The organism is Streptomyces sp. NPDC107581 (assembly GCF_055657175.1).
In genome coordinates, this window is sequence record NZ_JBVKBH010000001.1 from 19,404 (window position 1) to 76,110 (window position 56,707).

The window sequence follows — 56,707 nt, forward strand, 5'->3', positions numbered from 1 at the left end:
TGCGTCGTCGGCTGCGGGGCGGTGGGGGGCTGTCGCGCAGTTCCCCGCGCCCCCAGGGGGTCGCAGGGCCGTCGACCGGATGGGAGGCGTAGGCCGGGCCGCTCGTTTCGTCGTCGGCTGCGGGGCGGTGGGGGGCCGTCGCGCAGTTCCCCGCGCCCCCAGGGGGTTGCAGTGCCGTCGACCGGATGGGGGGGGCTCGTTTTGTTGGGGGTCAGTCCTCTGACAGTACGAACGATGTCTGGGTCTTGGTGAGGCCGGGGGCCTTCGCCTCCAGGAGGTATGTTCCCGGCTTCGCCGATCCTGCCGGCGGGGTCGCGCACTGCGGAGCGCTCGGCTTGCGGTCCCACTGCACGGTGTACGTGATGCTCTGCCCCGCAGGCACCCGGAACACCAGGCTCGCGGCGCCCTTCGGACAGTCGGCCGAGGACCAGTAGGCGTCGCTGCCGTCCGCCGGCGTGATGGTCAACACCGCACCCTTCGGCCCGAGATCGACCTTGCAGTCGCCGGACGCCGTGTTCTTCGCGGTGAGTTCGAAGGACGGCGTCTGGTCCGGCGAGTACGAGTTGTGCCGGCTGCGCACGGTCAACGAGACCGATCCGGCGCCGCAGTCGGGCAGCGGGGAGGACGCCGGCACCGTGTCGCCCGTACCGACCTCGCCGCCGCCGGACCCCGAACCCGAACCGCCGCCGGAGCCCGACGAGCCGGAGCCGCCCTTGCCGTCCGCACCGGAGCCGTCACCCGGCCCGGAACCGCTGCCACCGGTGTCGCCGCCGCCCGAATCGTCGCGCCCGCCCGGGTGTTGGCTGATCGCGGGCCCCGAGGAGGAGGGCCCCGGCGTGATCGTGGACACGGGGTTCTTGTCGCCGGACCCGTCGGCGTTCTTCTTGCCTCCCCCGCCGCCGGACGTGGCGATCCAGGCGATCAGCAGCGCCGCCAGGGCGACCACCGACAGCATGACGACCCTCCGTCGCCAGTAGATGGAGGAGGGAAGCGGCCCGACCGGATTGCGCAGAGATCCCACGGCGCAAACTGTACGAGAGATCGGCGCGCTTACTTGCGCCACCCGCCGCCCGGGCACCAACTTTTCCGGATCATCATCCCGGCAACTGCCGTCGGGAAGACCGCCCTTCACTCGTTGCCACGCTCCGTGTCCGCGCTGTCACCGACCTTGCCCGCCCGACCCGTGGCAGGATCGGAAGGCCATGACTGAGAAGCTCCACGCTCCCGTGATCACCTGGTTCGACACCCACGCCCGCGATCTCCCCTGGCGCCGCCCGGAGGCCGGCCCGTGGGGTGTGATGGTCAGCGAGTTCATGCTCCAGCAGACCCCGGTGAGCCGGGTGCTGCCCGTGTACGAGCAGTGGCTGGCCCGCTGGCCGCGCCCCGCCGACCTCGCCGGGGAGGCTCCCGGCGAGGCCGTGCGCGCCTGGGGCCGCCTCGGCTACCCGCGCCGCGCCCTGCGCCTGCACAGCGCCGCCCTCGCCATAACGGAACGGCACGGCGGGGACGTGCCGACGGATCATGCGCAGCTGCTGGCACTGCCCGGCATCGGCGAGTACACGGCGGCCGCAGTGGCGTCCTTCGCCTACGGGCAGCGGCACGCGGTGCTGGACACGAACGTCCGCCGGGTCTTCGCGCGGGCGGTGACGGGGGTGCAGTACCCGCCGAACGCCACCACGGCAGCCGAGCGGCGCCTGGCCCGTGAGCTGCTGCCCGAGGACGAGCGGACCGCCGCCCGCTGGGCCGCCGCGTCGATGGAACTGGGCGCACTGGTGTGCACCGCGAAGAACGAGGGCTGCCACCGGTGCCCGATCGCCGCACAGTGCGCCTGGCGGCTCGCGGGCAAGCCGGAGCACGAAGGCCCGCCGCGCCGCGGGCAGACATACGCGGGCACGGACCGCCAGGTGCGCGGCAAGCTGCTCGCCGTGCTGCGCGAGGCGCACGTGCCGGTGCCGCAGGCGGCGCTGGACCGGGTGTGGCACGAGCCGGTGCAGCGCGCCCGGGCGCTCGACGGACTGGTGACGGACGGTCTGGTGGAGCCGCTGCCGGGGAGCCTGTACCGGCTGCCGCTCACCTGACACACAGCCAAGTCACAGCGCACGGCCTCCTGTTACGGTCCACCAGCCCGACAAAGCACCATACAAAGGGACATAAGGAGCACCTCCCTTACCCCGCTCCCTCCTCCGTTACACAACCGACGGACAGCCGATTGCTAGCCGCTGGCTGCTCCGCACAGCCCCGTGACAACCACTCCGTAGTTTTTTTCTCGTGCCCGGCAGACCACGGGCCGGCGGAACAGCAGGGCTTCGGCGCAAGCCGGAGTACACGGGGAACGGAGGCGGTTGATCATGGCGCACGGCGAGGTGCTCGAGTTCGAGGAGTACGTCCGCACCCGGCAGGACGCGTTGCTGCGCAGCGCCCGCCGGCTGGTACCGGACCCGGTCGACGCCCAGGACCTGCTGCAGACCGCGCTGGTGCGGACGTACGGCCGCTGGGAGGGCATCGCGGACAAGCGGCTCGCGGACGCCTACCTGCGCCGGGTGATGATCAATACGCGGACCGAGTGGTGGCGGGCCCGCAAGCTGGAGGAGGTCCCGACCGAGCAGCTGCCGGACGCGTCCGTGGACGACTCCACCGAGCAGCACGCCGACCGGGCGCTCCTCATGGACATCATGAAGGTTCTCGCTCCGAAGCAGCGCAGCGTCGTGGTGCTGCGACACTGGGAGCAGATGTCCACGGAGGAGACGGCCGCCGCCCTCGGCATGTCGGCCGGTACGGTCAAGAGCACGCTGCACCGGGCGCTCGCCCGGCTCCGCGAGGAGCTGGAGGCCCGCGATCTGGACGCACGCGCGCTGGAGCGTGAGGAGCGGGAGCGTTGCGCGGCCTGACCGGGGCCGGGTCCGACAGGGCCCGTGGCAATACACAGGCGGTGATCGCGGCTGCGGCCGTGCTCGCCGCCCTCGCCCTTTTCGTCGCCGCGTGCGGCACCGGGGGCACGGGAGCACGGGACGAGGGCCCGGCACACGCCTCCGCGGTGGCGGGGGCCGCCGCCGCGTCGCCGACGGCCAGTCCTTCCGAGACCTACCGGCGCGTCGACGCCGTGGCGCTGCTCAAGAAGGACCCGGCGGTCTCCGCGGTGGTCAAGCGGCAGCTGAAGCCGTGCAGCGTGGTGGACACCACCTACGGCGACCTGACCGGCGGCGCCGTGGACGACGTCCTCATCAACGTCATGACCTGCAGCGACCAGGTCGGCATCGGCACGTACGTCTACCGGGACGACGGTGGCACGTACAAGAATGTGTTCAAGGCCGAAGAGTCCCCGGTCTACGCGGAGATCGACGGGGCCGACCTGACCGTGACCAAGCAGGTGTACGACACGGACGACTCGATGTCGAACCCGTCCAGCGAGACCGTGATCACCTACGACTGGAGCGCGGGCCGCTTCGTCCAGAGACACTTCCACCGCACGTACTACGGCAATACGGGGGACGCGCCGGCGCCCGCGTCGGACGACTGACCCCCCAACAGCACACCACGAGGACTGAGAGCACCGGGATGGCAGACCAGACCCACGTCCTGTTCGTCGAGGACGACGACGTCATCCGCGAGGCCACCCAGCTCGCCCTGGAGCGGGACGGCTTCGCGGTCACGGCCATGCCCGACGGCCTTTCCGGCCTGGAGGCGTTCCGGGCGGACCGGCCGGACATCGCGCTGCTGGACGTCATGGTCCCGGGCCTGGACGGCGTCAGCCTGTGCCGTCGCATCCGGGACGAGTCGACCGTACCGGTGATCATGCTCTCGGCGCGGGCCGACGCCATCGACGTCGTCCTCGGCCTGGAGGCGGGTGCCGACGACTATGTGACCAAGCCGTTCGACGGTGCCGTCCTGGTCGCCCGGATCCGCGCGGTGCTGCGCCGCTTCGGACACGCCGGCGGGGCCGCGGCGGCGGAGGGTGCCCTCGCAGAGGTGAACGGCGGCCCCCTGACCTTCGGTGATCTGGAGATCGACACCGAGGGCATGGAGGTGCGCCGGGCCGGGCAGCCGGTGGCGCTCACCCCGACCGAGATGCGGCTGCTGCTGGAGTTCTCCTCCGCGCCCGGCACCGTACTGTCCCGCGACAAACTGCTGGAGCGAGTGTGGGACTACGGCTGGGGCGGGGACACCCGGGTCGTCGACGTCCATGTGCAGCGGCTGCGCCAGAAGATCGGCCAGGACCGGATCGAGACGGTCCGCGGCTTCGGCTACAAGTTGAAGGCCTGAGCGGGGCGGACATGCGGGGGTTGACGGGGCGTCCGGTACGGCTCATGGAGCGCATGGGCCTGAGAACCGGGCTCAGATGGAAGCTCAGCGCGGCGATCGCACTGGTCGCGGGCCTGGTGGCGATCGCGCTGAGCCTGGTCGTGCACAACGCGGCCCGGGTGTCGATGCTGGACAACGCGCGCGATCTGGCCGACCAGCGCGTCCAGATCGCCCAGCGCAACTACCAGCTCTCCGGCCGGCCGAACTTCCCCAGCGTCAAGATCGACGATCCCGAGCTGCCACCCGCGCTGCGCGAGAAGGTCGAGGAGGGCCGCCGGGCCACCTATGTGTCGGACAACCCGGCCGGGAACCCGGACATCTGGGCGGCGGTGCCGGTCAAGGACGGGCATGTGCTGTCGTTGCACGGCCACTTCCCGGACCGCTCCACGGACGTGATGAAGGACCTCGACCAGGCGCTGGTCATCGGCTCCATCGCGGTCGTGCTCGGCGGCAGCGCGCTCGGCGTGCTCATCGGCGGGCAGCTGTCGGGCCGGCTGCGCAAGGCGGCGGCCGCGGCGGGGCAGGTCGCCAACGGCGAGACGGACGTACGGGTGCGGGAGGCCATCGGCGGGGTCGTACGGGACGAGACCGACGATCTCGCGCGCGCGGTGGACGCCATGGCGGACGCGCTGCGGCAGCGGCTGGAGGCCGAACGGCGGGTCACCGCCGACATCGCGCACGAGCTGCGCACCCCGGTGACGGGCCTGCTGACCGCTGCCGAACTGCTGCCGCCCGGGCGGCCGACCGAGCTGGTCCTGGACCGCGCGAAGGCGATGCGCACCCTGGTCGAGGACGTGCTGGAGGTGGCCAGGCTGGACAGCGCCTCCGAGCGGGCCGAGCTGCAGGACATCCTGCTGGGCGAGTTCGTGGCCCGGCGGGTGGCCGCCAAGGACCCGGGCGTCGCCGTACGGGTGGTGCACGAGTCGGAGGTCACCACCGACCCGCGCCGCCTGGAGCGGGTGCTGTTCAACCTGCTGGCCAACGCCGCGCGGCACGGCAAGCCGCCGATCGAGGTCAGTGTCGAGGGCCGGGTCATCCGGGTGCGCGACCACGGCCCCGGCTTCCCCGAGGCACTGCTCGCCGAGGGCCCGAGCCGCTTCCGCACCGGCACCATGGACCGCGCGGGGCAGGGCCACGGCCTGGGTCTGACCATCGCGGCCGGCCAGGCCCGGGTGCTGGGCGCCCGGCTGACCTTCCGCAACGTACGCCCGATCGGCGCCCCCGAGCACATCCCGGCCGAGGGTGCGGTGGCCGTCCTCTGGCTCCCCGAGCACGCCCCCACCAGCACGGGCAGCTATCCCATGCTCCCGCTGTCCGGCGGCACCCGCGGAACCGGGAGCACCGGCGGTATCGGAAGCACCGGCGGCATGGAAAGCACCGGACGTAATGGCAGCACCGGAGGCACTGGCAGCATCGGAGGTACTGGCGGCACAGGAAGCACCGGCGGCACCGGCGGCGTCCGCTGAGCGGAGGGCCGGCGAGCCGGTCGGCCGTGGCCGCGGCCGGCCGGGCGCGGCCGAAGGCGGCGCCGCCCCGGTGACCGGTCGCCGGGGCTCAGGTGCTCAGGCCCAGTCCTTCGAGAAGTCCAGCTCCTCATTGCGCTCGGTCAGCGAGAACCAGTTGCCGTTGTCGTCCCGGAAGATCGCCTCGATGCCGTACGGGCGCTCCTGCGGCTCCTGGAGGAACTCCACGCCCCGCGCCCGGAAGGTCTCGTAGTCCCCCCGGCAGTCGTCCGTGCGGAACGCTCCCGCTCCCAGCACCCCCTTGGCCACCAGCTTCTTCAGCGCCTCGGCGGACTCGGGGTCGAGGCCGGGGCCGTCCAGGCTCATCAGGGCGAGCTCCACCCCGGGCTGGTCCTTGGCGCCTACGGTGACCCAGCGCATGTCGCCCATGGCGACCTCGCTGCACACCTCGAAGTCCAGCTTCTCGGTGAAGAAGGCCTTCGTCCGCTGCTGGTCGAAGGTCCATACGGTCGTGATGCCCAGGCCCTTGATCATGGCTCTGCTCTCCCGTCGGGGGGCTGCTGCTGTTCCTGCCCGCCACCGTAGGCAGCGCCGGGACCGGGGCGCTTCTTCGATGTTGCGGTGTTGAAGCCGCCGGCCCAGAGCATGGCGTAGCAGCCGGGTATGAGGGAGGCGCCCCGGCCCACATGCTTCGTGCGGTACTCGCTCGGGGTGAGCCCGGTGCGGGCCTTGAAGCGGGCGGAGAAGGTGCCGAGGCTGCTGAAGCCGACCAGCGTGCAGATCTCGGTCACCGTGAGGTCGGCACCGCGCAGCATCTCCTCGGCCCGCTCGATCCGGCGGTGCGTCAGATACTGCCCGGGCGTCTCGCCGTACGCGTCCTTGAAGGCGCGCAGGAAGTGATAGCGCGAGTACCCGGCATGCGCGGCGACCGCGTCCAGATCGAGCTCGGGGTCGGCCCAGTCACGGTCCATGGCATCCTTGGCCAGACGCAACCGGCGCATCTTGTCCATGAGGCCGATGGTGGCACGGGGCACTGACAGCCGCCGGGCACGCCGAAGGCCCCCGGGGCGGACACCGACCGGGGGCCTTCGACTCAGGACATGCTCAGGACGTGCTCGGGAACGTGCTTCGGGAACCCGCTCAGACCGCGTCGGCCACCGGAGCCGGAGCCGCGCCCGCGCGGTCGTCGGCCTCGGACTTCTGCGGCCCGCCCTTCAGCGGCACTTCCTTCACGAACAGCGCCGCGATCAGCACCACCACCGCGATCACCGCGCCCAGCAGGAACGCCGAGTGCGTGCCGGAGGACACCGCGTGCTGGTACGCCTCCCGCGCCTGCGCCGGCAGCTTGGCGAGGCTCGCCGCGTCCAGCTGGGCGGACTTCTCGGTGATGTTCTTGCCCAGCGCACCGGCCCGCTCGGCCATGACGTCCTGGACCCGGTGGTTGAACAGCGCGCCCATGATGGCCACACCGAAGGAGGAGCCGAGCGTACGGAACAGGGTGGCGGACGAGGACGCCACGCCGATGTCCTTCATCTGCACGCTGTTCTGCGCGACCAGCATGGTGATCTGCATCAGGCAGCCCATGCCGGCGCCGACCACGGCCATGAAGATGCCGGACGTCAGCCGCGTGGTGCCGGTGTCCATCGTCGACAGCAGGTACAGGCCGACGATCATCAGCACACCGCCGACGATCGGGAAGACCTTGTAGCGGCCGCTGTTGGTGGTGACCCGTCCGGCGACCATCGAGGTCACCAGCATCGCGCCCAGCATCGGCAGCAGCAGCAGACCCGAGTTGGTCGCGGAGGCGCCCTGCACCGCCTGCTGGTACAGCGGCAGGAAGAGCGTGGCACCGAACATCACGAAGCCGGTGATGAAGCCGATGACCGACATCAGGGTGAAGTTGCGGCTCTTGAAGATGTGCAGCGGCAGCACCGGCTCTGCGGCCCTGGTCTGCCAGAACACGAACCCGACCAGCGCGGCCACGCCGATGCCGATCAGTTCCATGATCCGCGCGGACGTCCAGGAGTACTCGCTGCCGCCCCAGGTGGTGACCAGCACGATGGCGGTGATGCCGACGGTCAGCAGAACGACACCGAGGTAGTCGATGCCCGCCTTGGACCGCTTCTTCGGCAGGTGCAGCACCGCGGTGACCAGTGCCAGGGCCACGACGCCGAGCGGCAGGTTGATGTAGAAGGTCCAGCGCCAGCCCCAGTTGTCGGTGATGGTGCCGCCGACCAGCGGGCCGCCGATCATCGCCAGCGCCATGACGCCGGCCATCATGCCCTGGTACTTGCCGCGCTCCCGCGGCGGTATCAGGTCGCCGATGATCGCCATGACACCGACCATCAGACCGCCGGCGCCGAGTCCCTGGATCGCCCGGAAGCCGATCAGCTGGCCCATGTCCTGGGCCATACCGCTCAGCGCGGATCCGATCAGGAAGATCACGATCGAGCTGAGGAAGGCGCCCTTGCGCCCGAACATGTCGCCGATCTTGCCCCAGACCGGGGTCGAGGCCGCGGTCGCCAGGGTGTAGCCGGTCACCACCCAGGACAGGTGTTCGAGACCGCCCAGTTCACCCACGATCGTCGGCATCGCCGTACCCACGATCATGTTGTCGAGCATCGCGAGCATCATCGCGATCATGAGCGCGAGCAGGACCACCCGCACGCTCCTCGGCTGCTTCTCCGGCTTGCCCGCCGTCTCCGGGGCCCTTACGGCCGCCCGTGTGTCCGCCATCGCTCCTACTCCCCCTGACGACTTTGCTTACTTGCCGCCCGGCTAGTTATCACTACACTGGGAAAGTAGAGCTTTCACTTGCCGGTCGTCAAGTAAGTTTCCGCGAGAGCGCGAGGAGTACGAGGATGGGCGTCACCATGGACGGCACCAAGCAGCAGCGCCGCGGCAACACCCGCCAGCGCATCCAGGACGTCGCGCTCGAACTCTTCGCCGAGCAGGGCTACGAGAAGACCTCGCTGCGCGAGATCGCCGAGCGTCTCGACGTCACGAAGGCGGCCCTGTACTACCACTTCAAGACGAAGGAAGAGATCATCGTCAGCCTCTTCGAGGACCTGACGAAGCCGATCGAGGACCTGATCGAGTGGGGCAGGCGGCAGCCGCACACCCTGGAGACCAAGCACGAGATCGTGCGGCGCTACAGCCAGGCCCTGGCCGGCGCGGAACCGCTCTTCCGGTTCATGCACGAGAACCAGGCGACGGTACGGGAACTGCGCATCGGCGACACCTTCAAGGACCGCATGCGCGACCTGAGGGACATCTTCATCGACCCGGACGCACCGCTGGTCGAGCAGATCCGCTGCGTCAGCGCCATGTTCACGCTGCACGCCGCGATGTTCCTGATGCAGGACCTGGAAGGCGACTTCGAGACCCGACGCGAGGCCGTTCTCGAAGTCGCCATGGACCTCGTCACCCAGGCGCACGAGGGCGCCCGCAGGAAGGGCTGACTCAGACGGTCACACCGTGGGCACGCAGGAAGGTGACCGGGTTGATGGCCGAGCCGTAGTTCGGGGTCGTACGGATCTCGAAGTGCAGGTGCGGGCCGGTGGAGTTACCGGTGGAGCCCGACAGGGCTATGTGCTGGCCGGTCTTGACGACCTGGCCGACCTTCACGTCGATCCGGGACAGGTGGGCGTACTGCGAGTACGTGCCGTTGCCGTGGCTGATGACGATGGCGTTGCCGTAGGCGGGACCGTCACCGGCGCCGTTGCCGCCGGCCTTGACGACGGTGCCGCCGTGCGCGGCCATGACCTCGGTACCGGTCGGCACGGCGAAGTCCTGCCCACTGTGCTTGTGGGCCCAGTGGCTGCCGTCCTGCATGAAGCTGGCCGAGAGCGTGTACTTCTTCACCGGGTCGATCCAGGAGGAGGCGGACGGCGCTGCGGCGCTCGCGACCCCGGCACCCAGCACGGCCGTGGCGCCCACTCCGGCGGCCAGGACGGTCACGCGGTTGCGCAGCGAGGACGTACGGGAAGAACGGGACGTGACGCGCTTGAACATCGATACCTCGTGGTTTCGGGGGCAGATTCACCATCCGACGTACAGGCGTTCGTCGGCGGCCCGTCATTGGTAACCCGCCGCCCCATCCCGGCTCAATACCCCCCAGCTACGGCATGGCGTAGTAGATGGGTCCAAAACAACCCACTTCTTGACAGACCCCCCACCCTCCCGGCATCAGCCCTGTCGACGTCGGCATTTCATGGTGACTTACGGGCCTAAAGTCCCTTTTTGTCACGATTGGATTTCCCACTATCCAGGCTAGTATCGGACAAATCGCCTGTGCGCCATGTCACCGCTTTACGGCCGTTTCCCCGTATTGATGGGCAAAGAAATGTGACGCACACCTCTAGTCGCCTACCGTTCAGTAACCTTACGGTTCCTCACGCGCCACCCACGCAATGGATCATGCCCCTGACACCCACCGATTCAGGCCGTGCAGCGTACGGACGTGAGAGGACCCCCCACCGATGACCAGACGCCCCTGGGCCCGCCGGACAGCCGTCGCCGCCGTCTCCGTGGCCGCGCTCGCCGCACTCGCCACCCCGGCGCAGGCGGCGACCACCACCGCCACCAGCAGCGCCGCCGGCACCGCCGCCACCGCCGGCGCCTCCGCCAAGGTCGACTACGCGACCTGGCAGAAGGACTGCCAGACGGTGATGGGCCAGGCCCTGCCGTACCTGAAGGACCGCATCGCCGCCGCCCGGCCCGGCGAGAAGCAGGCGATCGTCTTCGACATCGACAACACCACGCTGGAGACCGACTTCGGCTTCAGCTACCCGCAGCCGGCCAACAAGCCCGTCCTGGACGTCGCCCGGTACGCCCAGGAGCACGGCGTCGCCCTCTTCTTCGTCACCGCTCGCCCGGGCATCATCTACTGGCCCACCGAGTACAACCTCGAGCACGACGGCTACGACGTCTCCGGCCTCTACGTCCGCGGCCTCTTCGACCTGTTCAAGGACGTCGCCGACTACAAGACCGCCCAGCGCGTCGACATCGAGAACCAGGGCTACAAGATCATCGCGAACATCGGCAACAGCGCCACCGACCTGTCGGGCGGCCACGCCGAGAAGACGTTCAAACTCCCGGACTACAACGGGCAGTTGTCCTGACGCGAGGCTGAAGTATCCGGTTAGGCTCCATCCCTGTCTCTGCCGTTGCGCGACCACGGGGGTGGTGGATGGAGCCGACCGTACTGGGCAGCAAGCTGGCGTCCGGCCTGATCGGACCGCTGGTGAAGAAGCTGTTCGTGGCGGACGGGCCCGGCGCGGGGCTGGTGGACAGGCCCGTGCGCCTGTCGGCGCTCGTGTCCTTCCGGGGCGAGAAGCGCACCCTGGCCGAGAAGGACGTCCACCGGCTGGCCGGGCGGCTGGTGGCGCAGGCGGTGGAATCACCGGGCGAGGTGCCCTTCCCCGCGGCGGAGCAGCCCGCCGTCGCCGCGGCCCTGGCCCGCCGGCTGCTCGCCCTCGGCGAGCTGGAGATGGACGACGTCCAGGCCGTACGCCTGGGCCATCGCGAGCTGGCCAAGAAGCTGCACCACGGCTCCACCGCCCCCGAAGGCCTGTCCCCGGACGCCCACCACTTCCTCGACTCCGCCACGGAGTGGGCCTGCCTGCAGATCCTGGAGTTCTTCACCCGGCGCTCCACCTTTGTGGCCCGCACCCTCGTCGAACAGAGCCGCGCGCAGACGGAACTCATCGCCAAGGTCGACGAACTGATCGCCCGCGTCCCGCGCCCCGACACCCGCGGCACGGCCTTCGAGCGCCGCTATCTGCCCTACGTCGCCCAGCAGCACGACCGCATCACCATCTACGGCATCGATCTGCGCGACTCCCCCGACCGCTGGCCCCTCGAAGTCGCCTATCTGAGCCTGGAGGCGACCGCGGTCGAGGAGCCCGTGCCGGATCCGGCGCCCGGCGGGCGTCCGCCCGCCACCGCGGGCCGGCTGCCGGCCGAGGAAGCGCTCCTGGCCCAGGCGCGCGTCCTGCTGCGCGGCGACGCCGGATCGGGCAAGACGACCCTGGTGCAGTGGCTGGCGGTCACGGCGGCCCGCAACGCCGACCGCATCCCCTACGTCCTCCCCCTGCGCACCCTGATCCGCACCGGCCCGCTCCCTGCGCCGGCCGACTTCCTCAAGGCGGTGAGCTGCCCGCTGACCCCGCCGGAGGGCTGGGCGGAACGCGTCCTGGCGGCGGGCCGCGGCCTGGTCCTGGTGGACGGCCTGGACGAGATCCCCGCCGCCGACCGCCACCGCACCCGCGACTGGCTGCGCTCCCTTCTCGCCGCCTACCCCGGCAACCACTGGCTCCTGACCTCCCGCCCGTCGGCCGTACGGCCCGACTGGCTGGCCCAGGAGGGCTTCCGTGAGCTGGCCATGGCCCCGATGCGCCGCACCGAACTGGCCACGTTCGTGCACCGCTGGCACGAGGCGGCGCAGGCACCCGAGTACAAGGCCCCGCTCCTCGACTCCCTGCACACCAAACGCGACCTGGCCCGGCTCGCCACCAACCCCCTCATGTGCGGTCTGATCTGCGCACTGCACCGGGAGCGCCGGGGCTATCTGCCCACCGGCCGCAAGGAGTTGTACGACGCCGCCCTCACCATGCTGCTCGCGCGCCGCGACCGGGAGCGCGGGATGGGTGCGGTGGACGGCGCCGAGCTGAGCGAGGAGGTGCAGCTGGAGCTGCTGCAGCGGCTGGCCTATGCGCTGGTCCTGAGCGGCCGTACGGAGATGGACCTGGAGACGGCCGAGGGAATCGTGGAGCGCTGCCTGCCCACGGTGGCGTCGGCGGCGGGCCAGGGCGACGCGGCCACGGTGCTGCGGGCGCTCCTGCTGCGGAGCGGCCTGCTGCGCCGGCCGGCCGAGGGCGTCGTGGACTTCGTCCACCGCACGTTCCAGGACTACCTGGCGGCGCGCTGCGCCGTGGCCGAGGGCCATCTCGACGTCCTCACCGCTCACGCCGCCGACAGCCAGTGGGAGGACGTCATCCGCATGGCGGTGGCCCACGCGAGGCCACGGGAACGGGCCGCGGTGCTACGGCAGTTGCTGGCACGGGATACGCCGCGGCTGACCGTGCTGGCACTGGCCTGTCTGGAGCACGCGGCGGCCCTGGAGCCGGGGGTACGGGCGGAGGTGGAGGCGCGTGCGGCGGCGCTCATCCCGCCGCGCACGGCCAAGGACGCACGGGTGCTGGCAGAGGCGGGGCCGCTGGTGCTGGAGCTGCTGCCGGGACCGGACGGGCTGAGGGACGAGGAGGCGCTGGGCGTCACGGTCACCGCCTCGCTGCTCGGGACGGAGGAGCCCGCCGGGGCCCTGGCGGTGCTGCGGCGGTTCCGGGACCACGCGGATCTCGACGTGCGGCGCCAGCTCGTGGGGACCTGGCACCGGTTCGGCACCGAGGAGTACACGGCCGAGGTGCTCGATCACCTGGACCGGACGGACCTCTACCTGTCCTGCGAGTCGGCCGAACAGCGCACGGCCCTGCCCCGGATGCGTCCCTGGTACCGCCTCCATCTGCAGGGCCCGCACCGCTTCGAGGACGTCCTGGCCGACCTCCCGGAGCCCGAGGCGGTGACCGCGCTCGATCTTCAGGACAACGCCCACCTCACCGATCTGGGCACGCTGTCGGCGTTCACTTCGCTCAGGGAGCTGTTCCTCGGCGACTGTCCGGCGGCAGAGGGGCTGAGTCACCTGTCCGCACTGCCGCTGGAGACTCTCGGGCTCGGCCGCATCGGCGATGTGACCGGGCTGCGGTCCCTGCAGTCGCTCGCCCGTCTCTCCGTCAGCCAGCGGCTGCCCGGCACCGACCTCGCGCAGGCCCTGCCGGTCGATGCGCCGCTGGAATTCCTCTTCCTGGGCCAGTACAGCATCGAGGCCACGGGCCTGCGCGGACTGGAGCAGTGGAGCACGCTGCGGACGCTGAGCCTGGGACCGTCGACCAAGGAACTGACGGACACCGACTGGCGGGCGGTCGCCGGACTGCCCGCGCTGACCCACCTGTATCTGAACGCGTGGCTGTTCCGGGACCTGCCGCACTTCATCCATGTCATGCCGGAACTTCCCGGCATCGAAGTGCTGCGGGTCCCCGGGATGTACGGCACCGAGGATCTGTCCGCCCTGGTGCCCCGGCTGCCGGGACTGCGGTCGCTCGTCCTGCAGAACTGGCCCGGTCACTCCGTCCCGCTGCCCCGTTTCGCCGGCCTCTTCCCGGAAGCGGAAGTCGTCCTGGACGAACGCTGAAAGGAAAGGGGCCGGTGCTCGAAAGCACCGGCCCCTTTCCTTCGGCCTCTCGGCCCTGACGCTTACGCGTCCTTGCTCAGGTTCGGCCCGGCCCCGCCGGCCGCCTGCTCGATCGGCGGAACGTCCGGCAGTGCCGACTTCTCCTCACCCCGGAAGGTGAAGGTGGCGGCGTCGCCCTCGCCCTCGGTGTCCACGACCACGATGTGACCGGGGCGCAGCTCGCCGAAGAGGATCTTCTCCGAGAGCGTGTCCTCGATCTCGCGCTGGATCGTGCGACGCAGCGGACGCGCGCCCAGCACCGGGTCGTAACCCTTCTTGGACAGCAGCTCCTTGGCGGACTGGGAGAGCTCGATGCCCATGTCCCGGTCCTTCAGGCGCTCGTCCACCTTGCCGACCATCAGGTCGACGATCCGCAGGATGTCCTCCTGCGTCAGCTGCGGGAAGACGACCACGTCGTCGACACGGTTGAGGAACTCGGGGCGGAAGTGCTGCTTCAGCTCGTCCGACACCTTGTTCTTCATGCGCTCGTAGTTGGTCTTCGTGTCACCCGAGGCCGCGAAGCCCAGGTTGAAGCCCTTGGAGATGTCCCGGGTGCCGAGGTTGGTCGTCATGATGATGACCGTGTTCTTGAAGTCCACGACCCGGCCCTGGGAGTCGGTCAGACGACCGTCCTCCAGGATCTGCAGCAGCGAGTTGAAGATGTCCGGGTGGGCCTTCTCGACCTCGTCGAAGAGGACGACGGAGAACGGCTTGCGGCGGACCTTCTCGGTCAGCTGGCCGCCCTCTTCGTAACCCACGTAGCCGGGGGGCGAACCGAAGAGACGCGACACCGTGTGCTTCTCGCTGAACTCCGACATGTCGAGGGAGATCAGGGCGTCCTCGTCACCGAAGAGGAACTCGGCGAGCGCCTTGGACAGCTCGGTCTTACCGACACCGGACGGGCCGGCGAAGATGAACGAACCACCCGGACGCTTGGGGTCCTTCAGGCCCGCGCGCGTACGGCGGATCGCCTTGGACAGCGCCTTGACGGCGTCGACCTGGCCGATGACCCGCTTGTGGAGCTCGTCCTCCATGCGCAGCAGGCGGCTGGACTCCTCCTCGGTCAGCTTGAAGACCGGGATGCCGGTGGCCGTGGCGAGGACCTCGGCGATCAGCTCGCCGTCGACCTCGGCGACGACGTCCATGTCGCCGGCCTTCCACTCCTTCTCCCGCTTGGCCTTGGCGGCCAGGAGCTGCTTCTCCTTGTCGCGCAGGGAGGCGGCCTTCTCGAAGTCCTGCGAGTCGATCGCGGACTCCTTGTCCCGGCGGACGGCGGCGATCTTCTCGTCGAACTCGCGCAGGTCCGGCGGCGCGGTCATCCGGCGGATGCGCATCCGGGAACCGGCCTCGTCGATCAGGTCGATCGCCTTGTCCGGCAGGAAGCGGTCCGAGATGTAGCGGTCGGCCAGGGTCGCGGCCTGGACCAGCGCCTCGTCCGTGATGGAGACCCGGTGGTGGGCCTCGTAACGGTCGCGCAGACCCTTGAGGATCTCGATCGTGTGCGGCAGGGACGGCTCGGCGACCTGGATGGGCTGGAAGCGGCGCTCCAGGGCCGCGTCCTTCTCCAGGTGCTTGCGGTACTCGTCCAGCGTGGTCGCACCGATGGTCTGCAGCTCACCACGGGCCAGCATCGGCTTCAGGATCGAGGCGGCGTCGATGGCGCCCTCGGCGGCACCCGCACCGACCAGCGTGTGCAGCTCGTCGATGAACAGGATGATGTCGCCGCGGGTGCGGATCTCCTTGAGGACCTTCTTCAGGCGCTCCTCGAAGTCACCGCGGTAGCGGGAACCGGCGACCAGGGCACCGAGGTCCAGGGTGTAGAGGTGCTTGTCCTTGAGGGTCTCGGGCACCTCGCCCTTGACGATGGCCTGGGCGAGGCCCTCGACGACGGCGGTCTTGCCGACGCCGGGCTCACCGATCAGCACCGGGTTGTTCTTGGTACGGCGGGACAGCACCTGCATGACCCGCTCGATCTCCTTCTCGCGCCCGATGACCGGGTCGAGCTTGGACTCACGAGCGGCCTGGGTGAGGTTCCGGCCGAACTGGTCGAGGACCAGGGACGTCGAGGGCGTGCCCTCGGCGGGACCGCCGGCGGTGGCGGCCTCCTTGCCCTGCTGGTAACCGGAGAGCAGCTGGATGACCTGCTGCCGCACCCGGTTGAGATCGGCGCCCAGCTTGACCAGGACCTGGGCTGCGACGCCCTCGCCCTCACGGATCAGGCCGAGCAGGATGTGCTCCGTGCCGATGTAGTTGTGGCCCAGCTGGAGGGCCTCGCGGAGCGACAGCTCCAGGACCTTCTTGGCACGGGGGGTGAAGGGGATGTGCCCGGACGGGGCCTGCTGGCCCTGACCGATGATCTCCTCCACCTGCTGGCGGACCGCCTCAAGCGAAATGCCGAGGCTCTCCAGGGCCTTAGCGGCGACACCTTCGCCCTCGTGGATGAGACCCAGGAGGATGTGCTCGGTGCCGATGTAGTTGTGGTTGAGCATCCGGGCTTCTTCCTGAGCCAGGACGACAACCCGCCGCGCGCGGTCGGTGAACCTCTCGAACATCGTTAATCGCTCCTCAGAGCGGTCAGGCAGTGGGGGGAACTTCCCCTCCCTGTCCTTCCGCAGCTTAGTCCCGCAAGCGGGGACCGCTCATTCCAACTGCCGACACCGTCCTTGGCCTCCTGACCCCGAACGCCGACATCTGCTCCAACCCGATGGTGCGAGACGATGTTCCCGCAGGCCAGGCTGTTACCCCACTCGCCACTACGCCGATGGCGAACGTGAGACGTCCCGTCCTGCGCGTCGCCCCCTCCCACTAGGCATGTCTTACCCGCAGGGACTGACACTCCATGCCGCGCGCACCGGTTCCCTCCGCTATGGGCGAACAACCTTGCGCCTCTCCGGGCCCCCGCACGCCCCCCACTTGGGCACTCTGTGCTATCGACAGAACACCCAGCGTAACCCTGGGGTCGCTCGGCCTGTTGCACTTGGCATGGCTGGCTCGGTCTCGACAACGTCCACACTCTCCACGGTCCCCCTTCCCCGCCGTCCCGTCGATCCGAACGCGCCCGGCCTCCCGGACGGCCCGGACGCCCGGGCCCTGCGCTGGTACGAGAACGATCTGGGCTGGCCGACCGTGCCCGGACGGCCGCTGCGGCTGGTCACGGGGGTGCGGTTCGATGTGCTGGACGTGCCGGCCGAGGCGGGCGCCGCGGCGCTCAGGCATCTCGCACCGGACTCTCCGGTGGCCCGGTGGGGCGACCGGATGCGGCTTCTGGTGGCCGCCGGCAGCGCGGAGGAGCTGCCACAGGTGCTGGAGTGGCTGGAGTGGGGCGCGCTGGCCCTCGATCTGCGCGCGCTCGGGGCGGGCGGCCTGATGGAGGCGCCACTGCTGCCCGGGCGGGGCCGCGCCGGGGACGGCGCCGACGACGTTCAGGGGGCCGCCGTATGGCTGCGGCCCCCTGCACCTGGGTACGAGGTCGAGGCCTCGCTGCCGGCACTGCCGGCCATGGGGAGCCTGGGGGGCACCCCCGATCTCGTACGACTGGTGGACACGGTGGCAGCGCAGTGCCACCGCGTCCGGCTGCGACGCGCGAGCGCCCCCTCGCTCGCCTGCCGGAGAAATCAGCCGTTGGCCTTCTCGTAGGCCTCGCGAATGGACGCGGGAACACGGCCGCGGTCGTTGACCTCGTATCCGTTCTCCTTCGCCCAGGCGCGGATCGCCGCGGTGTCCTGGCTGCCGCCGGAAGCGGCACGCGCCTTTCCACGCCCGCTCGAAGCACGGCCCCCGGTGCGACGACCGCCCTTCACATAGGGCTCGAGAAGGCCGCGCAGCTTGTCCGCATTGGCGGTCGTGAGATCGATCTCGTACGTCTTGCCGTCCAGCGCGAACGTCACGGTCTCGTCCGCCTCGCCGCCGTCGAGGTCGTCGACAAGAAGGACCTGAACCTTCTGTGCCACCGGATTTCCTTTCATCGATAACGTCAGGGCAGGGGGTGTGCGGCGTCCGCCGTTTCGCCGCCCCTGTTATATGCAGTACTGCAGTACGTCGGAAAGCAAACCGCTTTTGCCGGAAAAACACAAACCCCTGGGAGAGATCCGGGGACCCGCCCCGCCCCGGAAACATGCGCGTTTCGGACATAGGCCACCCGGGCAATGACGATCACAGATGCAGAAGCATCCGGCTGTTGCCCAAGGTGTTCGGTTTCACTCGTTCGAGACCGAGGAACTCGGCGACGCCCTCGTCATAGGAACGCAACAGCTCCGCGTAGACATCGGTGTCAACCGGTGTCTCACCGATCTCCACGAAGCCGTGCTTCCCGAAGAAGTCCACTTCGAAGGTCAGACAGAAAACGCGCCGAACGCCGAGCCAGCGTGCGGTCTCCACCAACTTCTCCAGCAACTGGTGACCGACACCGGCGCCCCTGAGGCCGGGCTTCACCGCGAGAGTGCGGACTTCCGCGAGGTCTTCCCACATGACGTGCAGCGCGCCGCAGCCGACCACCTCGGCGTTGTCGTCGCGTTCCGCGACCCAGAACTCCTGGATGTCCTCGTAAAGCGTGACCGTGGCTTTGTCGAGCAGGATGCGGTCACGGACGTAGGCGTCGAGGAGCCGGCGCACGGCCGGGACATCGCCGGTGCGGGCGCGCCGGACAGTGATGGCTTTTGCGCGGACTTCGGGGCGCTCTGCTGACATGAGCGGACGCTATCGCCCGTCGGCGTCCCCGACCGCGCCGGGGTTCTCCTCTTGCGAAGCCCGGGCGGCTTCCTGTTCCCGGGCTTGAACGGCTTCCTGTTGCGGCGCTTGAGCGGCTTCCTGCGTTTCCGGCCCCTGGACGATGCGCACGGCGTCGCTGAGGGCCTGGCGCTGTTCCTCGCTCATCATCCCGAAGAAGGCGACGAGAGCGGCTGCCGGGTTGTCACTCTGCGACCAGGCGTCGTTCATCAGGGCGGCGGCGTACGCGGCTCGTGTCGACACGGCCTCATATCGATAGGCCCGCCCTTCCGCCTCACGGCGTACCCAGCCCTTCTGATGGAGATTGTCCAAAACGGTCATCACGGTGGTGTACGCGATGGACCGTTCCTGCTGGAGGTCTTCCAGGACTTCTCGAACGGTCACCGGGCGGTTCCACTTCCACACCCGCGTCATGACCGCGTCTTCGAGTTCTCCCAATGGGCGAGGCACAGCTCAGAACAATAGTGGGAGATCACGACAATGGCGTGCCGGACGTGCGCTCAGGCTACAAACGCGAACAAAAAGGGCACGCAAACCCGGAGGGCACCAGGGTGCGGGAGACCGAGGGTGCGGGGAGACGGGGAGACCGGGGTACGGGGGTACGGGGGTACGGGGAGACCGGGAGCGCAGGAAGACCGGGAGCACGCGGGGGCGCCGGGCGCGGAGAGAGCGGGCTCGGAGAACCCGGAGCGCGGGGGAACCCCAGCAGGGAGAGACCGGGGGCGCGCGGAAACCCCGGCGCAGAGGCACGAGGAGCGCGGGGAACGCCGGGAGAGTCGTACGTCCTGCCGGGGCCGGCCGGTGACGGGCTCCGGCTCAGGCGTCGCCGCCGGCCGCGGCCTGCTGCGCGGACTCGTTGCGCGCGAAGGCGGCGTCCACCGCCGCGTCCTCCTTGGCCTTGGCGGCCCCGCCCTGGGTCTTCACGATCACCCTGACCAGACCGATGAAGAACACGGCCATGACGACCGGCGGCACGAGCGCGGAGACGTAGTCCATGGCTCCAGAGTAGCCACGCGGGTCCGGGCGAATGGGGCGGGGTGGGCGAACCGGGGCGGCGGGGACTCGGGGCGCGCCGGACCAGCGCAATGCCCGCCCGGCAGACAGCACCGCCCGCGCCGGCAGGGGCCCACCTCACCTGCGCCGCCCACGCCGAACACACCGACCCCGTGCCGAGCAGGCCGAACATGCCGACCACGTGCCGAGCACGCCGACCACGTCGAACGCGCCGACCACGCCGACCACGTGCCGAGCACGTCGGCCTCGCGCCGCCCGCGCCACCCGCGCCGGACTCGGCACCCACGCCGACCGCGCGGAGCTCGCGGACCTCACCGCCCACGCCGACGACTCGCCGCCCGCGCCGGGCGCGCCGCCCGGTCGACCGTCCCCGGGCGTCCCGGCCGTGGCGATCGGGTCAGCCGGCCGCCAGCTCCTGTGTCTCCGGTGGGCCGGCGGGCGGTCCGGGCCGTCTGCGGGGCGGGAAGACCTCGCCGGGAGTGGGGATCGGGCGCTTCGGAGCCGCCGGTTCCGTGCCGGGGCGGTCGGCGGGCCCGGACGGAGACCGGCCCGGCTTCGGGGCGGGCTTCCCGGCGGGGTCCTGTGCCGGCTTCTGGGCGGGTTTCTCCTCGCCCTCGGCCCGGGCGGCCGGGGCGTCGTCGGCGCCGCCCGGAAGGGCCAGCAGGCGCGTCCGGGAGGGGGGTACGACGGGGGCGGGGACCTTGCGTGCGCCCTGCGCGAAGCGTGCCCGTACGTCCCGCTCGGCGATCGCCCGGCAGCGGTCCAGCAGACGGGCCGCCGTGGGGTCCGGGCGCAGTGCCCGCAGCGCGGCGAGGTCGTCCGGTGCCGGCCGGTGCCCGGCGCCCAGCACCTCTTCCAGGAGCGCGAGGTAGTCGGCGGCGGTGCCCGGCAGGGCCGCGCGGTACCGGCCGAGATCGGCCACCAGGAAGGCGCGCAGCCGGGCCCCCTCGCGCATCGCCTCGTCGAGGGACTCGGCGAGGCGGAAGCAGTCCTTGACGTCCTCGGCGGACGCTCGGCCGGGGTGAAGGGCGAGGGCGAGGGCGCGGCGGAGCACACGCAGCTCCTCCGCGCCGAACGCCATGCCGCCGCGGGATCCGTATGGCGTGGGCATGCGGCGACGCTACCGCTAATCGGACAAAAGTGACGGATGGGATTGTTGTGTCGCCGCGTGTCGCTTCCCGGTTTCCCTCGACCGGGGCCACGCGCGCGGGGACGGCGAAGACCGGCGCCTTCCCGGGCGCCGGTCCCCTCACAGACGCGACACGTTCCGCTCGTACACCATGCGCAGCCCGATCAGCGTCAGCCACGGCTGGTGCTCGTCGATCACCGAGGACTCGCCCAGCACCATCGGAGCGAGGCCGCCCGTGGCGATCACGGTGACGTCGTCGGGATCGTCGGCCAGCTCCCGGGCCATCCGGCTCACCACTCCGTCGACCTGCCCGGCGAAGCCGTACACGATGCCCGCCTGCATGGCCTCCACCGTGTTCTTGCCGATCACGCTGCGCGGGCGGGCCACCTCGATCTTGCGCAGCTGCGCCCCCTTGACGCCGAGCGCCTCCACGGAGATCTCGATGCCGGGCGCGATGACCCCGCCGACGTACTCCCCGCGCGCGGAGACCGCGTCGAACGTCGTCGCCGTGCCGAAGTCGACGACGATCGCCGGGCCGCCGTACAGCTCGACGGCCGCCACCGCGTTGATGATCCGGTCCGCGCCGACCTCCTTGGGGTTGTCGGTGAGGATCGGCACGCCCGTCTTCACGCCCGGCTCCACCAGCACCGCGGGCACGTCGCCGTAGTACCTGCGGGTGACCTCGCGCAGCTCATGGAGGACCGACGGCACGGTGGCGCAGATCGCGATGCCGTCGATGCCGTCGCCCAGCTCCTCGCCGAGCAGCGGGTGCATGCCCATCAGTCCCTGCAGCAGCACCGCCAGCTCGTCGGCCGTGCGGCGCGCGTCCGTGGAGATGCGCCAGTGCTCGACGATGTCCTCGCCGTCGAACAGGCCGAGGACGGTGTGCGTGTTACCGACGTCGATCGTGAGCAGCATGGCTGTTACTCCGCCTCACGAAGGTCCAGGCCGATGTCGAGGATCGGCGAGGAGTGGGTGAGGGCGCCGACGGCCAGGAAGTCCACGCCGGTGTCGGCGTACGCGCGCGCGGTGTCGAGCGTGAGCCGGCCGGAAGCCTCCAGCAGTGCCCGCCCGCCGACGATCCCGACGGCCTCCGCGCACTCCCCGGGCGTGAAGTTGTCCAGCAGGATCAGGTCGGCGCCCGCGTCGACGACCTCGCGCAGCTGGTGCAGGGTGTCGACCTCGACCTCGATCGGCACGTCCGGGAACATCTCCCGTACGGCCTTGAAGGCCTGTCCGACGCCGCCGGCGGCGACCACGTGGTTGTCCTTCACCAGGGCCGCGTCGGAGAGCGACATGCGGTGGTTGACGCCCCCGCCGCAGCGCACCGCGAACTTCTCCAGCGAGCGCAGCCCCGGCGTGGTCTTGCGGGTGTCCCGCACGCGCGTCTTGGTGCCCTCCAGCACGTCCGACCACGCGCGCGTGGCGGTCGCGATGCCGGACAGCCGGCACAGGATGTTGAGGGCGCTGCGCTCGGCGGTGAGCAGGTCGCGCGTGCGCGTGGTGACCGACAGCAGCTTCTGCCCGGCCTCCACGCGGTCGCCGTCCTCGACGTGCCGCTCGACCTCGAACTCGTCCGTGCAGACCACGGAGAGCACGGCCTCGGCGACCCTGAGTCCGGCCGCCACGCCGGCCTCGCGCGCGGTGAAGTCACCGGTGGCGACGGCGTCCTCGGAAACGGTCGAGACGGTCGTCACGTCCACGCCGCCGTCCAGGTCCTCCTGGATGGCGACGTTGGCGATGTCCTCGACCTCGATGGGGTCGAGCCCGGCAGCGGCCAGCAGTTCGGCGAGCGCGGGGTCCAGGCCGCTCTCCAGGTATTCCTCGTCGCCCTCGGCGCCGCAGGCGCAGCCGTCACCGCAGCCGCCGGTCGGAACGAGGGGAAGGTCGTCGGTGCTCACTTGTTCACTGCTCCTGGGGGCGCTGGGTCTGCCGGGTCGGGGGGAAGTCTGCGGTCTCCGTGGTGCGTACGGCCAGGGACCGGTCGGGATTGAGCCGTACCACGATGTGGCGCCGCCAGTGCGTGTTGTCGCGCTCGGCCCGGTCCTCGCGCCAGTGGCAGCCGCGGGTCTCCTCGCGCAGCCGGGCGGCGGCGACCAGGACGCGGGCCACGCACAGGAGGTTGGTGGCCTCCCAGGTGTCGACGCCGGGCTCGGCGGTCTTGCCGTTCTCCTCCAGGGCGTCGCGGGCCTCGGTGTGCAGCCGCTGGAGCTGGTCCGCGGCCTTCTCCAGGGAGTCCGCAGAACGGAGCACGCCCGCGCCCTCGGTCATGATCCGCTGGATGGCGAAGCGGGCCTCGGGGGCGAGCAGCGGGTGGGCGGGCTTCTCGGGGTGCGGGACCGGCTCGGGCACGCGCGCGTGCAGGCCGTTCCGGGCATGGGCCGAGACGATGTAGGCGACGATGCGCTCGGCGTAGACGAGGCCTTCGAGGAGGGAGTTCGAGGCGAGCCGGTTCGCGCCGTGCACGCCGGTGCAGGCGACCTCGCCGCACGCGTACAGCCCGGGGACGGTCGTGCGCCCCTGGGCGTCGGTGCGCACGCCTCCGGAGGCGTAGTGGGCGGCGGGGGCGATCGGGATGGGCTCGGTGACCGGGTCGATGCCGTTGGCGCGGCAGGCGGCCAGGATGGTCGGGAAGCGGTGCTCCCACATGTCGGCGCCGAAGTGCCGGGCGTCGAGGAACATGTGCTCGGCGTCCAGCTCCTGCATCCGCCGCATGATGGCCTTGGCGACGATGTCCCGGGGCGCCAGTTCGGCCAGCTCGTGCTGACCGACCATGAAGCGCACGCCGTTCCCGTCGACCAGGTGGGCGCCCTCGCCGCGCACCGCCTCGGAGACGAGCGGCTGCTGGCCCTCGGCGTCGGCGCCCAGGAACAGCACGGTCGGGTGGAACTGAACGAACTCCAGGTCGCTGATCTCCGCACCCGCGCGCAGCGCCAGGGCCACACCGTCGCCGGTCGACACCGACGGATTGGTGGTCGCGGAGAACACCTGGCCCATGCCGCCGGTGGCGAGGACGACCGCGGGGGCGTGCACGGCACCCACGCCGTCGTGCTGGCCCTCGCCCATCACGTGCAGGGTGACGCCCGCCGTGCGGCCGTCGGCGTCGGTGAGCAGGTCCAGCACGAGCGCGTTCTCGATCGTGCGCAGCCCGCGCGCGCGTACGGCCTCGACGAGCGCCCGGGAGACCTCCGCTCCGGTCGCGTCCCCGCCGGCGTGCACGATACGGCGACGGTGGTGTCCGCCCTCGCGGGTGAGCTGGATGTCGCCCTCGTCGTCGGTGTCGAAGTGGGCGCCCGTGTTGATCAGCCGTCGCACGGCGTCGGGGCCCTCGGTGACGAGGATCCGTACGGCCTCCTCGTCGCACAGGTCCGCGCCCGCCACCAGGGTGTCCGCGAGGTGCTGCTCGGGGGTGTCGCCCTCGCCGAGGGCGGCGGCGATGCCGCCCTGGGCCCAGCGGGTGGAGCCGTCGTCCAGGCGCGCCTTGGTGACGACGACCGTCGTCAGCCCCGCTGCCTGGCAGCGCAGGGCCGCGGTCAGACCGGCCACCCCGGAGCCGACGACGACCACGTCCGCGGAGATGGACCACCCGGGGGCGGGCGCGTGCAGTCGTATGCCTGTGCTGGTCACGAGGCGGCTCCGAGGGATCCGAAGGTGAGGGGGAGGTTGTCGATCAGCCGGGTGGCGCCGACCCGGGCGGCGACCGCGAGGACGGCCTCGCCGGTGAAGCCGTCGCCGATCTCGGTGAAGTCGGAGGGGTCCACCAGGGCGAGGTAGTCCAGCCGCAGCGGCGGGTCGAGGCGGGCGGCCTCGTCCAGGACCTGGCGGGCGGCCGCGCGGACGGCCGCCGGGCCGCCGGGCGCGGCCGTGGCCACGGCGTGCGCGTCGGCCGCCGCGCGGGACTCCCCTATGGCGCTCAGCGCCTCGGCACGCGCGTGCGTGGCGGGCACTTCGCGGGCTCGCGCGCGCAGTGCCTCCTGCGCGGCGTGCCGGTCGCGGCCGGCGAACAGGGCGCGGGACAGGGCGAACGCGGTACGGCGCTCTTCGGGCGAGAGGTAGCGGTTGCGGCTGGACAGGGCGAGCCCGTCCTCCTCGCGCACCGTCGGTACGGCGACGATCTCGACGCCGAAGTTCAGGTCCCGCACCATGCGCCGGATCAGGGCCAGCTGCTGGGCGTCCTTCTGTCCGAACAGGGCCAGGTCGGGGCGGGTGAGGTGCAGCAGCTTGGCGACGACGGTGAGCATGCCGTCGAAGTGGCCGGGCCGCGAGGCGCCCTCGAGGCGCTCGCCCATGGGGCCCGCGGAGATGCGCACCTGGGGTTCGCCGCCCGGATAGACCTCGTCGGCGGAGGGCGCGAACACGGCGTCGGCGCCCGCCTGCTCGGCGAGCTTCAGATCGGCTTCGAGGGTGCGCGGGTAGCGGTCCAGGTCCTCGCCCGCGCCGAACTGCAGCGGGTTGACGAAGACGGTGACGACGACCTCGCCGTCCCGGCCGGCGATCTCACGAGCGGAGCGGATCAGCGTGGCGTGGCCCTCGTGCAGGGCGCCCATGGTCATCACGACGGCCCGGCGGCCGGTGCGCACGCGCGCGTGCAGCTCGTCGGCGGTGCTCAGCAGGGCGGTGGTCATCAGGCGTTCCCCTCGGTGCCATTGGTGCCGTCGGTGCCATCGGTGCCGTTCGAGGCGTCGGCCAGCACACCGAGCAGGTCCTCGGCGAGTTCCGGCTTCAGCAGGCCGTGGGCAAGGGCCCGGTCGGCGGTCGCGCGGGCCATCGCCAGGTAGCCCGCGACGGTCTGCGGGGCGTGTTCGCGCAGCTGTGCGACGTGTGCGGCGACCGTGCCGGCGTCCCCGCGCGCGACGGGGCCCGTGAGCGCCGCGTCGCCCGAGCGCAGGGCGTTGTCCAGGGCGGCGCCGAGCAGCGGGCCGAGCATCCGGTCGGGAGCCGAGACGCCGGCGGTGCGCAGCAGCTCCATGGACTGGGCGACCAGGGTCACCAGGTGGTTGGCACCGAGGGCGAGGGCCGCGTGGTACAGCGGGCGGTTCTGCTCGCTGATCCACTCGGGCTCGCCGCCCATCTCGATGACCAGGGCCTCGGCGGCCAGCCGCAGCTCCTCGGGCGCGGTGACGCCGAAGGAGCAGCCCGCCAGGCGCTGGACGTCCACGGCGGTGCCGGTGAAGGTCATCGCCGGGTGCAGGGCCAGCGGGAGTGCGCCCGCGCGCAGGGCGGGGTCGAGCACCTTCGCGCCGTACCGCCCCGAGGTGTGCACGAGCAGCTGCCCCGGCCGCACGGCGCCGGTCTCGGCGAGGCCGGTGACCAGGCCGGGCAGGGCGTCGTCCGGGACGGTGAGCAGGACGAGGTCGGCGCGCCGGAGGACCTCGGCCGGCGGCACCAGCGGCACATCGGGGAGCATCGTCTCGGCGCGCCTGCGGGAGGCGTCGGAGACTCCGGAGACGGCCACCGGGCGATGCCCGGCGAGCTGGAGGGACGCGGCCAGGGCGGGGCCCACGCGGCCGGCGCCGACGACACCGACGGTGAGCCGCGCGGGGCGGTCCTTGAGGTCTGGCTGGTGGACTGTACTCACGCGACGGCGGCCTTCCCGTTCCAGTCCGCTCCGGGTACCGGACGATGTACCGAAACCATTTCTCGTCATGTTAACGCTATCCGGTCGGACACCAATGGGTTGTCCACAGGCTGTGGGTTTCCACACACGCCGTCCCCGAAGGCCGAACCGGCCGCTCCGCACCCGGAAATCGGCTGCCCGCGCGCGGCCGACAGGGGATGATCCGCCGCATGAGCGATACAGGCCGCAGGAGCGATACGGACCGCGTGAGCGACACAGGCCGCGTAGGCGATAGGGACCGCGCGAACGACACCGGCCGCACAGGCGACACGGACCGCGCGAACGACATCGGCCGCACAGGCGACACGGACCGCGCGAGCGATTCAGCCGGACCGAGCGGAGAAGGGCCGGTCCCGAAGGAGTTGCCGGAGCGGCGCCTTGCCGCGCAGCGGTCGGCGCGCCGGGTCCTGTCGCGGGCAGGCTGGCGGGGCACCATCCGCGAACGGCTCGCCGGCCTGATGGAGGCCGCGCCCGAGGTCTACGACCTGGACGAGCCTGCGGACGTCTACGGCAACCGGGTCGTCGAGGCGCTGGAGGAGCGGGTCGCCGCCCTGCTCGGCACGGAGGCCGCCGCGTTCTTCCCGACGGGCACGATGGCCCAGCAGGTGGCCCTGCGCTGCTGGGCGGCCCGCACCGGCGACCCCACCGTGGCCCTGCACGCCATGGCCCACCCGGAGGTGCACGAACGGCATGCGTTCAGCCAGGTCAGCGGCCTGCGTCCGGTACGGGTGGGCAGCGCGCCCCGGCTGCCGACGGCGGACGAGATACGCGACTTCCCGGAACCCTTCGGGGCGCTGATGCTGGAGCTGCCCCTCAGGGACGCCGGTTTCGTCCTGCCCACCTGGGAGGAGCTGACCGAGGTCGTCGAGGCGGCACGGGAGCGTGACGCGGTGGTCCACTTCGACGGCGCCCGCCTGTGGGAGTCCACCGTCCACTTCGACCGCCCCCTGGACGAGATCGCGGGTCTGGCGGACACCGTCTACGTGTCGTTCTACAAGTCCCTCGACGGCTTCGGCGGCGCGGCCCTGGCCGGACCGAAGACGCTGGTCGAGGAGGCCAGGACCTGGCGGCACCGGTACGGCGGCATGATCTTCCAGCAGTTCCCGACCGCGCTGTCCGCCCTGATCGGCCTGGAGCGGGAGCTGCCCCGGCTGCCCGACTACGTGCGCCACGCGCGCGTGGTCGCCGCGGCGCTGCGCGAGGGGTTCGCCGAGGCGGGGCTGCCGTGGGCCCGCGTGCACCCCGAGGTGCCGTACACCCACGAGTTCCAGGTGTGGCTGCCGTACGACCCGGAGGTGGTGGCGGAGGCGGCAGTGCGCCAGGGCGAGGAGACCGGGGTGCTGCTGTTCGCCAACGGCTGGGACAGCGGCGCGCCCGGGGCGGCGTTCACCGAGGTCACGGTCCGCTCCGCGGGCCTGGAGTGGACCGCCGGCGACATCCGCGCGGCCGTGGCGGACTTCGCGGGCCGCCTGCCGGACAGGCCCTAGCCACGGCGCACGCACGGCGGCGGCAACGTGCGTGCGCCCCAGCCGCGACGCATACGGGACGTGGACCCGGCCCACGCCGGGCGTGAGCCGTGACCCTCGCGGGACGTGAACCCGACGCACGCCAGGCATGAGCCGGGACCCACACGGGACATGACCCCGACGCACGCCAGGCGCGAGCCGTGACCCTCGCGGCACGTGAACCCGACGCACGCCAGGCATGAACCGGCCGGGCCCAGCTTCGGCTAGAGCGCCCGCGGGCGCAGCCACCGGCTCAGGGCGGTGCGCAGGGCGGTGCGGAGGCGGCTCTGGGCCGGACGCCCGGCGACGACCGCGCGAAAGCGCCGGTAGTCGCGGAGTTCGCGGGCCAGGCCGAGGTCGTGACGGCCCGGCGCGGGCGGCTCGGGCTCGCCGTGCAGACGGGCGCGGTAGGCGTCGAGGAAGTACTGCTGGGTGATGCTCATGGCGAACTGCCTTCTCGGGACGTGGCTGACCGGTGACTGATCGGGCTCCGCGGCTGCCCCGGTGTCCTCAGATTGCTCCTGCTCAGAGCGGATGTCCCGTCGATTGACGGCTGCCGTCAATCGACGGCGGCGCTGTCAGTGGGCAGGTGCACCATGGGGGCATGAGCGTGACGATCGACATCACCGGGCTGCCGCCGGAGCGGATCTGCGTCGTGCCCTCTCCGCTGGCGGAGCTGGGGATGGCACTGCACGCGCTCAGCGAGCCCGGCCACCACCCGCAGCTGCAGGGCTGGGTCACCGCCGTGTCGACCCGGCTGGACCCGGGCCTGGCCGACCGGCTGTGCGAGGCGGACTTCCTGTGGCGTACGACCTTCTCCGACGTCTTCGCGCCGTTCGCCGGAATCCCCGGCGGGCGCGCACAGCCGGGCGCCACCCTCGCCGAGGAACTGGACCAGCTGGACAAGCTGACGGACGAGCAGTTCGTCCACGCGGCCCTGGAGTTCACCTGCCAGCTGCGCTACGACCTCCCGGAGCTCGGCCCGCTCCACAACCCGGAGCTGCGCCGCCGCTCCCTCGACCTGGCCGCCGCGCGCGGTGCCGTCACGGAGCGGTTCACCCGTCGGCTCCTGGACGATCCGCCGGCCATCCGCGCCTGGTTCCGGCAGCTGATGCTCGACTGCGACGAGGCCTTCTTCGCCGACACCTGGGCCCGGCTCCAGCCCCAGCTCGCCGCGGACGCCCGGCACAAGACCGAGCTGCTGCGCCGCAAGGGCCTCGGCGAGGCCCTCTCCTCGATCTCCGGCGCCGTCTCGCTGGACGAGAAGGCCGGTCTCATCACCGTCGACAAGCTCCTGGTGGGCCGGGCCGCGACCGGCGACGGCGGCCTGGCACTGGTGCCGACCAGTCTCGGCTGGCCCCATGTGATGGTCCTGCACCGGTACGGCTGGCAGCCCTCGATCACCTATCCGATCAGCGACTCCCGCCCGCAGACGCCGTCCGTCGAGCAGCTCACGCGCCGCCTGGAGGCGCTGGCCCACCCGGTACGCATCCAGCTGTGCCGCCATCTGGCCCGCGCCCCGCACACCACGGGCGAACTGGCGGACGCGCACGGCATGTCCGCCCCCGAGATATCCCGGCACCTGGCGGTGCTGAAGAAGGCGGGTCTGATCAGCAGCGGCCGCCGTGGCCGGTACGTCCGGCACCAGCTGGACCTGTCCGCGGTGGCCCGCCTGGGCAGCGACTTCATCGAGGGCGTCCTGCGCTGAGGCCCGCGGGCGCCCTGCCCACGCGCAATCGGCGGCCGGGCACCGGACGGTGCGACCCGTCGACCACCGATCAGCCGGACAGCAGCCACCGGGCACCGGGCACCGGACCAGGCGCCCTGCCCACCGCCGATCGGCCGGACAGCCGGCAAAGCGCCCTCCCCACCACTGATCGGCCGGAAACCCGACAAAGCGCCCTCCTCACCTCCGGCCGACCGGGCACCGGACGACGCGCCCTGCCCACCGCCGGCCGGCCGGACACCGGGCCAAGCACTCTGCCCACCTCCGGCCGGCCAGGCGTCAGCCGTGGCCGCCCGCCCGCACCAGACCCGTCTCGTAGGCCAGCACCACCACCTGCACCCGGTCCCTGAGGCCGAGCTTGGTCAGGATGCGGCCCACATGGGTCTTCACGGTGGCCTCGGACAACACCAGCCGGGCCGCGATCTCGCCGTTGGACAGGCCCTGCGCGACCAGCACCATCACCTCGCGCTCCCGGTCGGTGAGCCGCTCCAGCTCCTTGTGCTGGGGCTCCTTGGCGCTGGAGGGCAGCATCGGCGCGAACCGGTCCAGCAGCCGCCGGGTGGTGGACGGGGCCACGACCGCGTCGCCGCTGTGCACCGCGCGGATGGCCGCCAGCAGCTCGCCGGGCGGCACGTCCTTGAGCATGAAGCCGGACGCGCCGGCCTTCAGCCCGGAGAACGCGTACTCGTCCAGGTCGAAGGTGGTCAGGATCAGCACCTTCGGGGGGTTGGGATCCGAGCAGATCCGCCGGGTGGCCTCCACGCCGTCCAGCTTCGGCATGCGCACGTCCATCAGGACGACATCGACGGCGGTGGAGCGCACCGCCTGGATGGCCTCGACGCCGTCGCCCGCCTCCGCGACGACCTCCATGTCCGGCTGGGCGGCGAGCACCATCCGGAACCCGGTGCGCAGCAGCACCTGGTCGTCGACGAGCATCACGCGGATCGTCATCGGATCTCTTTCGTTCGAGCGGGCGGGGCCAGGGGTGTTACAGGTGTCAACGGAGGGCGCGCGACAGCGTCAGTGCGCCGGTTTGAGCGGCAGCAGCGCGCTGATGCGGAATCCTCCGCCCGGGCGCGGCCCGGCGTCCAGCGTGCCGCCGACCATGCCGACCCGCTCGCGCATGCCGATCAGGCCGTGCCCCAGGCCGTCGGCGCCGCCCTCCTCGTACAGCTCGTGCGGGGCGCCCTTGCCGTCGTCCTCGACGAGCAGGCCGAGCCCGTCGTCGAAGTAGACCAGCCGTACGCTCGCGCCCGCGTTGGGCCCGCCGTGCTTGCGGGTGTTGGTGAGCGCCTCCTGCACGATGCGGTACGCGGTCAGCTCGACCCCGCTGGGCAGCGGGCGCGGGGTGCCCTCGACCTTGAAGTCGACGGGCAGGCCGGAGCTGCGGCACTTCTCGATGAGGTCGTCGATCTGGTCGACGTCCGGCTGGGGGACGTACTCCCCGCTCTCCTGGTGCTCGCCGGTGCGCAGGACGCCGAGCAGGCGGCGCATCTCGGCGAGGGCCTGGCGGCCGGTGGAGGAGATCGTCTCCAGGGCCTTCTTCGCCTGGTCGGGGGCGGCGTCGAGGACGTAGGCGGCGCCGTCGGCCTGGACCACCATCACCGACACGTTGTGCGCGACGACGTCGTGCAGCTCGCGCGCGATCCGGGCGCGCTCGGCGGCGACCGCCACCTTGGCCTGTGCCTCGCGCTCCTTCTCCAGCCGGGCGGCGCGCTCCTCCAGCTGGGCGAAGTAGGCGCGGCGGGTGCGCATGGAGTCGCCGAGCACCCAGGCCAGGGCGAAGGGCACCGTCTGGAACACCACGAGCGCCATGTGGCCCAGGAAGCTCGTCTGCGGTTCCGGCCAGCGCAACTGCGACAGGGTCGCCGCGCCCAGGCTCACCGCGAGCGCCAGCCGCGAGGCCCAGCGCGCGCCGATCATGGCGACCGTGTAGGTGATCACCAGCATGGCGAAGTCGGCGGCGGTGGTCTCGATGTCCAGGACGAGCTGGAGCAGACCGGTCGCGAGCGCCAGCAGCAGCATCGGCTCCGGGTAGCGGCGGCGCAGCGCGACGACGACACACAGGACGGCGGACACGGCCAGCCCCCCGGCGAGCGGCATGTGGCGGCCGGGCGCCCTGTGGAGACTCACCACGCTCACGCCGGAGAGCCCGAAGAGGACGACGGCCCAGAAGGTGTCGACCCACGTCGGGTGCCTGCGGAGGAAGTCATAGAGGCGCTGCACGTAACCCAGAGTAGGGAAATGAGATGTGTGCAGGGGTCAACCGGAGGGCCGATCCCTGCCCCGGGCGCGTACTCCGCAAGGTGGAGGAAGTGATCACCTGTGCGCCTAGTCTGTCCGGGTGACGGATGGTGCGACGGGGACGAGCGGCGGCGAGCGGCGGGGCTGGCGGGCGGCGACCGAGGAGGCGCTGTACGGGCCGGGCGGCTTCTACCGGCGGCCCGAGGGTCCGGCCGGGCACTTCCGTACGTCCGTGCACGCGTCCCCGCTGTTCGCGCAGGCCGTCGCCCGGCTGCTGTGCCGGGTCGACGAGGCGCTGGGGCGGCCGCCGGAGCTGGACTTCGTGGACCTGGGCGCCGGGCGCGGCGAACTGGTCACCGGCGTGCTCGCCGCCCTGCCGGCCGATGTGGCCGCCCGCGCGCGCGGGTACGCCGTCGAGCTCGCCGGCCGTCCGGCGGGCCTGGACGACCGGATCACCTGGCTGAGCCGGCCTCCGGAGGCGGTCACCGGGCTGCTGTTCGCCAACGAGTGGCTGGACAACGTGCCGGTGGACGTCGCCGAGGTGGACGCGGCGGGTGTGCCCCGGCTGGTGCTCGTCGCGGCGGACGGCACCGAGCGGCTCGGGGAGCCCGTGCCGGGCGCGGCGGCGGACTGGCTGGCGCGGTGGTGGCCGCTGCCCGCCGAGGAGGGGCTGCGCGCGGAGATCGGGCTGCCCAGGGACCTGGCGTGGGCGGCGGCGGTGGACCGCGTGGCGCGGGGGCTGGCGGTGGCCGTGGATTACGCGCACACCGTGGACACGCGCCCCCCGTTCGGGACGCTCACCGGGTTCCGGGAGGGGCGCGAGACGGTACCCGTGCCGGACGGATCGTGCGACATCACGGCACATGTCGCGCTGGATGCGTGCGCGGCCGCACACAGCGCCCCGGACAGGACCCCGGAGCGAGCACACACGGCCCCGGAGCGAGCACACACGGGCCCCGACCCAGCACGCACGGCGCCCGACCCAGGGCGCACGGCCCAGACGACCCACACGGCGCCCGACCCGGCTCGCACGGCCCCCACGGCGCCCGGCCCGGCTCGTACGCTCCCCGCCGCGCGCCTGCTCACGCAGCGCGCCGCGCTGCGCGCCCTGGACCTCACCGGCGCACGCCCTCCGCTCGCGCTGGCCGCCACGGACCCCTCGGCCTACGTGCGCGCCCTCGCGAGCGCCGGTGAGGGCGCCGAGCTGACCGCCCCCGGCGGCCTGGGCGACTTCGGCTGGCTGATCCAGCCGGTCGGAATTCCGGACCCGTTCCCGGGGGACGCCTAGAGCCGCCCGCAACCGCCGCCCTACTTGTCGATGTCCCCGACCACGAAGAACATCGAGCCCAGGATCGCCACCATGTCCGCCACCAGCGTCCCCGGCAGCAGCTCGGTCAGCACCTGGATGTTGTTGTACGACGCCGAGCGCAGCTTCAGCCGGTAGGGCGTCTTCTCGCCCTTGCTGACCAGGTAGTAGCCGTTGATGCCGAGCGGGTTCTCGGTCCAGGCGTACGTGTGTCCCTCGGGCGCCTTGAGCACCTTGGGCAGCCGCTGGTTGATCGGCCCCGGCGCCAGCTCGGCGAGCCGGTCCAGACAGGCGTCGGCGAGGTCCAGAGCGATGTGGGTCTGCTCCAGCAGGCATTCGAAGCGGGCCAGGCAGTCGCCCTCCCCGCGGGTGACGACCTTCAGCGTGTCCTGGAGGTCGCCGTAGGCCAGGTACGGCTCGTCGCGGCGCAGGTCGAAGTCGACGCCCGAGGCGCGCGCGATGGGCCCGCTCGCCCCGTAGGCGTGCACGGTCTCGGGCGGGAGCGTCCCCACGCCCCGCGTCCGCCCCCGGAAGATCTCGTTGCCGAGCACCAGGTCGTCGAAGACGTCCATGCGGGAGCGCACCGCGGCGACGGCGGCACGCGCGCGTGCGCTCCACCCGGCCGGCAGGTCCTCCTTGAGGCCGCCCACGCGGTTGAACATGTAGTGCATGCGCCCGCCGGAGACCTCCTCCATGACGTTCTGGAGCACCTCGCGCTCCCGGAACGCGTAGAAGACCGGCGTGATCCCGCCCAGCTCCAGGGGGTAGGACCCCAGGAACATCAGGTGGTTCAGCACCCGGTTCAGCTCGGCGAGCAGGGTGCGCGTCCACACCGCGCGCTCGGGGACCTCCATGCCGAGCATCCGCTCCACCGCGAGGACCACGCCCAGCTCGTTCGAGAACGCCGACAGCCAGTCGTGGCGGTTGGCGAGCATGATGATCTGCCGGTAGTCGCGCGCCTCGAAGAGCTTCTCCGCGCCCCGGTGCATGTAGCCGATCACCGGCTCCGCGTGCAGGATGCGCTCCCCGTCCAGCACCAGCTTGAGCCGCAGCACGCCGTGCGTGGACGGATGCTGGGGCCCGATGTTGAGCACCATGTCGGTGCTCTCGGCGGCGCCGCCGATGCCGACCGTGGTCTGCGTCGCAGTCATGGACCCAGTTTCCCCTACGTACGCTGGCCCCATGGAAACGGGGAGCCCGGAAAAGACCGGGGCGGCGGGGGACGAGCCGGTGTGGCGGGGCCTGCCGCCCGGCCTGCTGCGCATGCGCAGGCTGCTGCTGATGGTGTGGACGCTCGTGCTCACCCTGGCGGCGGGGCTGCTGCCCGGCGTGTTCGCGGGGCCGGCCTGGGCGGCGTGCGCGCTGCTCCCCCTGGCCCTCGGGGCCTGGGCCTGGCGGCTGCTGGGCCGCAACTGGCGCTCCTGGCGGTACGCCGAGCGCGCCGACGACCTGCTGATCACCCGGGGTGTCCTGTGGCGTCAGGAGACCGTGGTGCCGTACGGGCGGATGCAGCTGGTGGAGGTCGCCTCGGGGCCCGTCGAGCGGTACTTCGGGCTGGCCGGCGTGCAGCTGCACACCGCGGCCGCGGCGACCGACGCGACCATCCCGGGGCTGGAACCGGCCGAGGCGGAGAGGCTGCGCGACCGGCTCACGGAGCTGGGCGAGGCCCGATCGGCGGGCCTGTGACGACGGGGGACCCCGACGGCGTACCGGCGCGCCCGCCCGTCGCCGAGCGGCGACTGCACCCCGTCACGCCCTTCCGACGGGCCTGGGCGCCGGTCACCGTATGCGCCGGATGGGCCGTGCACGACCCGAGCGGGGCGCAGGAGCAGCTGCAGCGGCTGACCTCCGCCATGCTCCTGGCCGGGCTCGCCGTGCTGGTCCCGGCGGCCGGGCTCTACGGCTTCCTGTCCTGGTGGTTCACGCACTTCGCGGTCACCGACACCGAACTGCGCATACGCACCGGACTGCTGTTCCGGCGCACCGCGCACATCCGGCTGGAACGCATCCAGGCGGTCGACGTCACCCGTCCGCTCCTCGCGCGCGTGGCGGGTGTCGCCAAGCTGCGGATCGACGTCGTCGGAGCGGACAAGAAGGACGAACTGGCCTTTCTGGGCGAACGGGAGGCGCGTGCCCTGCGCGCGGAGCTGCTCGCGCGCGCGGCGGGTTTCGCGCCCGAGACGGCGCATGAGATGGGCGAGGCGCCGGCCCACGAGCTGCTGCACGTGCCCCCGCGCGAGCTGGCGGTCTCCCTGGTACTGACGGGGGCCACCTGGGGCTCCCTGACCGCCGCCCTCGTCGTACCGCCGGTGCTGTGGCTCGCCACCCACAGCGTGTGGACGGTCCTCGCCGCCGGGCTGCCCCTGCTCGGCGCGGCGGGCGCGAGCAGCGCGGGGCGGTTCGTCGCCGAGTACGACTGGACCGTCGGCGCGTCCCCGGACGGGCTGCGCATCGACCACGGGCTGCTCGACCGCGCCCACGAGACGGTGCCGCCGGGCCGGGTGCAGACCGTGCGGATCGTGGAGCCGTTGCTGTGGCGGCGGCGCGGCTGGGTGCGGGTGGAGCTGGACGTGGCCGGGTCCGACAATTCGGTGCTGGTGCCGGTCGCCCCGCGCGCGGTCGCCGAGTCGGTCATAGCGCGGGTGCTGCCCGGCGTGACCGTACCGGCGTCGCCGTCGCGCCCGCCGCGTCGGGCCGGGTGGTGCGTACCGCTGTGGTGGCGCGGGCACGGCCTCGCGGTCACCGACACGGTGTTCGCCGTCCGGCACGGCCTGCTGCGCCGCCGCCTCGCCCTGGTCCCGCACGCCAAGGTCCAGAGCATCCGGCTCACCCAGGGGCCCTGGGAGCGTCTGTGGCGGCTCGCCGACGTCCATGTGGACACCGGCGCCGACAAGACCGTCACAGCCCGTCTGCGGGACGCCGAGGAGGCCGCGCGGCTGCTGCACGCGCAGGCGGAGCGGTCCCGCACCGGCCGCCGGGACGCCCGCCCGGACCGCTGGATGGCCTGAGCCCGGTCCACCCCGCAGGGGTGAACCGGGCCCTGTGCCTGGCGACGCCTCAGGAAGCCGCGCTGCGCAGCCCCTGGAGGTCGATCTGCTCGGTCTCGTCGTGCGCCGTCAGGTCGATGACCTGGCCGATGCCGCGCGACTCCGCGTCGGCGGGCTTGAACTCGGCCTCGGCCTCGGCCTTGTGCACTGCGAGGGCCTCCTGGCCGACGACGTCCGCGAGATCCTCGTTCTGCACGGAGTCCAGCGCGGCGGACGACGTCTCCTTCTGGGTGCCGAAGAAGTCGAACCCGCCCTCGACCACCGGGCGCACGGGCGCGGCCGGTACGACGGCGACCGCGGTCGGGACCGTGAAGTGCCCGGTGCCCTGCTGCCCCACGGGCTCGGCCGGTGCCGTCGGGACGGCGGCCGCGCGCGCGTGCGAGTCGGCCGCCTCGGACTGCCCCTGCGCCTCACCCTGCTGGGACACGGCTTCGCTCCGGGCCCCGTCCTCACTCCGGGCCGCGTCCTCGCTCCGGACCGCGTCCTCGCTCCGGGGGGCGTCGGCCGCCTCCCTCACGCCTTGCGCTGCCGCAGCGCCTGCTCCTTTGGCAACGGCGTCCTCCGGCCGCGTGGCCGCGGACTCCGCCGCCCCGGCCCCGGCAGCGGGCCTCACCGTCTCGGATCCGGCGGACGGCCCGGATCCGGCGGACGGCCGCGCGGACTCGGTCTCGTCGGAGGGCTTCAGCGACTCGGTCGCGACGGACGGCTGCACTGGCTCCGACCCCGCGGAAGCCTCGGAGTCTTCAGCGGAGGCATCGGAGCCTTCGGCAGCGGCCTCGGAACCCTCGACGGGCGCCCCGTCGGGAGCTCCGGCGGTGGTCTCCGCGGCAGCCTCGGCAGTGGTCTCGGCGGTGGCCTCGGAACCGAACCGGATCAGCGCCGCTGCGGCCCGCAGGTACAGCCGCGAACCCTCGGGCGAGAAGACCGCGCCGGGCTCCGGCCTGTCCTCGGCCGGCTTCTGCGCCGCCTCCGGCACCTCCGGTTCGGCGCTCCGCGCGGGCGGCAGCGCCAGGGAACCGGACGGCTCGGCCGCCTCGATCTCCAGCCGGCGGCGCCCTTCGAGGGCGCTGGCCCGCTCGGTCTCCGCCGTGGCGTAGCGGCGCAGCAGAGCCGCGTGCTCGTTGCGCAGCCCGGCCAGCTCCGCGCGCTTGGCACGCAGCCGCTGCTCCAGCTTGGTGCGCAGCTCGCGCGACTCCTCCAGGTCGGTCTCCAGTTCGGCGACCCGCTCCTCGAAGCGCCACTCGTCGCTGGCACGCGCGCGGGAGAGGTCGGCGACCTGCTTGCCCGCCGAGGTGTCCCAGCGGCGCATCACGAACGCGCCGGCGACCGCGGTCGCCGCGGCGGCCGCGGCCAGCGTGCGCAGCACCGTGGCCTCGGAGAACGCCCAGGGACCCAGCGCGCAGACGACGGAGACTCCGGCGATCGCCGAGGGAGGCAACAGCCGGTGCAGAGGCGGGGAATGGCGGTGGCGTCCACGTGGCATGGCCAGAAACTTACCGCGCGTAGGCGAATCGTGGGCCCCCGCCCCGTAAAAAACACCACCGCACCGCAGGCTTCACGGGGCGTCAGGGGCCACGGCCGTTCAGCGGTCGGTCAGGCGCCCGCTGATCCACTGCAGGGTCGCCGGGATCTCCCGCCGCCAGGTGTTGAAGTTGTGCCCGCCGCTGTCCAGGATGATCGACGAGATCCGGGTCCGGTTCGTGGCCTGCACCTGCTCTATGAACCTGAGCGTGTCCTTGTAGTTGTGCTCGCCGATCTTGCTGCTGGTGACGAGCAGCGAAGTGTCCGGCGCATGCTCGTGCTTGAGGAGCCACCACAGGTCGGCACGATTCTTCAGGTTCCTGTCACCCTGGAAGAGATCACCGGTCGTGGGGTCGATCGGCGCCCTGTAGTACGGCGACAGACCCGCCCCGGCCGCGTAGACGTCCGGGTGGCGCATGGCGAGCTTCAGAGCGCAGTAGCCGCCGGTGGAGTCCCCTATGACACCCCAGCTGCCGGGCCGCTTGCCCACCCTGTAGTGCGCGAGGACGGCCTCCGGCAGGTCCTTCGCGAAGAATGTCTCCGTCTGCGGCCCGCGCGGGACGTCCACGCACTCCGTGTCGCGCGGCGGGGCCACGGTCGGCCGCATCATCACCAGGATCATCGGCTGCATCCGCCCGTTCTTGGCCAGTCCCTGTGCCGTACGCGGATAGTGCAGTTTGTCCACCAGTGCCTGCGCCGTACCGGGGTATCCGGTCAGCACCACGGCCGCCGGGAACGTACGCGTGCGGTACTGCGGCTGGAAGTACTCCGGCGGCAGATAGACGTACGCCGGTGTGGCGATGTGGGTCTTGCGGCCCACTATGTCCACCTTCTGGATCTGGCCGCCCATCTGAGGCCGCGAACTGCTCGCGCCCTTCACGGCCGCCGTGGACAGCACCTGGAGCGGGCCGCCCGTCCCGCCGCCCGCGGTGTGGTCGACGACGACACCCTGGTCGGTCTCCTTGCCGAAGAGGTCCGCCCAGCTGGCGTAGAAACCGAAGGCCTGGTTGGCGGCGATCCCCAGGGAGGAGAACAGGGCCAGCTGCGTGGCGAGCAGAACACCGACCCGTCCGCTGACGGCCCGCCAGTTCCGCCGGGCGAGGCGTGGCCACAGCCACACCGTACCGACGAACAGCACCGCAGCGATCATGATCGCCAGTACCAGCACCTTGTTGCTCGTGAGACCCATGAGCTGTTTCCGCCTGCGCTTTCCGCCCGCCTCCCGCCCGCATTTCGTTGCAGGGGCTTGCCCGGGGCTTTCCTTGGCCTTTGACCCGACTTTCCGGTGGGGAGTGAACCTCTCTCCCCGAGACACCGTCCTAGAGGGCGCAATGTCGCCGGATGCCCGATCGGCACCGGGTTCAAGGTCTCTCGCAGAACTACGGGATGCGATGTCTGTCAGGATAGATGGGGAATTGTCGGGCGGGGTTCCGGGCCGATCAAGCCGGGCGCGGCGCATACTGCGCGGCCCGCGTCCCGAGGCCGTCCCGACTCTGGTTGCCAGGGCGTGCGCTCTCGTGGGCGTTCTGGACATTGCCGCGGGGGTGTTCCCGCGCTTCCGGCACAGCCGTATGCACGCCATAGCCGAGGTACTGCCCGGCTCCTTCGGGCCGTTCGCCGCGGCGCTCTCGATCGGCGCGGGCGTGCTGCTGCTGCTGCTCGCGCACGGACTCAAGCGGCGCAAGCGCCGGGCGTGGCGCGCCGCGGTCGCGCTGCTGCCGGCCGGCGCCGTCGCCCAGTTCGTCTACCGGCACTCGCTCATCGGGGTGCTCATCTCGGTGGCGCTCCTCGTGCCGCTGCTGCTGCACCGCAATGAGTTCAAGGCCCTGCCCGACCCGCGCAGCCGCTGGCGCGCGCTCGCCAACTTCGTCCTCATGGGGGCCGGTTCCCTCATCCTCGGACTGGTCATCGTCAGCGTCCATCCGAACCGGATGGTCGGCGACCCGAGCCTGGCCGACCGGCTCACGCACGTCGTCTACGGCCTGTTCGGCTTCGAAGGCCCCCTGGACTACGACGGCAGCACCTCCTGGACGGTCGCCTTCTCCCTCGGCGCCCTCGGCTGGATCACCGCGGTCACCACGATCTACCTCGCCTTCCGCCCCGAACACCCCGCGGCGCGTCTCACCGAGGAGGACGAGGCACACCTGCGCGCCCTGCTGGACAAGCACGGCAGGCGTGACTCCCTCGGCCACTTCGCGCTGCGCCGGGACAAGGCCGTCGTCTTCTCGCCCAGCGGCAAAGCGGCCGTCACCTACCGGGTCATCTCCGGCGTGATGCTCGCCAGCGGCGACCCGATCGGCGACGTCGAGGCCTGGCCCGGCGCCATCGAGCGCTTCATGGACGAGGCCAAGGCCCACTCCTGGACGCCCGCGGTCGTGGGCTGCTCGGAGACGGGCGGCGAGGTGTGGACCCGCGAGACGGGCCTGGACGCGCTGGAGCTGGGCGACGAGGCGGTGGTCGACGTGGCGGATTTCTCGCTCGCCGGCCGCGCGATGCGCAATGTGCGCCAGATGGTCAAGCGCATCGAACGGGCCGGCTACGAAACCCGGGTACGGCGTATCCGTGACCTCGGCGAGGCCGAGCTGGAGCGCATCCGCCGGGCGGCGGAGGACTGGCGCGGAACCGACACCGAGCGCGGCTTCTCCATGGCGCTCGGCCGCATCGGCGACGTGGCCGACGGCGACTGTCTGATCGCCACCGCCCACAAGACCGACGACGAGCCCGGTGAGTACGGCGACCTGAAGGCGATCCTGCACTTCGTGCCCTGGGGCGAGGACGGCGTCTCGCTGGAGCTGATGCGCCGCGACCGCACCGCCGACCCGGGCATGAACGAACTGCTGATCGTGGCCGCTCTCCAGGCCGCACCCAAGTTCGGCATCACCCGGATCTCCCTCAACTTCGCGATGTTCCGCTCGGCCCTCGCGCGCGGGGAGAAGATCGGCGCGGGCCCGGTGCTGCGCGCCTGGCGCGGACTGCTGGTGTTCCTCTCGCGCTGGTTCCAGATCGAGTCGCTGTACAAGTTCAACGCCAAGTTCCAGCCGCGCTGGGAACCGCGCTTCATGGTCTACCGGGCCTCCGCCGACCTGCCCCGCATCGGCTTCGCCACCATGCAGGCGGAGGGCTTCGTCGACCTCGCGCTCCCGCTGCCGCGCTTCCTGCGCCGGCGCAGGGCGTCCGCCGGGCGCCCCTGCGCGCACACCGTGGCCGAGCACGACGTCCGAGCCGCCTGACCCCGGCCGGACCCCGCACACGCCCCTGCCCGCCACCTGACCCACCTGACAGGCCCGGACGGAAGCCCCGCCCCCCTCCAGCACGGGGCTTCCGCCCGGGCCGCGGCCGTTCCCGGTACTGCCCTGGGCCTACGCTGAACGTATGAACAACCTCAGCGGGCGCGGCCGAGTGGCAGGCCTTCCGGCATGGGACCGGTGCGCGGTCATGGGCGTCGTGAACGTGACCCCCGACTCCTTCTCCGACGGCGGCCGCTGGTTCGACACCACCGCCGCCGTCAAGCACGGCCTGGACCTGGTCGCCGAGGGCGCGGACCTGGTCGACGTCGGCGGCGAGTCCACCCGCCCCGGCGCCTCCCGCGTCGACGAGGCCGAGGAACTCCGGCGCGTCATCCCCGTCGTCCGCGGGCTCGCCTCCGAAGGCGCCGTCGTCTCCGTCGACACCATGCGCGCAGCCGTCGCCGAACAGGCCCTCGCCGCCGGTGCCTCCCTCGTCAACGACGTCAGCGGCGGTCTCGCCGACCCCGCGATGATCCCCGTGGTCGCCGCCACCGGTGCGCCCTTCGTCGTCATGCACTGGCGCGGTTTCCTCCAGGGCGGCAACGTCAAGGGCAGGTACGAGGACGTCGTCGCCGAGGTCGTGGACGAACTGCACGCGCGCGTGGAGGCCGTCCTGGCGGGCGGCATCGCCCCGGACCGGGTCGTCGTCGACCCCGGCCTCGGCTTCTCCAAGGAGGCCGACCACGACCTCACCCTCCTCGCCCACCTCGACCGCCTGCACGCCCTCGGGCACCCCGTGCTCGTCGCCGCCTCCCGCAAGCGGTTCCTCGGGCGCGTCCTCGCCGGCCCGGAGGGCGCACCCCCGCCGGCCCGCGAGCGCGACGCCGCCACCGCCGCCGTCTCCGCGCTGGCGGCCGAGGCCGGTGCCTGGGCGGTGCGGGTGCACGAGGTGCGCGCCACAGCGGACGCGGTACGGGTCGCCCGGGCCGTGGAAGGAGCGCGGTGAGCGCCCCCCACACCGATGTCGAACAGGTGGAGGCCGCCAACACCGCCTTCTACGAGGCGATGGAGCGCGGAGACTTCGAAGAGGTGTCCTCGCTCTGGCTCACACCCTCCGACCTGGGCGTCGACGAGGAGTACCACGACCCGGCGGACACCGGCGTGGTCTCCTGCGTGCACCCGGGCTGGCCGGTGCTCACCGGCCGTGGCGAGGTCCTGAGGTCGTACGCGCTGATCATGGCCAGTACCGACTACATCCAGTTCTTCCTCACCGACGTGCACGTCTCCGTCACCGGCAACACGGCCCTGGTGACCTGCACCGAGAACATTCTCAGCGGCGGCCCGGCCCCCGAGGACGGCGCGGAGCTGGGTCCCCTCGTCGGACAGCTCGTGGTCGCCACCAATGTGTTCCGGCGCACCCCCGCCGGCTGGAAGATCTGGTCGCACCACGCCTCGCCCGTCCTGACCGAGACCGGCGAGGAAGAAGAAAGCGACCAAAGCGGAGCGAACGGGCCCAACCCGGACGACGGCCCCCGTGCGTGAAGGCGTCCGCACCCCGCAGGGACCAAGAAGTGGTTGGAATCACGAACCCCGGGGTAGGTGCGGCTACCAGCCCATGATGCGACCGGGTTCCCCGGGGGAAACACCCGGTGAACCCTCCGGGTCCAGGTCCCGCCCCGCGGCCCCGTGCCCCGGCCGTGTCAGCGCCCGCAGGTAGATTCGTCAGAGACCGGTGTGCCGCCCGCACGCGACACCGGCCGGTCGTTCCCGACGATTGCAGGAGTGATTCGCGTGGATCGTGTCGCGCTGCGCGGCCTGAAGGCCCGCGGGCACCACGGCGTGTTCCCCAAGGAGCGCGAGGAGGGCCAGACCTTCATCGTGGACCTCGTCCTCGGCCTGGACACCCGGGCGGCCGCCGCCGACGACGACCTGGCGAAGACCGTGCACTACGGCATCGTGGCCGAGGAGGTCGTGGCCGTGGTCGAAGGCGAGCCGGTGAACCTCATCGAGACGCTTGCCGAGCGGATCGCCCAGGCCTGCCTCAAGCACGATGGAGTCCAGGAGGTCGAGGTCTGCGTCCACAAGCCGGACGCACCGATCACGGTCCCCTTCGACGACGTGACCGTCACCATCACCCGGAGCCGAGTATGACCCGATCCCTCGCCCAGGGTCACAGCGACCCGACCGTCCAGCCGGTCCCCGCCTCCGTCGTCGAGCAGGTCGACGCCGCCGACACGACACTCAGCAACCCGAAACGGGCCGTGATCTCCATCGGCTCCAACCTCGGCAACCGCCTGGAGACCCTCCAGGGAGCCGTCGACGCCCTCGAGGACACCCCCGGCGTCCGCGTGAAGGCGGTCTCCCCGGTGTACGAGACCGAGCCGTGGGGCGTCGAGCCGGGCACCCAGCCCTCCTACTACAACGCCATCGTGGTCCTGAAGACCACGCTGCCCCCGTCCTCCCTCCTGGAGCGGGCCCACGCCGTCGAGGAGGCCTTCAACCGGGTCCGCGACGAGCGCTGGGGACCGCGCACCCTGGACGTCGACATCGTCGCCTACGCGGACGTGACCTCCGACGACCCGCAGCTGACCCTCCCCCACCCCCGCGCCCACGAACGCGCCTTCGTGCTCGCGCCCTGGCACGACATCGACCCCGAGGCACACCTGCCCGGCCTGGGCATGGTGGCCGAACTGCTGTCGGCCGTCACCCGCCACGGCATCGAACCCCGCGCGGACCTGGAACTCCGACTGCCCGAGTAGTCGTTAAGGTCTAGACGACCACAGTCCGGGATCGGTCCGGGGGAGCTGAAGGGACACCGTGAAACAGCTGCGCATCAGGGTGCTGGCCGGCGTGTTCGTCGTGGCCGGAGTCCTTTCCTGGGCGGGTGCCCGTCTGTGGAACTCGATCGGGACACTCCCCAGCGTCCCCCTGGCCGCCCCCATCGTCCTCGCCCTGATCGCGGTGGTCCTGCTCGCCACGGCGCTCTCGCTGCGGGCCCGCCTGAAGGCCCAGCGCGAGCGCCGCCCGGGCGCCAAGGGGGTCGACCCCCTGATGGCCGCCCGAGCGGTCGTCTTCGGCCAGGCCAGCGCCCTGGTGGCCGCCCTCGTCTCCGGTATGTACGGCGGCACGGGCGTCTTCCTCCTGGAGCTCCTCGACATCCCCGCCCGCCGCGACCAGGCCCTCTACGCCGGCTTCTCGGTCCTGGCCGGCATCGCCGTGATAGCGGCGGCCATGTTCCTGGAGCGCGTCTGCAAACTCCCGGAGGACGAGGACCAGAACCACTCGGGCGCGGAGCCGGTGGCCTGACCACCGGCTCCACGGACCCACACGTCCGGTCGGCAGCGGAGCCCGGTCAGCGCGCCATGATGAGGCTCATCGCCTCGTTGCGCGTCGCCGCGTCGCGCAGCTGACCGCGCACCGCCGAGGTGATGGTCTTCGCGCCCGGCTTGCGGATGCCCCGCATCGACATGCACATGTGCTCGCACTCCACGACCACGATGACGCCCCTCGGCTCCAGGATCTCCATCAGCGAGTCCGCTATCTGCGTGGTGAGCCGTTCCTGCACCTGCGGGCGCCGGGCATAGACGTCCACGAGCCGGGCCAGCTTGGACAGCCCGGTGATCTTGCCGGTCACGGACGGGATGTAGCCGACGTGGGCGACGCCCCTGAAGGGCACCAGATGGTGTTCACAGGTGCTGTACACCTCGATGTCCTTCACCAGCACCATCTCGTCGTGGCCCAGGTCGAACGTCGTCGTCAGGACGTCCTCGGGCTTCTGCCACAGCCCCGCGAAGATCTCCTGGTACGCCCGTGCCACCCGGGCAGGCGTCTCCCTGAGGCCCTCACGGTCCGGATCCTCGCCGACCGCGATCAGCAGTTCCCGTACGGCGTTCTCGGCGCGCTTCTCGTCGAACTCGCCGATGGTGCCTTCTCCGTCCAGGGTCACGGGGTCGGTCATCTGGTTCCTCGTTCCTGTGCCGTCACGCGTGCGGCCCACGCGCGCTCTGTGCGGACATGCGGAAATGCCGCGCCCCCCAGGCTAGAACCCGAGGGGCGCGGCATTCATTCCGGGCCGGTTTGGCCGAAATCGGTCAGCTCTCGGAGCGGTCCTCCGGGGACTCCGCCGCCGGGGCGGACTCGGCCGCCGTGGACTTCACCGTGCTGATCGCCGCCGCCGAGCCGTTCGCACCGTTGGTCAGTGCCAGCTCCTTCGGGGAGAGCACCGGCGGGCGGGTGGAGGGCGTACGGCGCGAGGAGCCGGTCCAGGCGGGCCGCGGCGGGCGCTTGACGATCGGGGCGAAGATCTCGGCGATCTCCTCCTTGCCCAGGGTCTCCTTCTCCAGCAGGTGAAGGACGAGCTGGTCGAGGACGTCGCGGTTCTCGACCAGGATCTCCCAGGCCTCGTTGTGCGCGTTCTCGATGAGCTTCTTGACCTCTTCGTCGACCAGCGCGGCGACCTCTTCCGAGTAGTCACGCTGGTGAGCCATCTCACGGCCGAGGAAGGGCTCGCTGTTGTCGCCGCCGAACTTGATGGCGCCGAGCCGCTCGGTCATGCCGTACTGCGTGACCATCGCGCGGGCCAGGTTGGTGGCCTTCTCGATGTCGTTCGCGGCGCCGGTGGTCGGGTCGTGGAAGACCAGTTCCTCGGCCGCGCGGCCGCCCAGCATGTAGCCGAGCTGGTCGAGCATCTCGTTGCGCGTGGTCGAGTACTTGTCCTCGTCGGGCAGGACCATCGTGTAGCCGAGGGCGCGGCCCCGGGACAGGATCGTGATCTTGTGGACCGGGTCGGAGTTCGGCGAGGCCGCCGCGACCAGGGCGTGACCGCCCTCGTGGTACGCGGTGATCTTCTTCTCCTTGTCCGACATGATCCGGGTCCGCTTCTGCGGGCCCGCGACCACGCGGTCGATCGCCTCGTCCAGCGCCTTGTTGTCGACCAGCTTCTGGTCGCTGCGGGCGGTGAGCAGCGCGGCCTCGTTCAGCACGTTGGCGAGGTCGGCGCCGGTCATGCCGGGAGTGCGGCGGGCGACGGCGGCCAGGTCGACGTCGGGCGCGACCGGCTTGCCCTTCTGGTGGACCTTGAGGATCTCCAGACGGCCCTGCAGGTCCGGCGGGTCGACCGCGATCTGGCGGTCGAAGCGGCCGGGCCGCAGCAGCGCCGGGTCGAGGATGTCGGGCCGGTTCGTGGCGGCGATCAGGATGACGCCGCCCTTCACGTCGAAGCCGTCCATCTCGACGAGCAGTTGGTTCAGGGTCTGCTCGCGCTCGTCGTGACCACCGCCGAGGCCGGCGCCGCGGTGGCGGCCGACCGCGTCGATCTCGTCGACGAAGACGATCGCCGGGGCGTTCGCCTTCGCCTGCTCGAACAGGTCACGGACACGGGAGGCACCGACGCCGACGAACATCTCGACGAAGTCGGAACCGGAGATCGAGTAGAACGGGACACCCGCTTCGCCTGCGACCGCGCGGGCGAGGAGGGTCTTGCCCGTACCGGGGCGGCCGTAGAGCAGCACGCCCTTGGGGATCTTGGCGCCGACGGCCTGGAACTTGGCCGGCTCCTGGAGGAACTCCTTGATCTCGTGGAGTTCCTCGACGGCCTCGTCGCAGCCCGCTACGTCGGAGAAGGTCGTCTTCGGGGTGTCCTTGGTGATGAGCTTGGCCTTGGACTTCCCGAAGTTCATGACCCTGGAGCCGCCGCCCTGCATCTGATTCATCAGGAACAGGAAGACGACCACGATCAGGACGAAGGGCAGCAGGGAGAGCAGGACGCCGACGAACGGGTTCTGCTTGGACGGCGAAACCGTGTAGCCGTCCGGAATCTGCTTGTCCTGGTATTTGGTCTGCAGCGTGGCGGCAATGGTCACGCCCTGGTCGCCGATGTAGCTCGCCTGGATCTTCGAGCTGCCGTCGACCTTCTGACCGTCCTTGAGCGTGACCTTGACGGTCTGCTCGTCACCGGTGGTGAGCTTGGCCGACTGGACCTTGTTCTCGTTGATCGCCGCCACGACCTGGCCGGTGTCCACCGTCTTGTAGCCGCCGGACGAGCCGACGACCTGCATCAACACGACCACGGCAAGGACGGCCAGCACGATCCACATGACCGGCCCACGGAAGTATCGCTTCACGTCCATCCATACGGAGCGGTGTCGCCCCGTCCCTCCTGCCATAGTGAGTTTGATAAGACAGTTCTTCTGACGGTACCCCAGCATTGTTGCCCGAAGCCGCACGGAGTGGCTTGGACGGCCGTCGTTCCCGTCTCTGCATGCTCCAACGGCGCGAAACCCGCTGGGGTTCCCGATCGTCCTACGAGAGCTGGCCCGGTTGGCTCAGCCGCCCGGTCAGCCGCCGTAGACGTGAGGCGCGAGCGTACCGACGAACGGCAGGTTGCGGTACTTCTCGGCGTAGTCGAGGCCGTAGCCGACGACGAACTCGTTCGGGATGTCGAAGCCGACCCATTCCACGTCGATGGCGACCTTGGCGGCGTCCGGCTTGCGCAGCAGCGTGCACACCTTCAGGGAGGCGGGCTCGCGGGAGCCGAGGTTGTTGATCAGCCAGGACAGGGTGAGGCCCGAGTCGATGATGTCCTCGACGATCAGGACGTGCCTGCCCTTGATGTCGGTGTCGAGGTCCTTGAGGATCCGCACGACACCGGAGGACTGGGTGCCCGCGCCGTAGGAGGACACGGCCATCCAGTCCATGGTGAGGGGGGTGGACAGCGCCCGGGCGAGGTCGGCCATGACCATCACGGCGCCCTTGAGCACGCCGACGATGAGCAGGTCCTTGCCCGCGTACTCCGCGTCGATCTTCGCGGCCAGCTCGGCCAGCTTCGCGTCGATCTCTTCCTTGGTGATGAGCACCTGCTGGAGGTCGGCACCCATGTCTTTCGCGTCCACCCGCATCACTTTCGGTCGTCCCGCACTTACGGCCGCACTTACGGCGACCGGCTGCCCGGCCGCCACCGGAGCTCGCTCCGGGAGGTCGGGATTCAGCCTTGCCGAATCACCAGTCTGCCACCCTGGCGCTGCGCGACGACTTTGCCGGGGAGATTGATGGCCCCCTGGCCGCGCCAGCCGGTGATCAGCCGGTCGACTTCCTCGATGTGGCGGGCGAAGAGGGACCCGGCGGGGGCACCGGCCTCGATGGCCGCGCGGCGCAGGATGCGGCGGCGTACGGCGGGCGGGAGGGCGTAGAGCTTGGCGCACTCCAGCAGGCCGGTGGCGTCGCGTACCGAGGCCTCGGCCTGGCTGGCCCAGGTGTCGAGGGCGTCGGCGTCGTCACGGGAGAGCTGGGCGGTGCGGGCGAGGGCCTCCACGACGCCTTTGCCGAGGGCCTTTTCGAGGGCGGGCAGACCCTCGTGCCGAAGCCGGGAGCGGGTGTAGGCGGGGTCGGCGTTGTGCGGGTCGTCCCAGACGGGCAGGGACTGGACCATGCAGGCCTTGCGGGCGGTCTGCCGGTCGAGGTGCAGGAAGGGGCGCCGGTAACGGCCGCCGGCCCCCGAGACCGCGGCCATGCCGGACAGGGAGCGGATCCCGGAGCCGCGGGCGAGGCCGAGCAGGACGGTTTCGGCCTGGTCGTCGCGCGTGTGGCCGAGCAGGATCGCGGTGGCGCCGTGGCGTTCGGCAGCGTCGTCGAGGGCGGCGTAGCGGGCGTCCCGGGCGGCGGCCTCGGGGCCGCCGTCGCGGCCGACGGTCACGGCGATGGACTCGACGGGCTGGAGGCCGAGTTCGCGCAGCCTGAGGACGACTTCGTCGGCCCGGAGGTCGGAGCCGGGCTGGAGGCCGTGGTCCACGGTGATGCCGCCGGCGCGGATGCCGAGTTTGGGGGCCTCGAAGGCGAGGGCCGAGGCGAGCGCCATGGAGTCGGCGCCGCCGGAGCACGCGACGAGCACGAGGGGGGACGGCGGGCGCTCGTGGCGGCGGGGTTCGCGGGCCGCTCCGGCGGCTGCCGCGACTGCTGTCGCCGCCTCGGGGCTGCGGCTGTGGTCGGTGAGGATGTCGTGGAGGACGCGGCGGACCGCCAGGCGTATCGCCGCGACCGCAGGATGGGGACCCATGTCCGGTTCCCTTCATGAAGTTTTCGGGGGGTGAGCCCGACGTCGGTCACTCAGAGTGTGTAGATGGTGACAGAAGCGGGCCGTTCCCCGAGCATTGCACGCCTACCCATGGCTCACGGTCCCTCGGACGGGTGATTGGAGGGGCGTTCGCCTGCCGTCGGCCGGATTCGTTTCACGACTTCCCCACGGGGTTCACGACTCGGGCTTGCGATGCACCCGTGCGACCCAGTCCGCCGGTTTGGCGATCTCGGCCTTGGTGGGCAGGGTGTTGGGGGACGTCCACACGCGGTTGAAGCCGTCCATGCCGACCTCGTCGACGACGGCGCGCACGAAGCGTTCGCCGTCCCGGTACTGCCTGAGCTTGGCGTCCAGGCCGAGCAGTTTGCGCAGGGCGATGTCGAGCCGGGAGGCGCCCTTGGCCCGACGCTGCTGGAACTTCTCGCGGATCTCGGCGACGCTCGGCACGACGTCCGGGCCGACTCCGTCCATGACGAAGTCGGCGTGCCCCTCCAGCAGGGACATGACCGCGGTGAGGCGGCCGAGGATCTCGCGCTGGACCGGGGTCTGGACGAGTTCCACGAAGGAGCGTCCGCCGTCGTCCTCCTCGCCCTCGGGGCGGCCGCCGGCGAGGGACTGGGCGGCTTCGCGGACCCGTTCGAGCACGGTCATGGGGTCGACGTCGGTCTCCGCCAAGAACGACTGGATTTCGCCCTCGAGATGGGCACGGAGCCAGGGCACGGCGGTGAACTGCGTGCGGTGGGTCTCCTCGTGCAGGCACACCCAGAGCCTGAAGTCGTGGGGCTCGACGTCGAGTTCGCGCTCCACGTGGACGATGTTGGGCGCGACGAGCAGGAGGCGGCCGCCGCCGTTGGGCGAGCCCGGGGGGCCGCCTGCCGGGAGGTCGCGGGTGGCGGGGGCGAAGGTCTCGTACTGGCCGAGGACGCGGGAGGAGAGGAAGGACAGCAGCATGCCGAGTTCGACGCCGGTGACCTTGCCGCCGACGGCGCCGAGGACGGCGTTGCCGGGGCCGCTGCCGCGTCGTTCCTGCATCTTGTCGAGGAGGGGCTTGAGGATCTCCCGGAAGCCGGCGACGTTCGCCCTGACCCAGCCGGGGCGGTCGACGACGAGGACGGGGGTGTCATGGGCGTCCTCCGTGCCCATACGAGTGAAGCCCCGGACGTGCTCCTCCGAGGACTTCGCGTGCCGGCGCAGCTCCGCGACGACGGCTCTGGCCTCGTCGCGGCTGACGTCGGGGCCCGGTCGTACGAGCCGTGTCGCGGTTGCCACCGCGAGGTTCCAGTCGACCATCCCGGAAGATGCGGTGCCACCGAAGCTCGTCATGCGTCAACCGTACGTGAGCGCTCCCGCTCCGGGCAGGCCGTGGCGTTCGGGCGGTGCCACGAAGCGGCTCCCCGCGCCGGGAGGACCGGAGGGGCAAGGAGCACCGGAAGGACCAGAAGAGCCAGGAGAACCAGGAGAACCGGGAGGACTGGCAGGACTGGCAGGACCGGCAGGACCGGCACGACCGGGAGGACCGGCCGGGGAGGTCCTGTACAGGTCCTACCGGCATCCGCAGCCCGCCAGTGCCGTCGCCGTCCGGTCCAACGCCGCCTGGGCCTCAAGGGCGTTGGTCGTGCCGGAGGCCAGGAACGCGAAGACCAGGAGGTGGCCGTCCTGGTCCACGACCGTGCCGGCCAGGGTGTTCACGCCCGTGAGCGTGCCCGTCTTCGCTCGTACGACTCCTGCCGCGCCGTCGGTGTAGCGCCTGGTCAGGGTGCCGGTGAAGCCTGCGACGGGAAGGCCCGTGAGGACCGGGCGCAGGCCGGGGCGGGCCGGGTCGCCGGCCTTGACCAGCAGCGCGCTCAGGAGGTCGGCGGTGAGCCGGTCCTCGCGGTCGAGGCCGCTGCCGTCGTGGAAGGAGGCGCCGGACATCGGCAGGCCGAGCTTTCCGAGCTGCAGGGCGATGGCCTTGGCGCCGCCGCCGAAGTCGGCCGGTTCGCCGCTCGCGAGGGCGGTGTGGCGGGCCAGGGCCTCCGCGATGTCGTTGTCGCTGTTGGTCAGCATCCGCTCGACCAGGCTGGACAGCGGGGGCGAGGCGACAGTGGCGAGGGTCGTGGCGCGGCCGGTCGCCTTGGAGAGGCCCGGAGAGGTGGTCCGGATTCCGGCGTCCCGCAGGAAGCCGGCGAACTTGCCGGCCGCGTCCGCCGCCGGGTCGGACACCCGGAGCACCGGCCCGCTGACGGAGGCGTCGGTGCGGCCCTCGTCGACGGTGAGGGCGCTGACGGGGGCGAGGTTCTCGTTGACGCCGATGCGGTGCAGTGCGGGGCCGGAGTAGAGCGTGGTGTCGTAGGAGAGCGTGACCTTGTCGATGTTGCGCTTCCTGAGCGCGGCGGCGGTGTCGGCCGCCAGGGTGCGCAGGCTCGCCCAGCCTCCCGGGTCCGCGTGGGCGGTGAGGGTCGGGTCGCCGCCGCCGACCACGACCAGTTCCCCGGTGTCGGCGTCGAGGGCGGTGCGGGTGGTGAAGCGGTGGTCGGGGCCGAGGGCGGACAGCGCGGCGACGGCGGTGGCGATCTTGGTGGTGGAAGCGGGCGTGAGGCCTTTGCCGGCGCCGCTGCCGTAGAGCCGCCGGCCGGTGGTGACGTCCACCACGGCGGCGGTGTGGCTGCCGCCGAGCGCGGGGACGCCCAGGAGCGGCCCCAGGACGTCCGTGACGGCCTTTGCGGTGGGCGGGGCCTTCTTGGTGCTGACGGTGCCCGCGGTGCCGCCCAGGCCGGCCAGGACGGGCGCGGCGCTCGGCGCCGGGACCGGGTCACCCGCCGACGCCCCCGGGGCGCCGTGATCTGCGCCACCTGACCGCTCCAGAGCGGCGGCCCGGTCCCGCTCGGCCGTACGCTGACCGTTGGCGTCCCAGGGGCCGGCAGCGGTCACCACACCGGCGGCCAGTGCCAGCCCCGCGGTGGCGGCGCCCGCGGTGTACCGCCAGGACTTGACGGCCCGCGGACGGGGGAGGTGCGCAATCCGGACGAGACCGGGCCGAACCACCCGCGTCAGCCGCACGACCCGCGGTTTCGCGGCCGTCGCGGCGCGTGCCAGACGCGGTCGTACGGCGTTCGCGATCCGCTCCACCTGCGGTCCCGCGGCTCGCCAAGGCCTCAGCTCTGGCACGACCACCAGCCCCTTTCGCGATCACACACCTGCGTGAGGGACACTTAATCACCAGAACTATGTGCTGATCATGGAGGAGCCACCGGTGGAGTTCGACGTCACGATCGAGATCCCGAAGGGTTCGCGGAACAAGTACGAGGTGGACCACGAGACCGGTCGGATCCGGCTGGACCGTCGCCTCTTCACCTCGACCGCCTACCCGGCCGACTACGGCTTCGTCGAGAACACTCTCGGCGAGGACGGCGACCCGCTGGACGCGCTGGTCATCCTGGACGAGCCGACCTTCCCGGGCTGCCTGATCAAGTGCCGTGCGATCGGCATGTTCCGGATGACGGACGAGGCGGGCGGCGACGACAAGCTGCTGTGCGTTCCGTCCACCGACCCGCGTGTGGAGCACCTGCGCGACATCCACCACGTGTCGGAGTTCGACCGCCTGGAGATCCAGCACTTCTTCGAGGTCTACAAGGACCTGGAGCCCGGCAAGTCGGTCGAGGGTGCCAACTGGGTGGGCCGCACGGACGCCGAGCTGGAGATCGAGCGGTCCTACAAGCGCTTCAAGGAGCAGGGCGGTCACTGACCTCCCCGGTTCCACGGGCCGCACGCGCACGCGTGCGGCCCGTTTGCGTGCCCATGCGCATACTGAGGCTTACGGAAGGTGTCGTTCAGGGAGCGGTGCGAGGTGACGGAGGCGGAGGACCGCAAGCCCCGGTCGGACGAGGCGCGGTACGACCCGGAGATCACGTCCGAGTTCGCGATTCCGAAGGGCCTCGAGGTCCCCAAGGGCAGCGGTGAGCCGGAGACCACGTCCGAGTTCGCCGTGCCGAAGGGCCTGGAGGCGCTGCATCCGCCGGGTGCGGAGCCGGAGGGGTCGGCGTTCAGCCTGCCGAGCACCTACAGCACCGAGGACGCCCCGCCCGCGTTCACCCCGGCGGCCGGCATGCCGGTGGTCAGCCTGATCAAGGACGCGCCCTGGCAGGACCGGATGCGCACGATGCTGCGCATGCCGGTGACCGATCGGCCGGCGCCCGAGCTCGTGCAGCGGGCCGAGGAGGAGGGCCCGGCGGTCCCGCGCGTGCTCGACCTGACCCTGCGTATCGGCGAGCTGCTGCTGGCCGGCGGCGAGGGGGCCGAGGACGTGGAGGCCGCGATGTTCGCGGTGTGCCGGTCCTACGGCCTGGACCGCTGCGAGCCCAACGTCACCTTCACCCTGCTGTCGATCTCCCACCAGCCGTCCCTGGTGGAGGACCCGGTGACGGCCTCGCGCACGGTACGGCGGCGGGGCACGGACTACACGCGCCTGGCGGCCGTGTTCCGGCTGGTCGACGACCTGACCGACCCGGAGACGCATGTCTCCCTGGAGGAGGCCTACCGGCGCCTGGCGGAGATCCGCCGCAACCGGCACCCCTACCCCGGCTGGGCGCTGACCCTGGCGAGCGGGCTGCTCGCGGGCGCGGCCTCCATGCTGGTCGGCGGTGACCTGATCGTGTTCGTCGCGGCGGCGCTGGGCGCGATGCTCGGCGACCGGCTGGCGTGGCTGTGCGCGGGGCGCGGGCTGCCGGAGTTCTACCAGTTCACGATCGCCGCGATGCCGCCCGCGGCGATCGGTGTGGCGTTCGCGCTGGCCCATGTCGACGTGGCGGCGTCCGCGGTCGTCACCGGTGGTCTGTTCGCACTGCTGCCCGGGCGGGCGCTGGTGGCGGGGGTGCAGGACGGGCTGACCGGCTTCTACATCACCGCCGCCGCGCGCCTGCTGGAAGTCATGTACTTCTTCGTCGGCATCGTCATCGGGGTGCTGGTCGTCCTGTACTTCGGCGTGAAGGTCGGCGGCAAGCTGAACCCGGACGCGGCACTGACCCTCTCCGAGCGGCCGCTGATCCAGATCGCCGCGTCCATGCTGCTGTCGCTGACGTTCGCCGTGCTGCTCCAGCAGGAACGGTCCACCGTGCTGGCGGTGACCCTCAACGGGGGTGTCGCGTGGTGCGTGTACGGCGCGATGCACTACGCGGGCGGCATCTCACCGGTGGCCTCCACGGCCGCGGCGGCGGGGCTGGTGGGGCTGTTCGGGCAGCTGCTGTCGCGCTACCGGTTCGCGTCGGCGCTGCCGTACACGACGGCCGCGATCGGGCCGTTGCTGCCCGGTTCGGCGACGTACTTCGGGCTGCTGTCCATGGCCCAGAACGAGGTGGACAAGGGGCTGGTGTCCCTGGCGAAGGCCGCGTCCCTGGCCATGGCGATCGCCATCGGGGTCAACCTCGGGTCGGAGATCTCCAGGCTGACCCTGCGGGTCGGCTCCGCCGGCAAGCGGCGGGCCGCCAAGCGGACCCGGGGGTTCTAGGCGCCTGGGAACCCCTGAGAACCCTGGGATCCCGGGAGGCCTCCGCCACCGGCGGGTGCGGGTGCGGGTGACTTCGCGCCCACGCGGCGGAGCCGCATACCGATACGGCCCCGCGCCCCTTCAGTGGTTGCGGGAGTCGTACGGGTACTGGTTCTGGTTCTGGTTCTGGTGGTCGTACTGCGACTGCGGGTACTGGTTCTGGCCGTACTGATGCTGGTCGTACTGCTGCTGGTCGTACTGCTGCTGCGGGTACGGCTGCGGGTACTGCTGCTGGTCGTAGTACTGGTCGTCGTAACCCTGGTTGCCCTGGCCGCCCTGGCCGCCCCGGTTCCAGTGCTGCTGATCCTGCGGCTGGGGCTGCTGCTGGTACTGCTGCTCAAAGGGCTGCTCGTAGGGCTGCTCGTAGGGCTGCTCCGGCTCGATGCGGCGCAGGCGGGTCGTCGCGTCGTCCATGGCCGGCTGCTGCTGGTACCCGCCGAGGTGCTGGGCGGCGGGCTGCTGGACGGCGGGCCGCGGCTCGGGCTGCGCGGCGGCCGCCTGCTTGTCCTTGCCGCGCGCGCGGAGGAACTCGATCGCGATCGGGACCACGGACACGAGGACGATCAGGATGAGGATCGCCTCGATGTTGTTCTTGACGAAGCCGATGTTGCCGAGCCAGGAGCCGAGCAGGGTGACGCCCGCCCCCCACAGGACGCCGCCGATGACGTTGAAGGTCACGAACGAGCGGTACTTCATGCCGCTGACGCCGGCGATGATCGGCGTGAACGTCCGCACGATGGGCACGAAGCGGGCCAGGACCAGGGACTTCGGGCCGTACTTCTCGAAGAACTCGTGCGCCTTGGTGACGTTCTCCTGCTTGAACAGGCGCGAGTCCGGGCGGTTGAACAGGGACGGTCCGACCTTCTTGCCGAACATGTAGCCCGCCTGGTCGCCGAGGACCGCGGCGAGGCAGATCAGGGCGATCGCACCCCACAGCGGGAAGTCGAGCTGGTGCGACGTGATCAGCAGACCGCAGGTGAACAGCAGCGAGTCGCCCGGCAGGAAGAAGCCTATGAGCAGACCGGACTCCGCGAAGACGATGAGCAGCAGGCCCCAGATGCTGTAGGTGTCGAGCAGATAGTTGGGATCCAGCCAGCTCGGGCCGAGGGCGAGTGTCATCACGGGTCCGGGCTCCTGAGGGGATGAAGGCGGCTACGGCGTCCTTGTGCGGCGCACAAAGCTATCAACGCGACGTGACCGTCCCAGGTTCCACCGGTGACTCCAGGATGCACTGTGGGGCAACCGGGGCAAAGCTGTGAGCCATGGGACTCGATGACTACGGCGGCGGCCAGGGGCCCCGGCCGGACGTACTGGTCGTGACGACGAACGACGTGCCCGGCCACCGGGTGCAGGAGGTGATCGGTGAGGTGTTCGGCCTCACCGTCCGTTCACGGCACCTCGGCAGTCAGATCGGGGCCGGGCTGAAGTCGATGATCGGCGGCGAGCTGAAGGGACTCACCAAGACCCTCGTGCAGACCCGCAACCAGGCCATGGAGCGGCTGGTGGAGCAGGCACGCGCGCGTGGGGCCAATGGAGTGCTGGCGTTCCGGTTCGACGTGACGGAGGCCGCGGACGTGGGCACCGAGGTGTGCGCGTACGGCACGGCCGTGGTCCTGGCCCGGGAGTAGGGCTGCTCCCGGGCCGGGGGATCACGCCTCGCGCCGGTCGGCGTTCGCGGCGATCGCCTCGGCCAGGTGACCGGCGAGCCCGGGCCGCACGGAGTCGTAGAACGCCTTGAAGCGCTCGTCGGCGACATACATCGCGCCCAGGCAGCGGTGCATGACGTGCGGGCACTCGTAGAACCACTTGCCGATGTGCAGCCGGTGCTCCTCGGCCAGGTCCATGGCCGCCTCTCCGGTGGGCGGCTCCCCGGCGGCCATCACGGCCTTGTAGCGCTCGTTCCAGGCGTTGCTCTCGGCCTGCATGCGCTTCCAGTCGTCCTTGGTGTAGCGGGCGGCGCGGCGCTGCGACTCCGCGTAGGCCTCGGTGCCGCCCCAGCGCTGCT

The 56,707-nt window shown here is 71.5% G+C and carries 52 protein-coding genes and 1 pseudogene (1 of these 53 running past the window's edge); 23 read left to right on the forward strand and 30 right to left on the reverse strand.

All coding sequences use genetic code 11. The features are described from left to right. Window positions 1–211 precede the first annotated feature (211 nt). Window positions 212–1,021 carry a hypothetical protein gene (locus ACZ7P3_RS00090; protein WP_472078085.1) on the reverse strand — a complete coding sequence of 270 codons (810 nt, stop codon included), beginning with the start codon at window positions 1,019–1,021 and terminating at the stop codon, window positions 212–214. A 181-nt stretch (window positions 1,022–1,202) separates the two neighbouring features. Here ACZ7P3_RS00090 and ACZ7P3_RS00095 point away from each other — a divergent pair, with 181 nt between their 5' ends. The 5 genes and pseudogenes from ACZ7P3_RS00095 to cseC all read left to right on the forward strand — a co-directional run. Beyond that, on the forward strand, window positions 1,203–2,078 hold the full coding sequence (locus tag ACZ7P3_RS00095; protein WP_472078086.1) for an HhH-GPD family protein: 876 nt from the start codon (window positions 1,203–1,205) through the stop codon (window positions 2,076–2,078). Window positions 2,079–2,348: 270 nt separating this feature from the next. After that, complete coding sequence (locus tag ACZ7P3_RS00100) at window positions 2,349–2,888, forward strand: SigE family RNA polymerase sigma factor (protein WP_116149009.1); 540 nt, start codon at window positions 2,349–2,351, stop codon at window positions 2,886–2,888. A 41-nt stretch (window positions 2,889–2,929) separates the two neighbouring features. Continuing rightward, a complete protein-coding gene (locus tag ACZ7P3_RS00105; RefSeq protein WP_472078087.1) occupies window positions 2,930–3,517 on the forward strand; it encodes a hypothetical protein in 588 nt (195 codons plus the stop codon). 38 nt (window positions 3,518–3,555) lie between these two features. Then, on the forward strand, window positions 3,556–4,260 hold the full coding sequence (gene cseB, locus ACZ7P3_RS00110; RefSeq protein ID WP_472078088.1) for a two-component system response regulator CseB: 705 nt from the start codon (window positions 3,556–3,558) through the stop codon (window positions 4,258–4,260). An 11-nt stretch (window positions 4,261–4,271) separates the two neighbouring features. After that, window positions 4,272–5,609: pseudogene (gene cseC / locus ACZ7P3_RS00115) on the forward strand (two-component system sensor histidine kinase CseC); the annotation flags it as partial. A gap of 252 nt (window positions 5,610–5,861) precedes the next feature. Here the strand turns inward: cseC and ACZ7P3_RS00120 are convergent. The 3 genes from ACZ7P3_RS00120 to ACZ7P3_RS00130 form a co-directional block, all read right to left on the reverse strand. After that, window positions 5,862–6,296: a VOC family protein gene (locus ACZ7P3_RS00120; protein WP_472078089.1), complete on the reverse strand. Its 435-nt coding sequence runs from the start codon at window positions 6,294–6,296 to the stop codon at window positions 5,862–5,864. Continuing rightward, window positions 6,293–6,763: a helix-turn-helix transcriptional regulator gene (locus tag ACZ7P3_RS00125; RefSeq protein ID WP_472078778.1), complete on the reverse strand. Its 471-nt coding sequence runs from the start codon at window positions 6,761–6,763 to the stop codon at window positions 6,293–6,295. Before ACZ7P3_RS00125 ends, ACZ7P3_RS00120 begins: the two co-directional genes overlap by 4 nt. Window positions 6,764–6,902: 139 nt before the next feature. Continuing rightward, entirely contained in the window at window positions 6,903–8,498 is a 1,596-nt protein-coding gene (locus tag ACZ7P3_RS00130) for an MDR family MFS transporter (RefSeq protein ID WP_472078090.1), read from the reverse strand. Between the two features lie 125 nt (window positions 8,499–8,623). On the opposite strand from ACZ7P3_RS00130, the gene ACZ7P3_RS00135 reads away from it, so the two are divergent. Beyond that, on the forward strand, window positions 8,624–9,223 hold the full coding sequence (locus ACZ7P3_RS00135) for a TetR/AcrR family transcriptional regulator (protein ID WP_472078091.1): 600 nt from the start codon (window positions 8,624–8,626) through the stop codon (window positions 9,221–9,223). Between the two features lies 1 nt (window position 9,224). Here ACZ7P3_RS00135 and ACZ7P3_RS00140 read toward each other — a convergent pair whose 3' ends face one another. Next, window positions 9,225–9,776: a M23 family metallopeptidase gene (locus ACZ7P3_RS00140; protein WP_472078092.1), complete on the reverse strand. Its 552-nt coding sequence runs from the start codon at window positions 9,774–9,776 to the stop codon at window positions 9,225–9,227. Between the two features lie 467 nt (window positions 9,777–10,243). On the opposite strand from ACZ7P3_RS00140, the gene ACZ7P3_RS00145 reads away from it, so the two are divergent. Continuing rightward, window positions 10,244–10,885, forward strand: a complete 642-nt coding sequence (locus ACZ7P3_RS00145) for an HAD family acid phosphatase (protein ID WP_472078093.1) — start codon at window positions 10,244–10,246, stop codon at window positions 10,883–10,885. Window positions 10,886–10,953: 68 nt separating this feature from the next. Then, a complete protein-coding gene (locus ACZ7P3_RS00150) occupies window positions 10,954–14,013 on the forward strand; it encodes an NACHT domain-containing protein (RefSeq protein ID WP_472078094.1) in 3,060 nt (1,019 codons plus the stop codon). A gap of 62 nt (window positions 14,014–14,075) precedes the next feature. Here the strand turns inward: ACZ7P3_RS00150 and ACZ7P3_RS00155 are convergent, their stop codons facing one another. After that, entirely contained in the window at window positions 14,076–16,604 is a 2,529-nt protein-coding gene (locus ACZ7P3_RS00155; protein ID WP_472078095.1) for an ATP-dependent Clp protease ATP-binding subunit, read from the reverse strand. 430 nt (window positions 16,605–17,034) lie between these two features. Here ACZ7P3_RS00155 and ACZ7P3_RS00160 point away from each other — a divergent pair, with 430 nt between their 5' ends. Next, window positions 17,035–17,688, forward strand: a complete 654-nt coding sequence (locus ACZ7P3_RS00160) for an SCO3374 family protein (RefSeq protein WP_472078096.1) — start codon at window positions 17,035–17,037, stop codon at window positions 17,686–17,688. Here ACZ7P3_RS00160 and ACZ7P3_RS00165 read toward each other — a convergent pair. From ACZ7P3_RS00165 to ACZ7P3_RS00210, 10 genes are all read right to left on the reverse strand, one after another. Beyond that, on the reverse strand, window positions 17,667–18,002 hold the full coding sequence (locus ACZ7P3_RS00165; RefSeq protein WP_472078097.1) for a histone-like nucleoid-structuring protein Lsr2: 336 nt from the start codon (window positions 18,000–18,002) through the stop codon (window positions 17,667–17,669). The two genes, ACZ7P3_RS00160 and ACZ7P3_RS00165, sit on opposite strands and share 22 nt — an antisense overlap. Before the next feature lie 202 nt (window positions 18,003–18,204). Next, window positions 18,205–18,738, reverse strand: coding sequence for an amino-acid N-acetyltransferase (locus ACZ7P3_RS00170; protein ID WP_472078098.1), 534 nt, complete (start codon window positions 18,736–18,738; stop codon window positions 18,205–18,207). 9 nt (window positions 18,739–18,747) lie between these two features. Continuing rightward, on the reverse strand, window positions 18,748–19,191 hold the full coding sequence (locus ACZ7P3_RS00175) for a BlaI/MecI/CopY family transcriptional regulator (protein ID WP_472078779.1): 444 nt from the start codon (window positions 19,189–19,191) through the stop codon (window positions 18,748–18,750). A gap of 402 nt (window positions 19,192–19,593) precedes the next feature. Beyond that, window positions 19,594–19,773 carry a hypothetical protein gene (locus ACZ7P3_RS00180; RefSeq protein WP_472078099.1) on the reverse strand — a complete coding sequence of 60 codons (180 nt, stop codon included), beginning with the start codon at window positions 19,771–19,773 and terminating at the stop codon, window positions 19,594–19,596. Between the two features lie 415 nt (window positions 19,774–20,188). Continuing rightward, window positions 20,189–20,872, reverse strand: coding sequence for a hypothetical protein (locus tag ACZ7P3_RS00185; RefSeq protein WP_472078780.1), 684 nt, complete (start codon window positions 20,870–20,872; stop codon window positions 20,189–20,191). Between the two features lie 168 nt (window positions 20,873–21,040). Further along, entirely contained in the window at window positions 21,041–21,838 is a 798-nt protein-coding gene (locus tag ACZ7P3_RS00190; RefSeq protein WP_116149048.1) for a type III pantothenate kinase, read from the reverse strand. 5 nt (window positions 21,839–21,843) lie between these two features. Continuing rightward, on the reverse strand, window positions 21,844–22,821 hold the full coding sequence (nadC, locus tag ACZ7P3_RS00195) for a carboxylating nicotinate-nucleotide diphosphorylase (RefSeq protein WP_472078100.1): 978 nt from the start codon (window positions 22,819–22,821) through the stop codon (window positions 21,844–21,846). A 4-nt stretch (window positions 22,822–22,825) separates the two neighbouring features. After that, entirely contained in the window at window positions 22,826–24,547 is a 1,722-nt protein-coding gene (locus ACZ7P3_RS00200) for an L-aspartate oxidase (protein ID WP_472078101.1), read from the reverse strand. Further along, window positions 24,544–25,545: a pantoate--beta-alanine ligase gene (gene panC, locus ACZ7P3_RS00205; protein WP_472078102.1), complete on the reverse strand. Its 1,002-nt coding sequence runs from the start codon at window positions 25,543–25,545 to the stop codon at window positions 24,544–24,546. Before panC ends, ACZ7P3_RS00200 begins: the two co-directional genes overlap by 4 nt. Continuing rightward, window positions 25,545–26,498: a Rossmann-like and DUF2520 domain-containing protein gene (locus ACZ7P3_RS00210; RefSeq protein ID WP_472078103.1), complete on the reverse strand. Its 954-nt coding sequence runs from the start codon at window positions 26,496–26,498 to the stop codon at window positions 25,545–25,547. The genes panC and ACZ7P3_RS00210 overlap by 1 nt, the downstream gene beginning before the upstream one ends. A gap of 401 nt (window positions 26,499–26,899) precedes the next feature. On the opposite strand from ACZ7P3_RS00210, the gene ACZ7P3_RS00215 reads away from it, so the two are divergent. Further along, window positions 26,900–28,024, forward strand: a complete 1,125-nt coding sequence (locus tag ACZ7P3_RS00215) for a threonine aldolase family protein (protein ID WP_472078781.1) — start codon at window positions 26,900–26,902, stop codon at window positions 28,022–28,024. Between the two features lie 242 nt (window positions 28,025–28,266). On the opposite strand, the gene ACZ7P3_RS00220 is transcribed toward ACZ7P3_RS00215, so the two are convergent. Then, window positions 28,267–28,485 (reverse strand): hypothetical protein, encoded by a 219-nt coding sequence (locus tag ACZ7P3_RS00220; RefSeq protein WP_472078104.1) that lies wholly within the window; start codon window positions 28,483–28,485, stop codon window positions 28,267–28,269. A gap of 161 nt (window positions 28,486–28,646) precedes the next feature. On the opposite strand from ACZ7P3_RS00220, the gene ACZ7P3_RS00225 reads away from it, so the two are divergent. Next, a complete protein-coding gene (locus ACZ7P3_RS00225) occupies window positions 28,647–29,750 on the forward strand; it encodes a DUF5937 family protein (protein WP_472078105.1) in 1,104 nt (367 codons plus the stop codon). A gap of 297 nt (window positions 29,751–30,047) precedes the next feature. On the opposite strand, the gene ACZ7P3_RS00230 is transcribed toward ACZ7P3_RS00225, so the two are convergent. Beyond that, entirely contained in the window at window positions 30,048–30,719 is a 672-nt protein-coding gene (locus ACZ7P3_RS00230) for a response regulator transcription factor (RefSeq protein ID WP_472078106.1), read from the reverse strand. A 69-nt stretch (window positions 30,720–30,788) separates the two neighbouring features. Then, on the reverse strand, window positions 30,789–31,994 hold the full coding sequence (locus ACZ7P3_RS00235) for a sensor histidine kinase (RefSeq protein WP_472078107.1): 1,206 nt from the start codon (window positions 31,992–31,994) through the stop codon (window positions 30,789–30,791). A 118-nt stretch (window positions 31,995–32,112) separates the two neighbouring features. Between ACZ7P3_RS00235 and ACZ7P3_RS00240 the strand changes: the two genes are divergently transcribed. Next, window positions 32,113–33,300 (forward strand): SAM-dependent methyltransferase, encoded by a 1,188-nt coding sequence (locus tag ACZ7P3_RS00240; protein ID WP_472078108.1) that lies wholly within the window; start codon window positions 32,113–32,115, stop codon window positions 33,298–33,300. A gap of 20 nt (window positions 33,301–33,320) precedes the next feature. On the opposite strand, the gene ACZ7P3_RS00245 is transcribed toward ACZ7P3_RS00240, so the two are convergent. After that, on the reverse strand, window positions 33,321–34,469 hold the full coding sequence (locus tag ACZ7P3_RS00245; RefSeq protein ID WP_472078109.1) for an NADH-quinone oxidoreductase subunit D: 1,149 nt from the start codon (window positions 34,467–34,469) through the stop codon (window positions 33,321–33,323). 31 nt (window positions 34,470–34,500) lie between these two features. Here ACZ7P3_RS00245 and ACZ7P3_RS00250 point away from each other — a divergent pair, with 31 nt between their 5' ends. Further along, the gene (locus ACZ7P3_RS00250) at window positions 34,501–35,004 is read left to right on the forward strand and encodes a PH domain-containing protein (RefSeq protein WP_472078110.1); all 504 of its coding nucleotides are present in this window, start codon (window positions 34,501–34,503) and stop codon (window positions 35,002–35,004) included. Then, window positions 34,989–36,326 carry a PH domain-containing protein gene (locus ACZ7P3_RS00255; RefSeq protein WP_472078782.1) on the forward strand — a complete coding sequence of 446 codons (1,338 nt, stop codon included), beginning with the start codon at window positions 34,989–34,991 and terminating at the stop codon, window positions 36,324–36,326. Before ACZ7P3_RS00250 ends, ACZ7P3_RS00255 begins: the two co-directional genes overlap by 16 nt. 49 nt (window positions 36,327–36,375) lie before the next feature. On the opposite strand, the gene ACZ7P3_RS00260 is transcribed toward ACZ7P3_RS00255, so the two are convergent. Both ACZ7P3_RS00260 and ACZ7P3_RS00265 read right to left on the reverse strand, forming a co-directional pair. Further along, the gene (locus ACZ7P3_RS00260) at window positions 36,376–37,848 is read right to left on the reverse strand and encodes a hypothetical protein (RefSeq protein ID WP_472078111.1); all 1,473 of its coding nucleotides are present in this window, start codon (window positions 37,846–37,848) and stop codon (window positions 36,376–36,378) included. 99 nt (window positions 37,849–37,947) lie between these two features. After that, complete coding sequence (locus ACZ7P3_RS00265; protein WP_472078112.1) at window positions 37,948–39,075, reverse strand: alpha/beta hydrolase; 1,128 nt, start codon at window positions 39,073–39,075, stop codon at window positions 37,948–37,950. A 226-nt stretch (window positions 39,076–39,301) separates the two neighbouring features. Here ACZ7P3_RS00265 and ACZ7P3_RS00270 point away from each other — a divergent pair, with 226 nt between their 5' ends. The 6 genes from ACZ7P3_RS00270 (at window position 39,302) to ACZ7P3_RS00295 (ending at window position 44,419) form a co-directional block, all read left to right on the forward strand. Further along, on the forward strand, window positions 39,302–41,116 hold the full coding sequence (locus ACZ7P3_RS00270; protein WP_472078783.1) for a phosphatidylglycerol lysyltransferase domain-containing protein: 1,815 nt from the start codon (window positions 39,302–39,304) through the stop codon (window positions 41,114–41,116). A gap of 142 nt (window positions 41,117–41,258) precedes the next feature. Next, window positions 41,259–42,119 (forward strand): dihydropteroate synthase, encoded by an 861-nt coding sequence (gene folP / locus ACZ7P3_RS00275; RefSeq protein WP_472078113.1) that lies wholly within the window; start codon window positions 41,259–41,261, stop codon window positions 42,117–42,119. After that, a complete protein-coding gene (locus ACZ7P3_RS00280; RefSeq protein ID WP_472078114.1) occupies window positions 42,116–42,655 on the forward strand; it encodes a nuclear transport factor 2 family protein in 540 nt (179 codons plus the stop codon). The genes folP and ACZ7P3_RS00280 overlap by 4 nt, the downstream gene beginning before the upstream one ends. Window positions 42,656–42,904: 249 nt before the next feature. Beyond that, window positions 42,905–43,264, forward strand: a complete 360-nt coding sequence (gene folB, locus ACZ7P3_RS00285; protein ID WP_472078115.1) for a dihydroneopterin aldolase — start codon at window positions 42,905–42,907, stop codon at window positions 43,262–43,264. Continuing rightward, entirely contained in the window at window positions 43,261–43,872 is a 612-nt protein-coding gene (gene folK, locus ACZ7P3_RS00290) for a 2-amino-4-hydroxy-6-hydroxymethyldihydropteridine diphosphokinase (protein ID WP_472078116.1), read from the forward strand. The genes folB and folK overlap by 4 nt, the downstream gene beginning before the upstream one ends. 58 nt (window positions 43,873–43,930) lie before the next feature. Next, window positions 43,931–44,419, forward strand: a complete 489-nt coding sequence (locus ACZ7P3_RS00295) for a DUF3180 domain-containing protein (RefSeq protein ID WP_472078117.1) — start codon at window positions 43,931–43,933, stop codon at window positions 44,417–44,419. A 46-nt stretch (window positions 44,420–44,465) separates the two neighbouring features. Here ACZ7P3_RS00295 and folE read toward each other — a convergent pair whose 3' ends face one another. The 6 genes from folE to dacB all read right to left on the reverse strand — a co-directional run bounded on the left by folE (window position 44,466) and on the right by dacB (window position 52,334). Then, window positions 44,466–45,071, reverse strand: coding sequence for a GTP cyclohydrolase I FolE (folE, locus tag ACZ7P3_RS00300; RefSeq protein ID WP_067299615.1), 606 nt, complete (start codon window positions 45,069–45,071; stop codon window positions 44,466–44,468). A 133-nt stretch (window positions 45,072–45,204) separates the two neighbouring features. Continuing rightward, window positions 45,205–47,241 carry an ATP-dependent zinc metalloprotease FtsH gene (gene ftsH, locus ACZ7P3_RS00305; protein ID WP_472078118.1) on the reverse strand — a complete coding sequence of 679 codons (2,037 nt, stop codon included), beginning with the start codon at window positions 47,239–47,241 and terminating at the stop codon, window positions 45,205–45,207. Between the two features lie 207 nt (window positions 47,242–47,448). Beyond that, window positions 47,449–48,009, reverse strand: coding sequence for a hypoxanthine phosphoribosyltransferase (gene hpt / locus ACZ7P3_RS00310; protein WP_184975300.1), 561 nt, complete (start codon window positions 48,007–48,009; stop codon window positions 47,449–47,451). A gap of 86 nt (window positions 48,010–48,095) precedes the next feature. Beyond that, a complete protein-coding gene (gene tilS, locus ACZ7P3_RS00315) occupies window positions 48,096–49,163 on the reverse strand; it encodes a tRNA lysidine(34) synthetase TilS (protein ID WP_472078119.1) in 1,068 nt (355 codons plus the stop codon). A 192-nt stretch (window positions 49,164–49,355) separates the two neighbouring features. Then, a complete protein-coding gene (locus ACZ7P3_RS00320) occupies window positions 49,356–50,504 on the reverse strand; it encodes a zinc-dependent metalloprotease (protein WP_472078120.1) in 1,149 nt (382 codons plus the stop codon). Between the two features lie 219 nt (window positions 50,505–50,723). After that, on the reverse strand, window positions 50,724–52,334 hold the full coding sequence (dacB, locus tag ACZ7P3_RS00325; RefSeq protein WP_472078121.1) for a D-alanyl-D-alanine carboxypeptidase/D-alanyl-D-alanine endopeptidase: 1,611 nt from the start codon (window positions 52,332–52,334) through the stop codon (window positions 50,724–50,726). A gap of 79 nt (window positions 52,335–52,413) precedes the next feature. Here dacB and ACZ7P3_RS00330 point away from each other — a divergent pair, with 79 nt between their 5' ends. Next, window positions 52,414–52,905, forward strand: a complete 492-nt coding sequence (locus ACZ7P3_RS00330; protein WP_472078122.1) for an inorganic diphosphatase — start codon at window positions 52,414–52,416, stop codon at window positions 52,903–52,905. A gap of 102 nt (window positions 52,906–53,007) precedes the next feature. Continuing rightward, complete coding sequence (locus ACZ7P3_RS00335; RefSeq protein WP_472078123.1) at window positions 53,008–54,663, forward strand: threonine/serine exporter family protein; 1,656 nt, start codon at window positions 53,008–53,010, stop codon at window positions 54,661–54,663. 120 nt (window positions 54,664–54,783) lie between these two features. On the opposite strand, the gene ACZ7P3_RS00340 is transcribed toward ACZ7P3_RS00335, so the two are convergent. Continuing rightward, window positions 54,784–55,821, reverse strand: coding sequence for a DedA family protein (locus tag ACZ7P3_RS00340; RefSeq protein ID WP_472078784.1), 1,038 nt, complete (start codon window positions 55,819–55,821; stop codon window positions 54,784–54,786). A 143-nt stretch (window positions 55,822–55,964) separates the two neighbouring features. On the opposite strand from ACZ7P3_RS00340, the gene ACZ7P3_RS00345 reads away from it, so the two are divergent. After that, window positions 55,965–56,330 (forward strand): YbjQ family protein, encoded by a 366-nt coding sequence (locus ACZ7P3_RS00345; protein ID WP_472078124.1) that lies wholly within the window; start codon window positions 55,965–55,967, stop codon window positions 56,328–56,330. Between the two features lie 21 nt (window positions 56,331–56,351). Here the strand turns inward: ACZ7P3_RS00345 and ACZ7P3_RS00350 are convergent, their stop codons facing one another. Next, window positions 56,352–56,707: the end of a MerR family transcriptional regulator gene (locus ACZ7P3_RS00350; protein WP_472078125.1), read on the reverse strand. It continues 406 nt past the right edge of the window; the window shows 356 of its 762 coding nt (coding positions 407–762); the start codon falls outside the window, past its right edge; it ends in the stop codon at window positions 56,352–56,354.

Coding starts and splice junctions, on each gene's coding strand:
- ACZ7P3_RS00095 (WP_472078086.1), top strand. CDS start 1,203: ATGACTGAGAAGCTCCACGCTCCCGTGATCACCTGGTTCGACACCCAC.
- hpt (WP_184975300.1), bottom strand. CDS start 48,009: ATGCGGGTGGACGCGAAAGACATGGGTGCCGACCTCCAGCAGGTGCTC.
- ACZ7P3_RS00160 (WP_472078096.1), top strand. CDS start 17,035: ATGGCTGGCTCGGTCTCGACAACGTCCACACTCTCCACGGTCCCCCTT.
- folK (WP_472078116.1), top strand. CDS start 43,261: ATGACCCGATCCCTCGCCCAGGGTCACAGCGACCCGACCGTCCAGCCG.
- ACZ7P3_RS00140 (WP_472078092.1), bottom strand. CDS start 9,776: ATGTTCAAGCGCGTCACGTCCCGTTCTTCCCGTACGTCCTCGCTGCGC.
- ACZ7P3_RS00175 (WP_472078779.1), bottom strand. CDS start 19,191: ATGACGCGGGTGTGGAAGTGGAACCGCCCGGTGACCGTTCGAGAAGTC.
- ACZ7P3_RS00225 (WP_472078105.1), top strand. CDS start 28,647: ATGAGCGTGACGATCGACATCACCGGGCTGCCGCCGGAGCGGATCTGC.
- ACZ7P3_RS00130 (WP_472078090.1), bottom strand. CDS start 8,498: ATGGCGGACACACGGGCGGCCGTAAGGGCCCCGGAGACGGCGGGCAAG.
- panC (WP_472078102.1), bottom strand. CDS start 25,545: ATGACCACCGCCCTGCTGAGCACCGCCGACGAGCTGCACGCGCGCGTG.
- ACZ7P3_RS00230 (WP_472078106.1), bottom strand. CDS start 30,719: ATGACGATCCGCGTGATGCTCGTCGACGACCAGGTGCTGCTGCGCACC.
- ACZ7P3_RS00340 (WP_472078784.1), bottom strand. CDS start 55,821: ATGACACTCGCCCTCGGCCCGAGCTGGCTGGATCCCAACTATCTGCTC.
- cseB (WP_472078088.1), top strand. CDS start 3,556: ATGGCAGACCAGACCCACGTCCTGTTCGTCGAGGACGACGACGTCATC.
- ACZ7P3_RS00250 (WP_472078110.1), top strand. CDS start 34,501: ATGGAAACGGGGAGCCCGGAAAAGACCGGGGCGGCGGGGGACGAGCCG.
- ACZ7P3_RS00190 (WP_116149048.1), bottom strand. CDS start 21,838: ATGCTGCTCACGATCGACGTCGGTAACACGCACACCGTCCTCGGCCTG.
- ACZ7P3_RS00260 (WP_472078111.1), bottom strand. CDS start 37,848: ATGCCACGTGGACGCCACCGCCATTCCCCGCCTCTGCACCGGCTGTTG.
- ACZ7P3_RS00220 (WP_472078104.1), bottom strand. CDS start 28,485: ATGAGCATCACCCAGCAGTACTTCCTCGACGCCTACCGCGCCCGTCTG.
- ACZ7P3_RS00150 (WP_472078094.1), top strand. CDS start 10,954: ATGGAGCCGACCGTACTGGGCAGCAAGCTGGCGTCCGGCCTGATCGGA.
- ACZ7P3_RS00180 (WP_472078099.1), bottom strand. CDS start 19,773: ATGGACTACGTCTCCGCGCTCGTGCCGCCGGTCGTCATGGCCGTGTTC.
- folP (WP_472078113.1), top strand. CDS start 41,259: ATGAACAACCTCAGCGGGCGCGGCCGAGTGGCAGGCCTTCCGGCATGG.
- ACZ7P3_RS00100 (WP_116149009.1), top strand. CDS start 2,349: ATGGCGCACGGCGAGGTGCTCGAGTTCGAGGAGTACGTCCGCACCCGG.
- ACZ7P3_RS00145 (WP_472078093.1), top strand. CDS start 10,244: ATGACCAGACGCCCCTGGGCCCGCCGGACAGCCGTCGCCGCCGTCTCC.
- ACZ7P3_RS00155 (WP_472078095.1), bottom strand. CDS start 16,604: ATGTTCGAGAGGTTCACCGACCGCGCGCGGCGGGTTGTCGTCCTGGCT.
- ACZ7P3_RS00265 (WP_472078112.1), bottom strand. CDS start 39,075: ATGGGTCTCACGAGCAACAAGGTGCTGGTACTGGCGATCATGATCGCT.
- folE (WP_067299615.1), bottom strand. CDS start 45,071: ATGACCGACCCCGTGACCCTGGACGGAGAAGGCACCATCGGCGAGTTC.
- ACZ7P3_RS00135 (WP_472078091.1), top strand. CDS start 8,624: ATGGGCGTCACCATGGACGGCACCAAGCAGCAGCGCCGCGGCAACACC.
- tilS (WP_472078119.1), bottom strand. CDS start 49,163: ATGGGTCCCCATCCTGCGGTCGCGGCGATACGCCTGGCGGTCCGCCGC.
- ACZ7P3_RS00170 (WP_472078098.1), bottom strand. CDS start 18,738: ATGTCAGCAGAGCGCCCCGAAGTCCGCGCAAAAGCCATCACTGTCCGG.
- ACZ7P3_RS00185 (WP_472078780.1), bottom strand. CDS start 20,872: ATGGCGTTCGGCGCGGAGGAGCTGCGTGTGCTCCGCCGCGCCCTCGCC.
- ACZ7P3_RS00320 (WP_472078120.1), bottom strand. CDS start 50,504: ATGACGAGCTTCGGTGGCACCGCATCTTCCGGGATGGTCGACTGGAAC.
- ACZ7P3_RS00125 (WP_472078778.1), bottom strand. CDS start 6,763: ATGCGCCGGTTGCGTCTGGCCAAGGATGCCATGGACCGTGACTGGGCC.
- ftsH (WP_472078118.1), bottom strand. CDS start 47,241: ATGGACGTGAAGCGATACTTCCGTGGGCCGGTCATGTGGATCGTGCTG.
- ACZ7P3_RS00345 (WP_472078124.1), top strand. CDS start 55,965: ATGGGACTCGATGACTACGGCGGCGGCCAGGGGCCCCGGCCGGACGTA.
- ACZ7P3_RS00120 (WP_472078089.1), bottom strand. CDS start 6,296: ATGATCAAGGGCCTGGGCATCACGACCGTATGGACCTTCGACCAGCAG.
- ACZ7P3_RS00245 (WP_472078109.1), bottom strand. CDS start 34,469: ATGACTGCGACGCAGACCACGGTCGGCATCGGCGGCGCCGCCGAGAGC.